At 70.8% G+C, this 44656-nt stretch carries 39 protein-coding genes and 3 pseudogenes (1 of these 42 running past the window's edge); 25 read left to right on the forward strand and 17 right to left on the reverse strand.

Annotation, left to right across the window (positions count from 1 at the left end):
• A protein-coding gene (locus ACZ3TS_RS17970) for a Dyp-type peroxidase (protein WP_467618836.1) crosses the window boundary here: on the reverse strand, positions 1-481 show its beginning. 536 nt of this gene lie to the left of the window's left edge; 481 of the gene's 1017 nt are visible here — the first part of the coding sequence; it begins with the start codon at positions 479-481; its stop codon lies beyond the left edge, outside the window.
• A 493-nt stretch (positions 482-974) separates the two neighbouring features.
• On the opposite strand from ACZ3TS_RS17970, the gene ACZ3TS_RS17975 reads away from it, so the two are divergent.
• The 3 genes from ACZ3TS_RS17975 (at position 975) to ACZ3TS_RS17985 (ending at position 3998) form a co-directional block, all read left to right on the forward strand.
• Positions 975-2405, forward strand: a complete 1431-nt coding sequence (locus ACZ3TS_RS17975) for a DUF2252 domain-containing protein (RefSeq protein WP_467618837.1) — start codon at positions 975-977, stop codon at positions 2403-2405.
• A 151-nt stretch (positions 2406-2556) separates the two neighbouring features.
• Entirely contained in the window at positions 2557-3507 is a 951-nt protein-coding gene (locus tag ACZ3TS_RS17980) for a J domain-containing protein (protein ID WP_467618839.1), read from the forward strand.
• A 161-nt stretch (positions 3508-3668) separates the two neighbouring features.
• Positions 3669-3998, forward strand: a complete 330-nt coding sequence (locus ACZ3TS_RS17985; RefSeq protein ID WP_467618916.1) for a rhodanese-like domain-containing protein — start codon at positions 3669-3671, stop codon at positions 3996-3998.
• Between the two features lie 76 nt (positions 3999-4074).
• Here ACZ3TS_RS17985 and ACZ3TS_RS17990 read toward each other — a convergent pair whose 3' ends face one another.
• The 6 genes from ACZ3TS_RS17990 to paaA form a co-directional block, all read right to left on the reverse strand.
• Positions 4075-5214: an acyl-CoA dehydrogenase family protein gene (locus ACZ3TS_RS17990; protein WP_467618842.1), complete on the reverse strand. Its 1140-nt coding sequence runs from the start codon at positions 5212-5214 to the stop codon at positions 4075-4077.
• A gap of 147 nt (positions 5215-5361) precedes the next feature.
• A complete protein-coding gene (locus tag ACZ3TS_RS17995; RefSeq protein ID WP_467618844.1) occupies positions 5362-6426 on the reverse strand; it encodes a 2Fe-2S iron-sulfur cluster-binding protein in 1065 nt (354 codons plus the stop codon).
• Entirely contained in the window at positions 6426-7004 is a 579-nt protein-coding gene (gene paaD / locus ACZ3TS_RS18000; RefSeq protein WP_467618846.1) for a 1,2-phenylacetyl-CoA epoxidase subunit PaaD, read from the reverse strand. The genes ACZ3TS_RS17995 and paaD overlap by 1 nt, the downstream gene beginning before the upstream one ends.
• The gene (gene paaC, locus ACZ3TS_RS18005; RefSeq protein WP_467618848.1) at positions 6998-7717 is read right to left on the reverse strand and encodes a 1,2-phenylacetyl-CoA epoxidase subunit PaaC; all 720 of its coding nucleotides are present in this window, start codon (positions 7715-7717) and stop codon (positions 6998-7000) included. The genes paaD and paaC overlap by 7 nt, the downstream gene beginning before the upstream one ends.
• Positions 7714-8001, reverse strand: a complete 288-nt coding sequence (paaB, locus tag ACZ3TS_RS18010; RefSeq protein ID WP_073944895.1) for a 1,2-phenylacetyl-CoA epoxidase subunit PaaB — start codon at positions 7999-8001, stop codon at positions 7714-7716. The genes paaC and paaB overlap by 4 nt, the downstream gene beginning before the upstream one ends.
• Positions 7998-8996 (reverse strand): 1,2-phenylacetyl-CoA epoxidase subunit PaaA, encoded by a 999-nt coding sequence (gene paaA, locus ACZ3TS_RS18015; protein WP_467618851.1) that lies wholly within the window; start codon positions 8994-8996, stop codon positions 7998-8000. Before paaA ends, paaB begins: the two co-directional genes overlap by 4 nt.
• A 289-nt stretch (positions 8997-9285) precedes the next feature.
• On the opposite strand from paaA, the gene ACZ3TS_RS18020 reads away from it, so the two are divergent.
• The 3 genes and pseudogenes from ACZ3TS_RS18020 (at position 9286) to ACZ3TS_RS18030 (ending at position 12368) form a co-directional block, all read left to right on the forward strand.
• A complete protein-coding gene (locus tag ACZ3TS_RS18020; RefSeq protein WP_467618853.1) occupies positions 9286-10167 on the forward strand; it encodes a DUF5819 family protein in 882 nt (293 codons plus the stop codon).
• Positions 10168-11155: 988 nt separating this feature from the next.
• A pseudogene (locus ACZ3TS_RS18025) lies at positions 11156-11575 on the forward strand (hypothetical protein); the annotation flags it as partial.
• Positions 11576-11597: 22 nt separating this feature from the next.
• Positions 11598-12368: a TrmH family RNA methyltransferase gene (locus tag ACZ3TS_RS18030; RefSeq protein ID WP_467618855.1), complete on the forward strand. Its 771-nt coding sequence runs from the start codon at positions 11598-11600 to the stop codon at positions 12366-12368.
• A 7-nt stretch (positions 12369-12375) separates the two neighbouring features.
• Here the strand turns inward: ACZ3TS_RS18030 and paaN are convergent, their stop codons facing one another.
• Complete coding sequence (gene paaN / locus ACZ3TS_RS18035) at positions 12376-14067, reverse strand: phenylacetic acid degradation protein PaaN (RefSeq protein WP_467618857.1); 1692 nt, start codon at positions 14065-14067, stop codon at positions 12376-12378.
• A 149-nt stretch (positions 14068-14216) separates the two neighbouring features.
• On the opposite strand from paaN, the gene ACZ3TS_RS18040 reads away from it, so the two are divergent.
• Together ACZ3TS_RS18040 and ACZ3TS_RS18045 are read left to right on the forward strand one after the other, a co-directional pair.
• Positions 14217-15731 carry a 3-hydroxyacyl-CoA dehydrogenase gene (locus tag ACZ3TS_RS18040; protein ID WP_467618859.1) on the forward strand — a complete coding sequence of 505 codons (1515 nt, stop codon included), beginning with the start codon at positions 14217-14219 and terminating at the stop codon, positions 15729-15731.
• Entirely contained in the window at positions 15728-16318 is a 591-nt protein-coding gene (locus ACZ3TS_RS18045) for a TetR/AcrR family transcriptional regulator (protein ID WP_467618861.1), read from the forward strand. Before ACZ3TS_RS18040 ends, ACZ3TS_RS18045 begins: the two co-directional genes overlap by 4 nt.
• 23 nt (positions 16319-16341) lie before the next feature.
• Here the strand turns inward: ACZ3TS_RS18045 and ACZ3TS_RS18050 are convergent, their stop codons facing one another.
• Complete coding sequence (locus ACZ3TS_RS18050) at positions 16342-16827, reverse strand: Lrp/AsnC family transcriptional regulator (RefSeq protein ID WP_467618917.1); 486 nt, start codon at positions 16825-16827, stop codon at positions 16342-16344.
• 189 nt (positions 16828-17016) lie between these two features.
• Here ACZ3TS_RS18050 and pdhA (ACZ3TS_RS18055) point away from each other — a divergent pair, with 189 nt between their 5' ends.
• From pdhA (ACZ3TS_RS18055) to ACZ3TS_RS18080, 6 genes are all read left to right on the forward strand, one after another.
• Positions 17017-18162 carry a pyruvate dehydrogenase (acetyl-transferring) E1 component subunit alpha gene (pdhA, locus tag ACZ3TS_RS18055; protein ID WP_467618863.1) on the forward strand — a complete coding sequence of 382 codons (1146 nt, stop codon included), beginning with the start codon at positions 17017-17019 and terminating at the stop codon, positions 18160-18162.
• Positions 18159-19163 carry an alpha-ketoacid dehydrogenase subunit beta gene (locus ACZ3TS_RS18060; RefSeq protein WP_467618865.1) on the forward strand — a complete coding sequence of 335 codons (1005 nt, stop codon included), beginning with the start codon at positions 18159-18161 and terminating at the stop codon, positions 19161-19163. Before pdhA (ACZ3TS_RS18055) ends, ACZ3TS_RS18060 begins: the two co-directional genes overlap by 4 nt.
• On the forward strand, positions 19163-20623 hold the full coding sequence (locus tag ACZ3TS_RS18065) for a dihydrolipoamide acetyltransferase family protein (RefSeq protein WP_467618866.1): 1461 nt from the start codon (positions 19163-19165) through the stop codon (positions 20621-20623). Before ACZ3TS_RS18060 ends, ACZ3TS_RS18065 begins: the two co-directional genes overlap by 1 nt.
• Positions 20624-20728: 105 nt before the next feature.
• Positions 20729-21613, forward strand: a complete 885-nt coding sequence (locus ACZ3TS_RS18070) for an NTP transferase domain-containing protein (protein WP_467618869.1) — start codon at positions 20729-20731, stop codon at positions 21611-21613.
• Positions 21610-23139 carry a molybdopterin molybdotransferase MoeA gene (locus ACZ3TS_RS18075; protein ID WP_467618870.1) on the forward strand — a complete coding sequence of 510 codons (1530 nt, stop codon included), beginning with the start codon at positions 21610-21612 and terminating at the stop codon, positions 23137-23139. Before ACZ3TS_RS18070 ends, ACZ3TS_RS18075 begins: the two co-directional genes overlap by 4 nt.
• A 164-nt stretch (positions 23140-23303) precedes the next feature.
• Positions 23304-24284: an NAD(P)H-quinone oxidoreductase gene (locus tag ACZ3TS_RS18080; protein WP_467618872.1), complete on the forward strand. Its 981-nt coding sequence runs from the start codon at positions 23304-23306 to the stop codon at positions 24282-24284.
• Positions 24285-24296: 12 nt separating this feature from the next.
• Here ACZ3TS_RS18080 and ACZ3TS_RS18085 read toward each other — a convergent pair whose 3' ends face one another.
• Positions 24297-25193, reverse strand: coding sequence for a hypothetical protein (locus tag ACZ3TS_RS18085; RefSeq protein WP_467618875.1), 897 nt, complete (start codon positions 25191-25193; stop codon positions 24297-24299).
• A gap of 193 nt (positions 25194-25386) precedes the next feature.
• Here ACZ3TS_RS18085 and ACZ3TS_RS18090 point away from each other — a divergent pair, with 193 nt between their 5' ends.
• Entirely contained in the window at positions 25387-25953 is a 567-nt protein-coding gene (locus tag ACZ3TS_RS18090) for a helix-turn-helix transcriptional regulator (RefSeq protein ID WP_467618876.1), read from the forward strand.
• Between the two features lie 75 nt (positions 25954-26028).
• A complete protein-coding gene (locus ACZ3TS_RS18095) occupies positions 26029-26574 on the forward strand; it encodes a bacterial proteasome activator family protein (protein ID WP_467618878.1) in 546 nt (181 codons plus the stop codon).
• Between the two features lie 69 nt (positions 26575-26643).
• On the opposite strand, the gene ACZ3TS_RS18100 is transcribed toward ACZ3TS_RS18095, so the two are convergent.
• Entirely contained in the window at positions 26644-28284 is a 1641-nt protein-coding gene (locus ACZ3TS_RS18100) for a protein kinase domain-containing protein (RefSeq protein ID WP_467618881.1), read from the reverse strand.
• 377 nt (positions 28285-28661) lie between these two features.
• Between ACZ3TS_RS18100 and ACZ3TS_RS18105 the strand changes: the two genes are divergently transcribed.
• The 4 genes from ACZ3TS_RS18105 to ACZ3TS_RS18120 all read left to right on the forward strand — a co-directional run bounded on the left by ACZ3TS_RS18105 (position 28662) and on the right by ACZ3TS_RS18120 (position 34683).
• Positions 28662-30224, forward strand: coding sequence for a protein kinase domain-containing protein (locus tag ACZ3TS_RS18105; RefSeq protein WP_467618883.1), 1563 nt, complete (start codon positions 28662-28664; stop codon positions 30222-30224).
• A gap of 884 nt (positions 30225-31108) precedes the next feature.
• Entirely contained in the window at positions 31109-32299 is a 1191-nt protein-coding gene (gene pdhA / locus ACZ3TS_RS18110; protein WP_467618885.1) for a pyruvate dehydrogenase (acetyl-transferring) E1 component subunit alpha, read from the forward strand.
• A 1-nt stretch (position 32300) separates the two neighbouring features.
• Positions 32301-33278 carry an alpha-ketoacid dehydrogenase subunit beta gene (locus tag ACZ3TS_RS18115; RefSeq protein ID WP_467618886.1) on the forward strand — a complete coding sequence of 326 codons (978 nt, stop codon included), beginning with the start codon at positions 32301-32303 and terminating at the stop codon, positions 33276-33278.
• Positions 33279-33288: 10 nt separating this feature from the next.
• Entirely contained in the window at positions 33289-34683 is a 1395-nt protein-coding gene (locus ACZ3TS_RS18120) for a dihydrolipoamide acetyltransferase family protein (protein WP_467618888.1), read from the forward strand.
• A gap of 9 nt (positions 34684-34692) precedes the next feature.
• Here the strand turns inward: ACZ3TS_RS18120 and ACZ3TS_RS18125 are convergent.
• Positions 34693-35122: pseudogene (locus ACZ3TS_RS18125) on the reverse strand (helix-turn-helix domain-containing protein); the annotation flags it as partial.
• Between the two features lie 82 nt (positions 35123-35204).
• Positions 35205-36098: a D-alanyl-D-alanine carboxypeptidase family protein gene (locus tag ACZ3TS_RS18130; protein ID WP_467618889.1), complete on the reverse strand. Its 894-nt coding sequence runs from the start codon at positions 36096-36098 to the stop codon at positions 35205-35207.
• A gap of 204 nt (positions 36099-36302) precedes the next feature.
• Between ACZ3TS_RS18130 and ACZ3TS_RS18135 the strand changes: the two genes are divergently transcribed.
• Positions 36303-36986, forward strand: coding sequence for a GntR family transcriptional regulator (locus ACZ3TS_RS18135; RefSeq protein ID WP_467618891.1), 684 nt, complete (start codon positions 36303-36305; stop codon positions 36984-36986).
• Positions 36983-38299, forward strand: coding sequence for an MFS transporter (locus tag ACZ3TS_RS18140; RefSeq protein WP_467618893.1), 1317 nt, complete (start codon positions 36983-36985; stop codon positions 38297-38299). The genes ACZ3TS_RS18135 and ACZ3TS_RS18140 overlap by 4 nt, the downstream gene beginning before the upstream one ends.
• A gap of 73 nt (positions 38300-38372) precedes the next feature.
• Here the strand turns inward: ACZ3TS_RS18140 and ACZ3TS_RS18145 are convergent, their stop codons facing one another.
• Positions 38373-39197, reverse strand: coding sequence for a carbon-nitrogen family hydrolase (locus ACZ3TS_RS18145; protein WP_467618895.1), 825 nt, complete (start codon positions 39195-39197; stop codon positions 38373-38375).
• Between the two features lie 193 nt (positions 39198-39390).
• On the opposite strand from ACZ3TS_RS18145, the gene ACZ3TS_RS18150 reads away from it, so the two are divergent.
• On the forward strand, positions 39391-40215 hold the full coding sequence (locus ACZ3TS_RS18150) for a maleylpyruvate isomerase family mycothiol-dependent enzyme (protein ID WP_467618898.1): 825 nt from the start codon (positions 39391-39393) through the stop codon (positions 40213-40215).
• Between the two features lie 130 nt (positions 40216-40345).
• On the opposite strand, the gene ACZ3TS_RS18155 is transcribed toward ACZ3TS_RS18150, so the two are convergent.
• Positions 40346-40840 (reverse strand): LURP-one-related/scramblase family protein, encoded by a 495-nt coding sequence (locus tag ACZ3TS_RS18155; RefSeq protein ID WP_467618900.1) that lies wholly within the window; start codon positions 40838-40840, stop codon positions 40346-40348.
• Positions 40837-41834: pseudogene (locus ACZ3TS_RS18160) on the reverse strand (GlxA family transcriptional regulator). Before ACZ3TS_RS18160 ends, ACZ3TS_RS18155 begins: the two are co-directional and overlap by 4 nt.
• A 51-nt stretch (positions 41835-41885) precedes the next feature.
• Between ACZ3TS_RS18160 and ACZ3TS_RS18165 the strand changes: the two are divergent.
• Positions 41886-42299 carry a cupin domain-containing protein gene (locus ACZ3TS_RS18165; protein WP_467618901.1) on the forward strand — a complete coding sequence of 138 codons (414 nt, stop codon included), beginning with the start codon at positions 41886-41888 and terminating at the stop codon, positions 42297-42299.
• Between the two features lie 104 nt (positions 42300-42403).
• Here ACZ3TS_RS18165 and ACZ3TS_RS18170 read toward each other — a convergent pair whose 3' ends face one another.
• Entirely contained in the window at positions 42404-42625 is a 222-nt protein-coding gene (locus ACZ3TS_RS18170) for a hypothetical protein (protein WP_467618904.1), read from the reverse strand.
• Positions 42626-42958: 333 nt separating this feature from the next.
• Here ACZ3TS_RS18170 and ACZ3TS_RS18175 point away from each other — a divergent pair, with 333 nt between their 5' ends.
• Positions 42959-44470 carry a recombinase family protein gene (locus tag ACZ3TS_RS18175; protein WP_467618905.1) on the forward strand — a complete coding sequence of 504 codons (1512 nt, stop codon included), beginning with the start codon at positions 42959-42961 and terminating at the stop codon, positions 44468-44470.
• Positions 44471-44656: the final 186 nt, after the last annotated feature.

Below are 44656 nucleotides of genomic sequence, written 5' to 3' on the forward strand. Positions count from 1 at the left end.
CCGGCCCCACCGGGTTCTCCGTGCCGTCGACGAAGCCGAGCAGGTCCCGTACGTCGAAGTACTTGAATCCATGCACCTCATCACGCACCGTCACGGCACCACGGAGACGCTCCATGATCTCGGCGGCCAGCGCGAAGCACAGGTCCACTCGCGCGGCCCGGATATGGAAGAGCAGATCACCGGGCGTGGACACCGCGCGGTGCACGGGCCCGCTCAACTCGCGGAAGGGGTGCAGCTCCGCCGGGCGCGGCCCCGAGAACAGGCGATCCCATCCCTCGGATCCGATGCCCGCGACACAGCTCAGCTTGCCTTTGGGCGTGGCACGGAAGCCGACGGCCCGCTGCAGCCCGTTCAGATCGGACAGCAACGCGCGGACGGCTTGCTCGCCTCCTGGATCCACGGTCGTCACCAGAAAGATCGCGGCAGCGGTCAACGGGGACAGCACCGACTGGGGGACCGGCTCCTGAGAGCGTTGGGCCACGGGCCTTTCACCTCTCCCGGGTCACGAGCGGGGGATGCGTGCGGACGCCTGGGGGCCAGGGACCTTGAGCCGCCGCCTGCCGCAGCCTTGAGCCGCCGCCCGCCCCTCCAGAACTGCACACCGGCCCGACTTCTCACGATGCGTCCGGCGTTGTGGGAAGACGGAGTTGTGGGATGACGGAAAACGTTCCCTCACTCTAGGGCGGCCCCAACCCGCCCGCCACCGCGGAACCACACGGCAGTTGCAGCGCCGTTCACCTGATCCGCTGCGCGGGCGTCAGCGGGAGTTCGGCCCGGATGGTCTTGCCGCGGAGGTGGACCGGTGGGGATCCGTAGCGGAGCGCGCTGGTGAGACCGCACGGGGATCCTCCCGAACAGGGATTTCCACACCTGTCGAGTTGTCCACAGGGTCTGACGCCTCCCGCCCGCCGCCTGTACGGTCATCCGCAGTTGATGTTCGTACGGCTGCATGAGCAACGGGGGAGGCGGTCGGTGTGACCGAGGTCGGTACGGAGGTCGGGGCGGCGGTGCCGCGGCAGGCGGGCAGGATCTCCGCGGTGCGTGGCTTCGCACGGTGGCCGGTTCAGGGCTCTCCCAAGGAGGAGAGCAAGGCCCTGCGCGCCCGGGTGCGGCGACGGGCGCACGCCGAGTTGGTGGTGGACGCCGACCGCCCCGACGCGGTCACCGCGGTGGAGGAGTCCAACAGAGGGCGGATCCCCGAGCTCACGCCGATACGCGTCGGCAGAATGGCGGCCTCCCCCTTCGCCTTCCTGCGCGGCTCGGCCGGCCTCATGGCGTACGACCTCGCGCGCACCCCGACGACCGGCATCGGCGCCCAGATCTGCGGCGACGCACACGCGGCGAACTTCGGTCTGTACGGCGACGCACGCGGCGGCCTGGTCATCGACCTGAACGACTTCGACGAGACGGTGCACGGCCCCTGGGAGTGGGACCTCAAGCGCCTCGCCACGTCGCTGGTCCTCGCCGGCCGCGAGGCGGGGGCCGACGAGGACAGATGCCGGGAGGCGGCGCACGACGCCGTGGGCGCCTACCGGCACACCATGCGCCTGCTGGCCAGACTCCCCGTCCTGGACGCGTGGAACGCGATCGCCGACGAGGAACTGGTCTCCCACACGGACGCCCATGACCTGCTCGGCACGCTGGAGCGGGTCTCGGAGAAGGCACGGAACAACACCAGCGGCCGGTTCGCGGCGAAGTCCACGGAACCGGTCGTGGGAGGCGGTCGCCGCTTCGTGGACGCGCCGCCGGTGCTACGCCGCATACCGGACGCGGAGGCGGCGGCGGTCGCGGCATCGCTGGAAAAGTATCTGACGACGCTGTCCGAGGACCGCCTTCCGCTCCTGGCCCGGTACGCGGTGCACGACGTGGCGTTCCGCGTGGTCGGCACGGGCAGCGTGGGCACACGCTCGTACGTGGTGCTGCTCCTCGACCACCGTGGCGAACCGCTGATCCTCCAGGTCAAGGAGGCACGTCCGTCCGCCCTGCTCCCCCATCTGGCCACGGCCGGCCACCCGGTGCCGGAGGTGGAGCACGAGGGCCGCAGGGTCGTCCTCGGCCAGAAGCGCATGCAGGTCGTCAGCGACATCCTGCTGGGCTGGACGTCGGTCGACGGACGGCCCTACCAGGTACGGCAGTTCCGCAACCGCAAGGGCAGCGTCGACCCCACGGCGCTGGCCGCCGACCAGGTCGACGACTACGCCCGCATGACCGGAGCACTGCTGGCCCGCGCCCACACGCACAGCGCCGACCCACGCCTGATCTCGGCCTACTGCGGCAAGAACGAGGAGCTGGACGAGGCGATGGCCGCGTTCGCCGTGTCGTACGCGGACCGCACGGAGGCGGATCACGCGGAGCTGGTGGCGGCGGTGCGTGGTGGGCGGGTTGTGGGGGAGATGGGGGTCTGAGGGGGTGGGGAGGGAGGGGGCGGGGGGAGGGGGGCGGGGGGAGGCCCCCGGAATACGCCGACGTGCCTCGAGGCCTTCCCCTTCCCCGACGCCACCCAGCACCGTGCCCGACCCGGAGAACGCTGCCGCCGACGTGTCTTACGCTGGTCCGGTGACGACGCCCGAAGCCGAGCAGAGCGAGCCCCTGTCCGCTGCCGAGGAACCGGTTGCCGAGGGCGCCGGTTCCGGTGAGGGCCCGGACACGGGTGTGGACGGCGCCGGGTCCGGTCAGGGCGCGGACACCGGAGTGGACGCCACCGGGGCCGGGGACGGCGCCGTGGGTGGGGCGCGGCCCGAGGAGCGGCTGGAGCGGGCCGTGCGGGCTGCCGAACAGGCGTTGATCGAGTACGAGATCGCCGTGGAGACCTTCCGCGTCGAGGTCGAGAACTTCTCGCGGCTGCACCACCAGAAGCTGGGGCCGATGTACACGCGCCTCGACGAACTGGAGGCGGAGATCGCTGAGGCGCGGGCCGCCCGCACCGGTGACCCCGAGGACATACGCCGCGCCCAGGAGGCACGCGCCCGGGTCATGCCGATGCCGGGCGTCGAGGAACTGTTCCACGGCTGGCTGGACTCGGAGGAAGGGCTGTTCCCGGAGGCGCAGGCCATGCTGACGGACCGGCCCGTACGGCCGCCTCAGCGCGTCCGCCCCAGCGAGGAGGCCCGCAAGCTCTACCGCGAGCTCGTCCGCAAAGCCCACCCCGACCTCGCCGAAGACGAGGACGAGCGCAAGCGGCGCGACGCGTTCATCACCCGGGTCAATGCCGCCTACGCCCGCGGTGACGAGGCCCAGCTGAGGGAGCTGTCCGAGGAGTGGGCCGCCGGCCCCGTCCCGGAGGAACGCAGGCCGAGCCCCGGCGAGGAGCTCTACGCCCGCCTCGAATGGCTCGCGCAGCGCAAGGAACTGCTCACGCTCATGGCCCGGGAGCTGGAGGAGAGCGCGATCGGCTCGCTGCTCCGGCTTGCCCCCGACGACCCCGACGGTCTCCTGGACGACATCGCGGAACAGTTGCTGGCCCAGGTGGCGGAGAAGGAAGCCGAACTGCAGGCGCTGCGCGGCTGAGCCGGTCCGGTCGGCGACGGCGGCGGTCTTCGTGAGGGCGTTGCTGATCTCCGGGTGTCCGGTACACCGCGTAAGTTCGACGCTGACAGCCCTGTCGATCGGGGCCGAGGCACGTCGGCGCTCTCGTCGGGTAGCGTCGGAGTATGCATTTCGGAGCTGGTGTGCCCACGGTCGAGGTCGCGGACCTCAAGGACGGCGACTTCCTGCTGGACGTCCGCGAGGACGACGAGTGGCAGGCGGGTCACGCCGAGGGGGCGCTGCACATCCCCCTGAGTGAGTTCGTCGCACGGTACGGCGAGTTCACGGGGGCGGCGCCGCAGGACGGGCGGGTCCATGTGATCTGCCGTTCCGGTGGCCGTTCGGCCCAGGTCGCGATGTACCTGGTCCAGCAGGGCATCGACGCGGTGAACGTGGACGGCGGCATGCAGGTCTGGGCGGCCGCGGGCCGCTCCGTCGTGGACGTCAAGGGCGAGCCCGGCTTCGTGCTGTAGTCCAGGCCCGGGGCCTACCCCCCGAGCGGTCCGTCCGCTCGCCCCAGTGCATGCGCCCCGTCTCAGGTGAGGCGCCTCATCCCAGTGGATGCGCCGCCAGTAGGTCGCCCAGTGCCTCCTCGTGTGCCGCCGCCGGGCCGAGCGAGAGTTCGAGGTGCTTGGCCCAGGCGTGGTAGCGGTGCAGGGGGTAGTCGGTGTCGGCGCCGAAGCCTCCGTGCAGATGCTGCGCCGTCTGCACCACCCGGCGTACGCCCTCTGACGCCCAGATCTTCGCCACCGCCACATCTCCGGCCGCCGGCAGCGCACCCGCCGCCCCGGAGCCGATGCGCCACGCGGCCCGCCAGAGCGTGGCCTCCATGGCACGCAGGTCGATGTACCGGTCGGCTGCTTGCACGGCGACCGCCTGGAACGTGGCGACCGGGTGGCCGAACTGCTCCCGCTTGCCGGTGTACTCGCTTGTCATCCCCAGTACGCCTTCGCCGAGACCGAGCGCGAGCGCGCACGTCCCGGTGGCGAGCAGCAGGCGCAGCCACTCCCAGGCTCCCTCGGCCTCGAGTACGTACCGCCCCGGGATGCGAGCTGACTCGAGCCGCAGTTCTGCGAGCCGTTCCCCGTTGGTGGAGAATTGTTCGGCAAGGACGACGCCCTCGTGCGCTCGGGCTACCAGCGCGAGGACGGCGCGGCCCGAGTCGTCGGTGTGGGCCGGTACGAGGATGTTGTCGGCGTTGTATGCCCAGGGCACCGCCGTCTGCATTCCGTCCAGCACCCAGGTGTCGTCTCCGTCCCGCCGTGCGATCACCGCTAGTTCGGCCGGGTCGTGCCCGGTACGGCCGTGCGCGGCGACCGTGAGTACCTTTTCTCCCCGGCCAGCGCGCGTGAGCAGTTCCTCCTTCAACTCGGGGCTGCCGTAGGCCTGTACGGTTGTGGCCACGGCGGTGTTCTCCAGCAGCGGGGTGCGTGCCAGTACCTTCGCCGACTCCCGAAGCAGCAGGCAGAGGGCGATCGTGTCGAGGCCGGCCCCGCCGTATTCGGGGTCCAGGAGCAGGCTCAGCAGGTCGGCGTCCGCGAGCCGCGCCCACAGTGCACGGTCGAAGTCGTCGGCGATGGCTCCCGTGGTCAGTGCGGGACTGGGCACACCGTCCGGCGCGACCCCGGCGAACACGGCCTTTGCCGCTTCGACTGCCGCCTGCTGCTCCTCGCTGAAGGTGAAGTCCACGGCCTGTCCTCCTGGCGGATCCGCTGATCTGACGGGGCGTCAAGATAGAACAGGTTCCAGAAGAAGGGAACGGCCGGTGGACGCGTGCACGGACAAAGACACCGTCAGCCGGTACCCGTCAGTGGCTACCCGCCGGCCGCCCCGCGCTCACCGGTCGAAGTCCAGCTCCACGGTCTCCGTGACCGGATGCGACTGGCATGCCAGCACATACCCCGCGTCCGTCTCCTCCGGTTCCAGCGCGAAGTTACGGTCCATGCGCACCTCGCCCGAGACGAGGAAGGCCCGGCAGGTTCCGCACACTCCGCCCTTGCACGCATAGGGTGCGTCGGGACGGTTGCGCAGCACCGTCTCCAGCAGCGACTCGCCGTCCTGGACGGGCCAGGTTCCGCCGCGTCCGTCGAGCCGCGCGGTCACCGTGCTGTGTGCGGGAGCCGGTGTGGACGGCCCGGCCAGGGCTCCGTCGTCCACATGGAAGATCTCCTCGTGGATGCGCGTCCGCGCCACTCCGAGACCGCGCAGCGCCCGCTCCGCCGACTGCACCAGCCCGAAGGGTCCGCACAGGAACCAGCCCGCGACCTTCTCCACCGAAAGCAGCGCCGGCAGCAGGCCGGACAGCCGCTCCTGATCGAGCCGCCCGGACGGCAGCCCCGCCTGCTGTTCCTCCCGGGAGAGCACCGTGACCAGCTGGAACCGCTCAGGAAAGCGGTCCTTGAGGTCGGCGACCTCCTCCAGGAACATCGTCGAGGCGGATGTCCGGTCGCTGCGTATGAGGCAGAACCGCGCCTGCTGCTCCCGCGCCAGCAGCGTCGTGACGATCGACAGAACCGGTGTGATCCCGCTGCCACCGGCCACTGCGGCGTACAGACCGGGTGCGGGTTCCAGCGTGAACCGTCCCGCCGGTGTCATCACCTGCAGCTCGTCGCCGACGGCGATCTCCTTGAGCGCGTACGGGGAGAAGGCGCCGCCCTCGACCAGCCGCACCCCGACCCGCAGCGTGCTCGGACCCTCGCCGTCCGGTGCCGGTGCGGAGGAGCAGATCGAGTACGTGCGCCGGATCTCCGTGCCGTCGACGATGCGGCGCAGGGCCAGGTGCTGGCCGGGCGTGTGCCGGTACTCCTCGCGCAGTGCGGGCGGCACGGTGAAGGTCAGGGCAACGGAGTCCTCGGTGAGCCGGTCCACCGCGGCCACCGGGAGCGGGTGGAAGCGGGCCATCACAACTCCTTGAAGTGGTCGAACGGCTCGCGGCAGGCCAGGCAGCGGCGCAGCGCCTTGCACGCGGTGGACGAGAAACGGCTCAGCAGCTCGGTCTCGGCGGAACCGCAGACGGGGCAGCGTACGGGGCCGTCCGGCCGGAGTGAGCCGGCGGCCGTGTGCGCCGCGTGCGGTGCGCGGGAGTCGGTGACCGTTCGCGTGGCGCCCAGTTGTACGGTGACCGGGCCGGTGGCCTCCCCGTGTCGTACGCGTGGGGGCGCTATCCCGAACTCCCGCAGCTTGCGGCGGCCCTCCTCGGTGATGTCGTCCGTCGACCAGGCGGGGGCGAGCACCGTACGCACGACGACGTCCCGGACGCCGTGCTCGTGCAGGACCCGCTGTATGTCGAGGGACATCGCCTCGAGAGCGGGGCACCCCGTGTAGGTGGGGGTCAGCTCGACCTCCACTGTGTCCGCGCCGCGCACATGGACCGCCCGCAGAACGCCCAGTTCCTCCAGGGTGAGCACGGGCAGCTCCGGGTCGGGGACGGAGCCCGCGAGCCGACGCAGTTCCTCTTCGAGGGCCGTGGTCGTCACCATGACGCCCCCGGGTGGCTGCGGTGCAGATGCTGCATTTCGGCGAGCATCCGCCCGAAGGGTTCGGTGTGCAGGCCCTGCCGCCCGGCGCCCGCGGTCCACGCCCCGGACTGCGGTCCCTCGGGAAGGTCCAGGGTGGCCCGGCGCAGGACGTCGCCCACCGACTCCAGCCAGGTCGCCTTCACGCCCGTCCAGTCGATGTCCACGCCCTCGACGGGCTGGAACATCTCCCCTGTGAACCGCCACAGCGCCTCGCAGGCGTGGCGCATCCGCTCATGGCTGATGTCCGTGCCGTCGCCGAGGCGCAGGGTCCACTGTTCGGCGTGGTCCTGGTGGTAGGCGACCTCCTTGACCGCCTTGGCCGCCAGTTCGGAGAACTCGCTGTCCCCGGAGGCCAGCTGGGTGTAGAGGAGCCGCTGGTAGGTGGAGAAGTACAGCTGGCGGGCGATGGTGTGCGCGAAGTCGCCGTTGGGCTGTTCCACGAGTTGCAGATTGCGGAAGGCGCGCTCCTCGCGGAGGTATGCCAGCTCGTCCTCGTCGCCCACCATCGACAGCAGCACGCGGGCCTGCCCGAGCAGGTCGAGAGCGATGTTGGCGAGGGCGACGTCCTCCTCGAGCACCGGTGCGTGGCCGGCCCACTCCCCCAGGCGGTGCGAGAGCACCAGGGTGTCGTCGCCGAGGGCCAGGGCGGCCGCGGTGTGCACGGTGACGGTCACAGGTGCTTCACTCCTTCCGGGATCTCGTAGAACGTCGGGTGCCGGTACGGCTTGTCGGCGGCCGGCTCGAAGAACGGGTCCTTCTCGTCGGGTGAGGACGCCGTGATGGCGGACGACGGGACGACCCAGATGGAGACGCCTTCGCCGCGCCGTGTGTAGAGGTCGCGTGCGTTGCGCAGGGCGAGCTCCGCGTCCGGGGCGTGCAGGCTGCCGGCGTGGGTGTGCGAGAGGCCGCGGCGGGAGCGCACGAAGACCTCCCACAGGGGCCAGTCGGTGTTCGTCATGCTCGCGTCGCTCCCGTCGCGCCGTTGTGTTTCGCCGCGTGGGCCGCGGCCGCCTCCCGTACCCATGCGCCCTCGTCGTGCGCCCGTCGGCGCTGTGTGATCCGCTGCTCGTTGCAGGGGCCGTTGCCCTTGAGGACCTCCCAGAACTCCGTCCAGTCGATCGGGCCGAAGTCGTAGTGCCCCCGCTCCTCGTTCCACTCGAGCTCCGGGTCGGGGAGTGTGAGACCCAGCGACTCCACTTGCGGGACGCAGATGTCCACGAAGCGCTGGCGCAGTTCGTCGTTCGAGTGCCGCTTGATCTTCCAGGCCATCGACTGCGCGGAGTGCGCCGACTCGTCGTCTGGCGGGCCGAACATCATCAGGGACGGCCACCACCAGCGGTCCACCGCGTCCTGCGCCATCGCGTGCTGCTCCGGCGTGCCCCGGCTGAGGGTGAGCAGTAGCTCGTATCCCTGGCGCTGGTGGAAGGACTCCTCCTTGCAGATGCGGACCATCGCGCGCGCGTACGGGCCGTAGGAGCAGCGGCACAGGGGCACCTGGTTGGTGATCGCGGCGCCGTCCACGAGCCAGCCGATGGCGCCGACGTCCGCCCAGGTCAGCGTGGGGTAGTTGAAGATCGACGAGTACTTCTGACGGCCCGTGTGCAGTTTGTCGAGCAGGTCGTCGCGGCTTGTGCCGAGCGTTTCCGCCGCGCTGTACAGGTACAGCCCGTGTCCCGCCTCGTCCTGGACCTTGGCCATCAGGATCGCCTTGCGGCGCAGCGAGGGGGCGCGCGTGATCCAGTTGGCCTCCGGCTGCATGCCGATGATCTCGGAGTGCGCGTGCTGTGCGATCTGCCGGACCAGGGTGGCGCGGTAGGCGTCGGGCATCCAGTCGCGTGGCTCGATGCGCTCGTCAGCGGCGACGGCGGCGTCGAAAACGGCCGCGTACGCCGTGTCGTCGGCCTCGGCTGTGCCGCCCGCGCGGGCCGTCCGGTGGGCTGCTGCTGTCGCCATGCGATCCCCTCGACCACTCCGTCTCCCGACCGATCGTTCGGTCCGTTCGGTTCAATGGTGGGCCGAGGCGCCGTAGGGTGTCAACCGCTGTGGACAACCTCCGGGGCCGCCGTTGGCCCGCTGTGTCCATTGGGCTGTGCGGGGCGGGCGGGCCTGAGTACCGTTCCGGTCCGTATGCCGCGCAGTGCTGCGAACGGGTGACGCGGCCCACGGCGCAGAAGCAGGCGATGGACCGGCCCGACGGCACGACGCGGCACCGGGGCACGCGAAGCTCAGGAGACGGGGCGGGATGGACGCGCACGACGAGGGACCGGACGCCCGGCGGGAGCAGCCGGGCGGTTCCGACGACCCGGTGTCCCACCTGCCCGAGGGCACCGCCACGGACGTGTCCGAGGATCCCTCGCCGACGGAGGCCACGGAGCCACCGAACACGGGCGGCCCGGCTACGGACGCGTCGGCCCTGCCCGGGCCCGTGCCCCCCGGCGCTCCCGCCGACCCCGGCGACGCGGAGCCGGCGGCTGTCCGCACGGGCATGGCCGCTCTCTCCCTCCGCTACCAGATCGCCGCCGCACTGGCGCTCGCGGTCGTCGCCGTCGCCGCCTCCGTGCATCTCGGGATGGTGTTCCTGCACGTCGCGCCCGCCAACACCGTCACCAAGAAGCACGGCAAGGCGATCGACGAATGGGTCTACCCCGAGTTCGAACAGAACTGGAAGCTGTTCGCGCCCAACCCGCTGCAGCAGAACATCGACATCCAGGTCCGCGCCGAGGTGCGCACCGGTGACGGCGGCGAGCGGACGACGGGCTGGTACGACCTGTCCGCCCTCGACGGCGCCGCCATCAAGGGCAATCCGCTGCCGAGCCACACCCAGCAGAACGAACTGCGCCGCGCCTGGGACTTCTACGTCGCCTCGCACGACGCCGAGAACCGTCCCTCGGGCCTGCGCGGCGCCCTGTCCGAGGACTATCTGCGCCGCCTGGTCGCGCTGCGGCTGCGCCAGGAGCATGCGTCCGGTCGCGGGGAGAGTGTCGACCGCGTGCAGGTCCGCTCACGCACGACCAATGTGCCGCCCCCGCAGTGGAGCGACGAGCAGATCCCGACCACGCCCGCCTACCGTGAGCTGCCCTGGTGGTCGCTTCGGGACGCCGAGCGGACGGGGGTGAGCGCCTGATGAACCGGTTCGCCCTGTGCGTCGCGCGTGGCGTCGGCCGCGTCACGGAAGCCGCCCTCGGCCCCTACCAGACCGCCGTTGTCCGTATCGGCTTCGCCGCCACCTGGCTGCTGTTCCTGCTGCGCGAGTTCCCCCACCGTCAGGAGATGTACGGACCCGACGGAGCGTGGAGCTGGGACCTGGCCCAGCAGCTCATCACGAACAACCACGCCTTCACGATTCTGATGTGGTCCGACAGCCAGGCGTGGTTCGAGACCGTGTACGCCCTCGCCGTGCTCTCGAGCGCCCTGCTGCTGGTCGGCTGGCGAACCCGCACGATGTCCGTGCTGTTCATGGTCGGCGTGCTCTCGCTGCAGAACCGCAACGTCTTCATGGGCGACGGCGGCGACAACGTCATCCACCTGATGGCGATCTACCTGGTGTTCACGCGCTGCGGGCAGGTGTGGTCGCTGGACGAGCGGCGCGTCCGGCGCGCCCGTGCCGCACGCGCGCGTGGCGAGCGGCCGGTGCCGGACCGGACGGGACCCGCCCTGTGGGGTGTGCTCGGTTTCGCGCTGGCCCTGGCCACGGGCGCGGGCCGGATCGGCGTCGACTGGCTCATCGTGTTCTGGGTGCTGTGGGCCGTGCAGGGCCTGTGGTGGTACGTCGGCCGGCGCGCCCCGTTCTCGGAGCCGCGCATCCTGCTGGATGTCGTCGCCAACCTCGTCCACAACGCGGCCCTGCTCGTGATCATGGCCGAGGCGTGTCTGATCTACTCGACCGCCGGCTGGTACAAGATCCAGGGCTCCCGCTGGCAGGACGGCACGGCGGTGTACTACCCGCTCCACCTCGACTACTTCTCGCCCTGGCCCGCCCTGTCCGACCTGCTGTCCTCGCACGGCGCGATGGTGCTGCTGGTGACCTACGGAACGGTCGCCGCGCAGGTCGCCTTTCCGTTCACCCTGCTCAACCGGCGTGTGAAGAACGTCCTTCTGGCGTTCATGATGACCGAGCACGCGGTGATCGCCGTGGTCCTCGGACTGCCGTTCTTCTCGCTCGCGATGATCGCCGCCGACTCCGTGTTCCTGCCGACGTCCTTCCTGCGGCGGCTGGGCGCTTGGGCGGCACGTGCGCGTGGACGGCTCGTACCGAGCGGCGCCCGCCCTGCGCTGCCCGGCCCGCGCGGGGAGCGGCCCCCGACCGAAGAGACGGCCGAGCACAGGCATGCGAACTCGACGGTGTGAGGCGCCCAGCGGGCTGTCCGGCCGAGCCGGAGATCGGCCTGACCACCCTGGAGGAGACCGTCGACCGCGCCGCGGTGAAGTACGACCGCGACGGCGACCAGCACTACGACGTGGCGAGCGCCCTGATCAAGTCCATCCGAGGCTCGGACGTCGACGCCGCACTGCACTATCTGGCCCGGATGATCGCGCCGCACGTAGGCTGCACGCATGACGGATCCGCTCCGCAGCACCACCGATCCGCTGAGCACCTGGCGGGGGCTGGCCGGCGCCTCCGTCCTGCTCGACGGGTTCCACGCGCTGAAGCACGCCGTGCGCTTCCACGCGCGCGTGCCGGTGGCCGTCACCACCGACCGGCGGGCGGCGCTCGCCCTGGCCGACGAGCTCGCCCCCGACGTGCGCGACACGCTGGACGCGCTCCTGACGGAGGTTCCCGAGGACACCTACCGGGCCCTCGTACCGCGTCCCCACCCCACGGGTGTCGCCGCTCTCGCCGTGCGCCCCTCGCGCGAGGCCAACCTGGAGACGCTTCGGCGTACGCCCCGCCCCGCACCCGTCGTCGTCCTCGACAATCCTCGCAACCTGGGCAACGCGGGCGCGGTGATCCGGCTGGCGGCCGGCTTCGGCGTGACCGGGGTGGTCACGACCGGCACGCTCGACCCCTGGCACCCCACGGTGGTCCGCGGTGGGGCGGGACTGCACTTCGCGACCGCCGTGGAGCGGCTGTCCGTGGCCGAGCTGCCGCCCGGCCCGCTCTTCGCGCTGGACCCGGAGGGCGACGACATCCGCGCACTGAAGCTCCCCGACGACGCCGTGCTCGCGTTCGGCTCCGAGCGCACCGGTCTGTCCGCCCAGCTACGCGCCCGCACGGACCACTTGGTGTCCCTGCCGATGCGCCCCCAGGTTTCCAGCTACAACCTCGCGACCAGCGTGGCCATGACGCTGTACCACTGGAGCGCCACCGGGGGTGCACCCTCCTGAGACGGTCCTACGCCTCCCGGCGCACCTCCACCACACGGAAGCGGTTCGCCACGAACGCCCCGTCGCACAGCGCCCCGTTGGCCGCCGGGTTGCCGCCCGAGCCGTGGAAGTCGGAGAAGGCGGCCGTCTGGTTGACGTACACACCGCCGGTCAGGTTGAGCGAGAGCTGGGCGCACTCCTCCAGGCAGGCCTCCTCGATGTTCCGCTCGACCTCCTCCGAGGTGGTGTGGGCGCCGACGGTCATCGCGCCCTTGTCCCTGATGGTCCGCCGCAGCAGTTCCACCGCGTCCGCGGCCGAGTCCACCGCCACCGCGAAGGAGACCGGGCCGAAGCACTCGCTCATGTAGGCGGCCTCCGCGTCCGGCTTGGCGCCGTCGAGCTTCACGATCACCGGCGTGCGGACGACCGCCCCCGGGAACTCGGGGTTGGCGATCTCCCGGGAGGCCAGGGCGACCTCGCCGAGCCCGGCCGCCGCCTCCAGTCGGGCCTTGACGTCGGGGTTCACGATCGCGCCGAGCAGCGCGTTCGCCCGGGCGTCATCGCCCAGCAGGCCGTCGATGGACTGCGCGAGATCGGCGACGACCTCGTCGTACGACTTCGGGCCCTCGTCGCTGCTGATGCCGTCCCGAGGGATCAGCAGGTTCTGCGGGGTGGTGCACATCTGACCGCTGTACAGCGACAGGGAGAACGCGAGGTTCGACAGCATCCCCTTGTAGTCGTCCGTCGACTCCACGATCACGGTGTTGACGCCGGCCTTCTCCGTGTAGACCTGCGCCTGGCGGGCGTTGTTCTCCAGCCAGTCGCCGAACGCCGTGGAGCCCGTGTAGTCGATGATCCGGATCTCCGGACGCACGGCCAGCGTCTTGGCGATGCCCTCGCCGGGGCGCTCGGCGGCCAGCGCGACCAGGTTCGGGTCGAAGCCCGCCTCGGCGAGCACCTGACGGGCCACCTGCACCGTGAGCGCGAGCGGCAGCACCGCGCGCGGGTGGGGCTTGACCAGGACCGCGTTTCCGGTGGCCAGGGACGCGAACAGGCCCGGATAGCCGTTCCACGTCGGGAAGGTGTTGCAGCCGATGACCAGTGCGATGCCGCGCGGGACGGGCCGATACGTCTTGGTGAGTGCCAGCGGTTCGCGCTTGCCCTGGGGCTTGGTCCACTCCGCCGTGTCCGGTGTGCGGACCTGCTCCCCGTATGCGTACGCCACCGCTTCCAGGCCGCGGTCCTGCGCGTGGGGGCCGCCCGCCTGGAACGCCATCATGAAGGCCTGGCCGCTGGTGTGCATGACCGCGTGCGCGAACTCGTGCGTCCGGTCGCTGATCCGCTTGAGGATCTCCAGGCACACCAACGCGCGCACCTCCGCGCCCGCGTCGCGCCACGCCCGCTGGCCCGCGCGCATGGCGGGCAGCAGCACGTCGATGTCGGCGTGGGGGTAGGTGATTCCCAAATCGATTCCGTACGGCGAGACTTCGCCGCCCGTCCAGTCGTCCGTGCCGGGCTGGCCGAGGTCGAGGCGGGTGCCCATGAGGGCGTCGAAGGCGGCCTTGCCCGCCCCGGCGTCCAAGCTGCCCCCCTCGCCGTAGGCCTTGGGGTGCTCGGGGTGCGGGGACCAGTACGCGCGTGTGCGGATCGCTTCGAGCGCCTGGTCGAGGGTGGGCCGGTGCTGGGCGATCAGCTGGTGCGCGGTGAGTTCGGCGGCCATGCGGGACCAACCTCCTCGTCTCTCGAGCTCGTCCTTGAGCTCATGACCTGGGCAGGAACAGGCGGACAGAGTTAGAGTAACCGAACGATCGGTCGGGACAAGGGGGACCGCCGCATCTGTGGAAAACCCCGTGCGGGAGGATCGCGCACATGACAGCACTCGACCTCAGCAGCCCCGTGGCCGTCGTGGGTACCGGCACCATGGGCCAGGGCATCGCCCAGGTCGCGCTGGTCGCGGGACACCCCGTGCGGCTGTACGACGCCGTCCCCGGCCGCGCGCGCGAGGCGGCCGCCGCGATCGGAGCCCGCCTCGACCGGCTCGTCGAGAAGGACCGGCTCACCGGAGCCGAGCGGGACGCGGCCCGCGCCCGTCTGCTGCCCGCCGAGGGCCTGGACGAGCTGGCCGGCTGCTCGCTCGTCGTCGAGGCGGTCCTGGAGCGCCTGGAGGTGAAGCAGCAACTGCTGCGGGAGCTGGAGGGCATCGTCGGTGACGACTGCCTGCTCGCCACCAACACCTCGTCCTTGTCCGTGACCGCCATCGGCGGCGCCCTGCGCAACCCGGGCCGTTTCGTCGGCCTGCACTTCTTCAACCCCGCGCCGCTGATGCCGCTGGTGGAGGTCGTCTCCGGGTTCGCCACCGACGTCACGTCGGCCACGCGTGCGTACGAGACGGCCCGCGCCTGGGGCAAGACCCCGGTCGCCTGCGCGGACACCCCCGGCTTCATCGTCAACCGCATCGCGCGGCCCTACTACGCGGAGGCGTTCGCGGTCTACGAGGCGCAGGCCGCCGACCCCGCCACCATCGACGCGGTCCTGCGCGAGTCCGGCGGCTTCCGGATGGGCGCCTTCGAACTGACCGACCTCATCGGGCAGGACGTCAACGAGTCCGTCACCCGCTCCGTGTGGGAGTCCTTCTTCCAGGACGTTCGCTTCACACCGTCGCTCGCCCAGCGGCGGCTGGTCGAGTCGGGGAGGCTCGGCCGTAAGAGCGGACACGGCTGGTACGACTACGCCGACGGCGCCGAGCGGCCCGAGCCGCACACCGCGGAGAAGGCGCAGCCGCCCGCATACGTGGTCGCCGAGGGCGATCTGGGCCCTGCCTCCGAACTGCTGGCGCTGATCCGCGAGGCGGGTATCGGTGTCCGCGAGGACGAGGAGGACCACGGCACACGGCTGGTCCTGCCCGGTGGCGGTCAGCTGGTCCTCGCCGACGGGCAGACGTCCGTCGAGTTCCGTGACGTCGTCTACTTCGATCTGGCGCTCGACTACCGCCGGGCGACCCGCATCGCCCTGTCGGCCTCCCAGGACACCTCGCCGGGGACGCTCTGCGAGGCCACCGGGCTCTTCCAGGCGCTCGGCAAGGACGTCAGCGTCATCGGGGACGTGCCCGGCATGATCGTCGCCCGTACGGTGGCCCGGATAGTCGACCTGGCGCACGACGCGGTGGCCAAGGGGGTGGCCACGGAGGAGGACATGGACACCGCGATGCGCCTCGGCGTCAACTACCCGCTGGGGCCCTTCGAGTGGAGCCGCCGGCTCGGCCGCAGCTGGGCCTATGACCTCCTTGACGACCTGCACATGCGCGACCCCTGCGGTCGGTACGCGCCATCCCTCGCGCTGTACCGCCACGCGTACGCCTCCGAGAAGCGGGAGGGCACCTCATGACCACCGCCAGGCGCGACACGTACACCCCGGAGAGCCTGCTCTCGGTCGCCGTGCAGGTCTTCAACGAGCGCGGCTACGACGGCACCTCCATGGAGCACCTCTCCAAGGCGGCGGGCATCTCCAAGTCGTCGATCTACCACCACGTGGCGGGCAAGGAGGAACTGCTGCGCCGCGCCGTCAGCCGGGCGCTGGACGGCCTGTTCGGGATCCTCGGCGAGGAGCACGCGCGCGTGGGGCGTGCCGTGGAGCGGCTGGAGTACGTCGTACGGCGCATGGTCGAGGTGCTCACCGCGGAACTGCCGTACGTGACGCTGCTGTTGCGCGTACGCGGCAACACCGGCACCGAGCGGTGGGCGCTGGAGCGACGCCGCGAGTTCGACCACCGGGTCGCCGAGCTGCTCAAGGCCGCGGCCACCGACGGGGACGTGCGCGACGACGTGGAGGTGCGGCTCGCTACACGGCTCGTCTTCGGAATGATCAACTCGGTCGTGGAGTGGTACCGGCCCGACGGGCGCGGCGTGGGCGAGCGTGAAGTCGCCGACGCGGTCGTGCAGTTGGTCTTCTCGGGGCTGCGCAAGGATCACTGACGCCGGCCGCACGCCCGTCGAGGTCAGCGCTCCGGCTCCAGGTCCTCCTCCTCGAACACCAGCAGTGTGCGCGTGCTGAGCACTTCGGGGATCGCCTGGAGCCGGGTGAGAACCAGTTCGCGCAGCGCCCTGTTGTCGGGCGTGTGCACCAGCAGCAGCACGTCGAAGTCGCCGCCGACGAGGGCGATGTGCGAGGCGCCGGGGAGGATGCGCAGCTGCTCGCGGACCGTGCGCCAGGAGTTCTGCACGATTTTCAGGGTGATGTACGCCGACGTGCCGTGGCCGGCGCGTTCGTGATTGACGCGTGCTCCGAAGCCGCGGATCACGCCGTCCTCGATGAGCCGGTTGATCCGTGCGTAGGCGTTGGCGCGCGAGACGTGGACGCGCTCGGCGACGGCTCGTATGGAGGCGCGGCCGTCCGACTGGAGGATCTGCAGGATGTCCCGGTCGATGGCGTCGAGGGGGCGCGGCAGCGACAGCGCCGGGCCGTGCTCCGGCGGCTCGGCCATTTGTTCAGGTGCCATGTGCCCCCGCCTCTCTACCATGGACGTACTGCGTACATCTCAGGTTGTGGAGAACCGTTTGTCCACAGCCGTGAGGCGCCTGTAGCCAAAATGTGCCGACGACCGAACAATCGGTAGGTGAGGCGCATCACTCCCGTGGCGCGCCTGAAGCCGCTCCCACGAGGAGGTGCCGTCATGACGGTCATGGAGCAGCGGGGCGCCTACCGGCCCACACCGCCGCCCGCCTGGCAGCCCCGTACCGACCCCGCTCCGCTGCTGCCCGACGCACTGCCGTACCGCGTCCTCGGCACCGAGGCCGCCGCCAAGGCCGACCCGGAGCTGCTGCGCCGGCTGTACACACAGGTGGTGCGCGGCCGCCGGTACAACGCACAGGCGACGGCGCTCACCAAGCAGGGCCGCCTGGCCGTCTACCCCTCCAGCACCGGGCAGGAGGCCTGCCAGGTCGCCGCCGCGCTCGTGCTCGAGGAGCGCGACTGGCTCTTCCCCAGCTACCGCGACACGCTCGCGGTCGTCGCCCGCGGCGTCGACCCCGTCGAGACCCTGACCCTGCTGCGCGGCGACTGGCACACCGGCTACGACCCCTACGCGCACCGCGTGGCCCCCCTGTGCACCCCGCTCGCCACCCAGCTGCCGCACGCCGTGGGCCTCGCACACGCCGCGCGCCTGAAGGGCGACGACGTGGTGGCGCTCGCCATGGTCGGCGACGGCGGCACGAGCGAGGGCGACTTCCACGAGGCGATGAACTTCGCCGCCGTCTGGCAGGCACCGGTCGTCTTCCTGGTCCAGAACAACGGCTTCGCGATCTCCGTCCCGCTCGCCAAGCAGACCGCGGCACCCTCCCTGGCCCACAAGGCCGTCGGGTACGGCATGCCCGGCCGCCTGGTCGACGGGAACGACGCGGCCGCCGTGCACGAGGTCCTCAGCGACGCCGTCCGGCACGCGCGCGCGGGCGGCGGTCCCACGCTTGTCGAGGCCGTGACCTACCGCATCGACGCCCACACCAACGCCGACGACGCGACTCGCTACCGCGGCGACGCCGAGGTCGAGGCCTGGCGCGACCACGACCCGGTACTGCTGCTGGAGCGCGAACTGACCGAGCGCGGGCTGCTCGACGAGGACGGGATACGGGCCGCGCGTGAGGACGCCGAGGCGCTGGCGGCGGACCTGCGGGCCCGGATGAACCAGGACCCGGCGCTCGACCCGATGGACCTCTTCGCCCACGTGTACGACCAGCCCACCACCCAGCTCCTCGAGCAGGACACCCAGATGCAGGCGGAGCTGGACGCGGAGGCCGCCGGACCGGAAGGAGCCGGGCGATGACGACCGTTGCCCTCAAACCGGCCACCATGGCGCAGGCCCTCACGCGCGCGTTGCGCGACGCCATGGCGGCCGACCCGTCCGTGCACGTCATGGGCGAGGACGTGGGCACGCTCGGCGGTGTCTTCCGCGTCACCGACGGGCTCGCCAAGGAGTTCGGCGACGACCGCTGCACGGACACACCGCTCGCCGAGGCGGGCATCCTCGGCACGGCCGTCGGCATGGCGATGTACGGTCTCAGGCCCGTCGTGGAGATGCAGTTCGACGCGTTCGCCTACCCGGCGTTCGAGCAGCTGATCAGCCATGTCTCGCGCATGCGCAACCGCACCCGCGGTGCGATGCCGTTGCCCCTCACGATCCGCGTCCCCTACGGAGGAGGCATCGGTGGCGTCGAGCACCACAGCGACTCCTCCGAGGCGTACTACATGGCGACGCCGGGACTTCATGTCGTCACACCCGCCACGGTCGCCGACGCGTACGGACTGCTGCGCGCCGCCATCGCCTCCGACGACCCGGTCGTCTTCCTCGAGCCCAAGCGGCTGTACTGGTCGAAGGACTCCTGGAACCCCGAGCAGCCGGAGGCCGTCGAACCCATAGGCCGTGCGATGGTGCGGCGCCCGGGCCGCAGCGCCACGCTGATCACCTACGGCCCGTCGGTTCCCGTGTGTCTGGAGGCCGCCGAGGCGGCGCGCGCCGACGGCTGGGACCTCGAAGTCGTGGACCTTCGTTCCCTGGTGCCGTTCGACGACGCGACGGTCACCGCCTCCGTGCGCCGAACGGGCCGGGCCGTGGTGGTGCACGAGTCGACCGGCTTCGGCGGGCCGGGCGGGGAGATCGCCGCGCGGGTGACCGAACGCTGCTTCCACTATCTGGAGGCCCCCGTGCTGCGGGTGACCGGGTTCGACATCCCCTATCCGCCGCCGATGCTGGAGCGGCACCATCTGCCGGGCGTCGACCGGATCCTGGACGCCGTCGGGCGTCTGCAGTGGGAGGCGGAGAGCTGATGGCCCAGGTGCTGGAGTTCAGGCTGCCCGACCTCGGGGAGGGGCTGACCGAGGCGGAGATCGTCCGCTGGCTGGTCCAGGTCGGCGACGTCGTCACGGTCGACCAGCCGGTCGTCGAGGTGGAGACGGCCAAGGCGATGGTCGAGGTGCCCTGTCCCTACGGAGGCGTCGTCACCGCCCGCTTCGGCGAGGAGGGTGCGGAACTGCCCGTGGGCGCTCCGTTGTTGACGGTCGCCGTCGGCGCCGTCGCGGAACCGGCCGAGGAGTCCTCCGGGAACGTTCTGGTCGGGTACGGCACGTCGGCGGCGCCCGCGCGCCGCCGCAGGGTGCGGCCGTCTCAGCCCGGCACGTGGCCCACGGACGGAGTAGCCCGGACGGCCCAACCCGGCTCCGGGCAGGCACCGGCCCGGGCGGACCTCGGCCCCACGCCCACCGCCGGGTCCCCGGCGCCCGCGGCCCCGGGCCGGACGCACCGCGCCACCGTCACGGAGCGTCCTGACGGCCCCGTCCCCGTGATCTCCCCGCTCGTCCGCAGGCTCGCCCGCGAGAACGGCGTGGACCTCCGCCAGGTGGCGGGTTCGGGGCCGGACGGGCTGATCCTGCGGGCGGACGTGGAGGACGTCCTCAGGGTCGCGGGGGCCCGTGCGGGAACCACGGCGGCCATGGCTGCCGCGGGAGCGCCCGGGACGCTCGCCACGGCCGGGGCACCGACTCCCGACGTGGTCCCTTACACCCCCGGACCAGGCACGTCCGCCGGCCCGGCGGCCACCGTCGGCACCCGCGTCCCCCTCAAGGGCGTCCGAGGCGCCGTCGCCGACAAGCTCTCCCGCAGCCGGCGCGAGATTCCCGACGCGACCTGCTGGGTCGACGCCGACGCCACGGAGCTCATGCGGGCGCGGGCAGCCATGAACGCGGCCGGCGGCCCGAAGATCTCCCTGCTCGCACTGCTGGCCCGTGTCTGCACCGCCGCGCTCGCCCGGTTCCCCGAGCTCAACTCCACCGTCGACATCGAGGCCCGCGAGATCGTCCGGCTCGACCAGGTGCACCTCGGGTTCGCCGCGCAGACCGACCGGGGGCTCGTCGTTCCCGTCGTGCGGGACGCGCATGCCCGGGACGCCGAGTCGCTGACCGCGGAGTTCGCGCGGCTGACCGAGGCCGCACGCGCCGGAACCCTGACCCCCGGGGAACTCACCGGCGGGACGTTCACCTTGAACAACTACGGAGTGTTCGGCGTCGACGGCTCCACGCCGATCATCAACCACCCCGAGGCAGCCATGCTCGGCGTCGGCCGCATCGTCCCCAAGCCCTGGGTGCACGAGGGCGAACTGGCGGTGCGGCAGGTCGTGCAGCTCTCGCTCACCTTCGACCACCGGGTGTGCGACGGCGGCACGGCGGGCGGCTTCCTGCGGTACGTGGCGGACTGCGTGGAACAGCCGGCGGTGCTGCTGCGCGCCCTCTGAGCAGGGTCCGTGACCGCGGGCCCGTCGAAACTGTGAGCAAGCTCCCGCGCACAGCCGATGTGCGCGGGGGTGGCAATGATCCGTGCGGCGCCCATACTCGGGGGCATGACCGCGTACGAGACCCCTGGTGACCCCGGCGACGGGTACGACGCCGTCGTGCTCGCCGGCGGTGCCGCCCGGCGGCTCGGCGGGATCGACAAACCCGGCGTGCGTGTGGGCGGGCGGGCGCTGCTCGAGCGCGTGCTGGCGGCCTGTTCCGGCGCGGCCACCACGGTGGTCGTCGCCGACCCCAGGCCGGTCCCGCGCCCCGTGGTCTGGACCCGGGAGGAGCCGCCCGGCGCGGGGCCGGTCGCCGCGCTCGCCGCGGGCCTGAGCCGGAGCACGGCCGCATACGTCGTCGTGCTCTCCGCCGACCTGCCATTCCTCCAGCAGGGGACGGTACGACGGCTGTTGGGCGGCCTTGCGGCGAGCGGCGCCGAAGGGGCGGTGCTGACCGATCCCGAGGGCCGTGACCAACCTCTCGTGGCGGCCTACCGGAGCGCGGCGCTGCGTCGCGAGCTGGCGCGGCTGGCCACCGAGCACGCCGGTCTCACCGGCCTTCCGCTGCGACGTCTGGTCGCCCGGATGGCCCTCACCCGTATCTCCGACCCTGTCGCGTCCTTCGACTGCGACACCTGGGACGACATCGCCGCGGCCCGGACACGCATCAGGGAGCATGAGCACGTGCTGGATGAATGGATTTCCGCAGTCAAGGACGAGCTGGGCATCGACCTCGACGTCGACACCGGCGTCCTCCTCGACCTCGCCCGCGACGCCGCGCACGGCGTCGCCCGCCCCGCTGCCCCGCTGACAACGTTCCTCGTCGGGTATGCGGCCGCGCAGGCCGGCGGCGGGCCCGAGGCGGTCGCCGAGGCCGCCCGCAAGGCCGCCGAGCTGGCTCTGCGCTGGGTCGGCGAGGATGCGGCCGAGGCCAAGCCGGACGCCGGATGACCGGGCGGGGCGGCCAGGAACGCCTGGACACCGAGGAACGCGACATGGAGGAGGCCTTGACCGTGGCCAACGACAGCGGGGGCCGCAGCCGTCCGCAGGAGGCCCGCCCCGCCGGTTCGCCCGAGGACCGGCACGACCTGGACCTCGAGGAGGCCCTCGCCCTCGTCCGCAACCCGGACCAGCGCACCCCCGAGCCCGCCCCGCCACTCCCGGGAGCCGGTGCCGGTACGCCCGAATCCGCGCTGCCTCCCGTGCTGCACGCCGGCACCCGGGACTCGGTCCGGGACCGTCCCGAGGGCCCCGGATCCCATTCCACCGTGGCGTCGAAGCACCATGCCCGGCACAAGGCCACGCCATGGCCCGAGGCCCGTGCCGTCGCCGAACGCGCCGCACGTTCCGTGCCGCGCCGGGAACCCGTCCGTGTCGCTCTCGACGCCGCCCTCGGCCTGGTGCTCGCCGCACCCCTCACCGCCCTCACCGACCTGCCCTCCTTCGACACCTCGGCCATGGACGGCTGGGCGGTCGCGGGCCCCGGCCCCTGGGACGTGCGGGAGGAAGGAGTCCTCGCCGGACACGCCGAGCCCGCGTCGCTCGGCGACGGCGAGGCCGCACGGATCGCCACCGGCGCGCGCATCCCGGCGGACACCACCGCCGTCCTGCGCAGCGAACACGGGCGCACCGACGACAAGGGGCGGCTGCACGCCACCTGCGAGGTCGCGCACGGGCAGGACATCCGGCCGCGCGGCCAGGAGTGCCACAGCGGAGACCAGTTGCTTCCCCCCGGCGCCCAGGTGACCCCGGCTGTCCTCGGGCTCGCCGCGGCGGCCGGGTACGACACCCTGTCCGCGCTGCCCCGGCCGCGCGCCGAAGTCCTGGTCCTGGGCGACGAACTGCTCACCGAGGGGCTGCCCCAGGACGGCCTGATCCGGGATGCGCTCGGACCGATGCTGCCGCCATGGCTGAGGGCCCTCGGCGCGGACGTGGTGGCCGTTCGCAGGCTGGGGGACGACGCCGAGGCCCTGCACCGGGCGGTCACATCCTCGACGGCCGACCTGATCGTCACGACCGGCGGCACGGCCGCGGGCCCCGTCGACCATGTCCACCCCATCCTGCGTCGCATCGAAGCGGAGCTCCTCGTCGACGGTGTGCAGGTGCGCCCCGGCCACCCCATGCTCCTCGCCCGCATCCGGGAGAAACAGCACCTCGTCGGTCTGCCCGGCAACCCTCTCGCGGCCGTCTCGGGTCTGCTCACGCTCGCCGAGCCACTGCTGCGCACCCTGGGGGGCCGAATGGCTCCCGAGCCGTACACGCTGCCCCTGAAGGACCCCGTCCACGGTCATCCGTACGACACGCGGCTCATCCCCGTCGCCGTACGGGCCGACCACGCCCTGCCGCTGCACTACAACGGCCCGGCCATGCTGCGTGGAATCGCCGCGGCGGATGCCCTCGCCGTCGTACCGCCGGGTGGCGCACGGCCCGGTGAGGAACTGGAACTCCTGGATCTGCCCTGGGCATTGGCGGGATGAATTCCCGGCGGGGCCTGCGCAGCGGGAACCGGGCAGGCTGAGCGTTTCACCCGATGGGTGACGAAGCTTTCATGTGCCGGAACGGGGGGTTGTTTCACGTGAAACGTCCGGACCGGGACGCGATCATCCGCGCGTGGCCCACCGTGAGGAGTAGCGTCCCCCTCATGTACGCGATCACGATTCCTGAACCCGGTGGGCCTGAGGCGCTGGTGTGGACCGAGGTCCCCGATCCCGTACCCGGCGAGGGCGAAGTGCTGGTCGACGTGGTGGCCGGCGCCGTCAACCGCGCCGATGTCCTCCAGCGGCAGGGCTTCTACAACCCGCCGCCCGGTGCTCCTCCGTACCCCGGACTCGAGTGCTCCGGGCGGATCTCCGCGCTGGGCCCCGGCGTCTCGGGGTGGGCCGTCGGCGACGAGGTGTGCGCGCTGCTCGCAGGCGGCGGATATGCCGAGAAGGTCGCTGTCCCGGCAGGGCAGCTGCTGCCCGTGCCCGAGGGGCTCGAACTGCGGCATGCGGCCGCGTTGCCCGAGGTGACGTGCACGGTCTGGTCGAACGTCTTCATGGTCGCCCATCTGCGCCCGGGTGAGACGCTGCTCGTGCACGGCGGCTCCAGTGGCATCGGCACGATGGCCATCCAGCTGGCCAAGGCGGTGGGCGCCAAGGTCGCGGTCACCGCGGGCACCAAGGAGAAGCTGGAGCGCTGCGCGGAACTGGGTGCGGATGTACTGATCAACTACCGCGAGCAGGACTTCGTGGAGGAGATCCGGGAGTCCACGGCCGGGGAGGGGGCGGACGTCATCCTCGACAACATGGGTGCGAAGTACCTGGACCGCAACGTCCAGGCGCTCGCGGTGAACGGGCGGCTCGCGATCATCGGCCTGCAGGGTGGGGTGAAAGGCGAGCTGAACATCAACACACTGCTGCGGAAGCAGGCGGCGATCACGGCGACCTCGTTGCGGGCGCGCCCGCTCGGCGAGAAGGCGGCGATCGTCGCGGCGGTGCGTGAGCACGTCTGGCCGCTGGTCGCCTCCGGACACGTCCGCCCGGTCATCGACCGCGAGATTCCGATGAACGAGGCGGCCGCGGCCCACCGCTTGCTGGAGGAGAGCGGGCACGTGGGGAAGGTGCTGCTGGTGGTGCCGTAGGCGGCGTGACGGTCACTCCCGGCGCAGCCGCAGGGCGAGGAGTGCCAGCGCCAGTCCGGCACCGACGAGGACCAGGCCGCTGCCGAGGGGAAGGATCTCCACCACGGGTTCCGAGCCGCCGGCCTCACGGGCGAGGACGGCGGCGTCCTGCGACGGGGCGGGGGAGGACCCTGCGGGGTCGGCCGCACCGATGGACGCCTCGTCCTCCCTGTTCGAGTCCTCGCTGTCACCTTTCGTCGGCACCGGTATGCCGTCCTCCGGTGTCGGCGGGTCCTCATCCGTGTACGTCGGCTCGTCCGTCTCGTCCTGCAGCTCGGGGTCCGGCCGTCCGGGCCTGAGCTTCCCCTCGCCGGCCCCACTGCCGGCACGCGAGGGGTCAGCCGGGGGAGAGACGGAGGACGGGAGAGCGGCGGGACGCACGGGGGCGGGTGGGCCTGCCGGCCTGGCGGTCGCCTTGTGCCCGGGCACGGATATGCGGGTGGACGTGGCGGAGGCCTTGTCCGCGAGCGGGGACTTACCGGTGGGCGTGGCGGGCACCTTGTACTCGGCGGCAGATGCCGGGGCAGGTGCGGGGGACGCCTTGTGCCCGGCCCGGGATGCGGAGGGGGCCGAGGCGGACGGCTTGGGCTCGAGGGAGCGTGGGGAGGCCGCGGCGGAGGCCGTGTGCTCTGGAGCGGGCGAGCGGGTCGTGGGTGGCGCTGCGGAGGGACGTCCGGGGTACGCGAAGCGGGTGACGTACGCCGGCGAGGCGGCCGCGTCGGAATTCCGTGTGTCGTACGTGAGCTGAACGGTGTACGAGGCGGATCGAAGGCCGTACGGAGGCCCGATTCCGTATCCGGGCGGAATGCCGTACGCGGAGGATATGCCCAGGAGGGCCGTCGTCGTGAGGACCGGCGGCAGAACGGACACGCGGAGCGTGCGGAACGTGGACGGCGTACACAGCCTTGGAGTCACGTGTGTGACCCCCTCCCGTGCTCGGGGCGGCAAGATCAACGGCTTCAGCGTCACACGGACTCCGGTGTCCGGCATCTCGACCGCCGGCCCGACGAGCGGTCGGTTCCTCGGCTGGCACTCCCCCGCCCCACCCGCTACACATACCGCCATGTCGATCCGCCACGGCCTGCTGGCGCTGCTGGAGCGCGGCCCCCGGGACGGCGCCCGGCTGCGCGCCGAACTCGAGGCGCGGACCGGGGCCGTGTGGGCGCTGAACGTCGGGGAGGTGGACACCGCCCTGGAGCCGCTGGAGAGGGAAGGACTGGTCTCTCGGGAGAGCCGGGACACGACGGGGCGCTCGCCGTACGCCCTCACCGACGCGGGTCGGGCCGAACTGCACGACTGGTACACCCGTCCGGTGGAACGCACGAGTCCGCCATGCGACGAGCTGGCGATCAAGCTGGCCATGGCCGTCGGCACGCCCGATGTCGACGTACGGACCGTCGTCGAGACGCAGCGCCGACATCTGAGGGAGGCACTGCGGGCGTACACGCGGCAGCGTTGCGCCGCCCTCGCCGAGCTGCCCGACCACCGGGACGAGGTGGCCCGCCTGCTGGTTCTGGAACAGCTGCTGCTGCACACCGAGGCCGAGCTCCTCTGGCTCGATCACTGCGAGGCCCGGCTGCAGCGCCTCGCCGGAGCGGTGGCCACGGAACCGCCCGCTCAGCCGGACTGACGGATGTCACAGGGTGGATCACCACTCACCGGGGCACAGGGCTGATGAGGTCTACGGGTGCGAGAGAATGGCGGCATGGAGATGCCGAGGAACGACAGGTCGTCGGAGAACGCCCAGAAGATCCTGGTCGTGGGCCAGGACGGAATGGCTCTCGGCGGCACCGGAGATGATGACGCCCGCGAAATCCCGGTGACGGAACAAGTGGAGCAGCCCGCGAAGGTCATGCGCATCGGCAGCATGATCAAGCAGCTGCTGGAGGAGGTGCGCGCCGCTCCTCTGGACGAGGCGAGCCGACAGCGTCTGAAGGAGATCCACGCCAGCTCGGTGAAGGAGCTGGAGGACGGTCTCGCCCCTGAGCTCGTCGAGGAGCTCGAGCGGCTCTCCCTGCCCTTCACGGACGAGGCGATCCCGAGCGACGCGGAACTGCGCATCGCGCAGGCCCAGTTGGTGGGCTGGCTGGAGGGCCTCTTCCACGGGATCCAGACCACCCTGTTCGCCCAGCAGATGGCGGCGCGGGCACAGCTGGAGCAGATGCGCCGCGCCCTCCCGCCGGGCGTAGGCTCCCCCGACGGCGAGGAGGACGGCCGCACGGGCGGCCGCTCAGGCGGCCCATACCTGTAAAGACCCAGGTCATGCAGGGGCCCGGCACCATCGAGGTGCTGGGCCCCTTGCGCATGGGTCAGCAGCGGTTCACGACGGGTTGCCCGTGGACACGCTGAGTTCGATCTCCGGCATCTTCTTCGGATCGACGTCCGTGCCGGCGGACGGGAACTGGTCCGTCACCGTGCCCTCGCCGTACGTGTTCTCGTCGACGTACTTGATCTTCATCTGCCAACCCGCGGCCTGGAAGCACGACTTGACGGACTTGATGTACTTGTAGGAGAAGTCCGGGACCCGGACCATCTTCGGGTCGTTGTACGACTCCTCCGGCTCCGTGCACTTCGTCGTCTCGATCGTCTTCGTCGTGTCGGGGCCCTTGTGGCCCGCGACCACGCTCGAGGACGCGCCGGTGCTGGTGCCGCCGCCGTCGGCGCTGTCGTCGCTGCCGCCGTTCAGCGTCAGAGCCGTGATCAGGCCGCCTATCGCGGCCAGGGCGACCACGACGGAGCCGATGATCACGGCCCGGTTGCTCTGCTGCCCGCCGGAGCCGCCGGTGGCGGCTGTTGAGGGCTGTGGGGTGATGTTGTACGGCGGCGGGGTCGCCGCGGCCTGCTGCGGCGCGTACGCGGCGGTCTGCGGCGGCGCCTGGTAGCCGCCCTGCTGCGGGTAGCCGTACGCGGGCGACGGGTTCGGCACGGGGGTCGGGCTGCCGTACGGGCCGGGCTGGTACGGCGTCTGCACGGGGCCCGGCGGGGCGGGCGTCGACTGGCCGATCGGCGGGAAGACGGCCGAGCCCACACCGGCGCCGTTCGACGTCTGCGCGCCCGGCACGATGCTCGGCGCGGCGGCCGTGAAGGACGCGGCCACGCGCAGGCACTCGTCGCGCATCGCCTCGGCGCTGGGGAAACGCTCGTTGGGGTTCTTCTTCAGCGCGCGGGCGACCAGCGCGTCCACCGCGGGCGGCAGCGAGCGGTTGATCGACGAAGGAGCCACCGGCTCCTCCTGCACGTGTGCGTACGCGATCGCCAGCGGCGAGTCCGCCTCGAAGGGCAGCCGCCCGGTGACCAGTTGGAACAGCATGATGCCGACCGAGTACAGGTCGCTTCGCGCGTCCACGCCCCTGCCGAGGGCCTGCTCGGGCGAGAGGTACTGCGGTGTGCCGACCACCATGCCCGTCTGCGTCATCGACGTGACGCCGGACTGCATGGCGCGGGCGATGCCGAAGTCCATCACCTTGACGACGTTGCGCTTCGTCATCATCACGTTGCCCGGCTTGATGTCCCGGTGGACCAGACCCATCTCGTGGCTGATCTCCAGGGCCGCCAGCACGTCGGCCGTGACCTTCAGCGCCTTGTCGGCCGGCATCGCGCCGTAATGCTGGATGTCCGCGTCGAGGACCGAGCCGAGCGGCTTGCCCTCGATGTACTCCATGACGATGTACGGGGTCGTCATTCCGCCGAGCTCGTCCTCGCCGGTGTCGAAGACCGAGACGATGTTCGTGTGCGTGAGTTTCGCCACGGACTGCGCCTCGCGGCGGAACCGCTCGCGGAAGGCCTGTTCGCGAGCGAGCTCGGTGTGCAGTGTCTTGATCGCGACCTGCCGGTCGAGCACGGTGTCGTACGCGAGATACACCGAGGCCATGCCGCCCTCACCGAGCAAGTCGCGCAGCTGGTAGCGGCCCCCGGCGACCGATCGCCCCGCATACCGGCCCTGTGCGCCGTCCTGGCTCATGTTCTGCGTCCCCCATCGGCGCGGCGGCAGCGGCTGGTCGTGCTCCCGCGGTCCGTGATCGATATGCGCGTCTTCGACGATCGACGCGATCGTTCCGTGATCGACTGGCTCATTCCCGGCCAGTCTGCCCCAGGGCACTGACACGTCAAGCTCGGTGCCCGTTCCGTGACCGTACGCGAAAGAAGCGTCGCGGAAGCGTTACAGGGGCCGTACGGGCGGTACACAGGATTTGCACGTGGGACCACGCGCACGGTTTGATGACCGGTCCATCTCGATTCCATCTCGGACCGGCGTCTTGCGCGGAGCCTGTAGCGTGGCCCGTCGGAGACCGTGACAACCACCGCGCAGATCGCGGGCAGAAACGACGGCGAGGACTGATGGCACAGACGCAGCGCGCCCAGGGCCCGTCCGACCCCGAGGCGACTGGCGGCGGGATGTCAGACGCGCCGGAGATGTGGGGCAACGGCGGACTTGTCGGGGACGGCCGGTACCGGCTGACCCGCCGACTCGGCCGGGGCGGCATGGCCGAGGTGTTCGCGGCCGAGGACGTGCGCCTCGGGAGGACCGTCGCGGTCAAACTCCTCCGCTCGGACCTCGCCGAGGACCCCGTCTCCAAGGCCCGCTTCACGCGCGAGGCCCAGTCGGTGGCCGGGCTCAACCACCACGCGATCGTCGCCGTGTACGACTCGGGCGAGGACTTCGTGGGCGGCCAGTCGGTGCCCTACATCGTGATGGAGATCGTCGAGGGCCGAACGATCCGCGACCTCCTGCTCAACGCCGAGGCTCCGGGCCCCGAACAGGCCCTGATCATCGTCTCGGGCGTCCTGGAGGCGCTGGCCTACTCGCACCAGCACGGCATCGTGCACCGCGACATCAAGCCCGCGAACGTCATCATCACCCACAACGGCGCCGTGAAGGTCATGGACTTCGGCATCGCGCGCGCCCTGCACGGAGCGTCCACGACGATGACGCAGACCGGCATGGTCATGGGCACGCCGCAGTACCTCTCGCCGGAGCAGGCGCTCGGCAAGGCCGTCGACCACCGCTCCGACCTGTACGCGACGGGCTGCCTGCTGTACGAATTGCTCGCGCTGCGGCCCCCGTTCGTCGGCGAGACGCCGCTGTCCGTGGTCTACCAGCATGTCCAGGACATCCCGGTGCCCCCGTCCCGGATCTCGGACGGGGCGACGCCGCCCGAGCTGGACGGACTCGTGATGCGTTCCCTCGCGAAGGAGCCGGACGACCGGTTCCAGACCGCCGAGGAGATGCGCGGCCTCGTCCAGTACGCCCTGCAGATGCTCTACGACCAGGGCGGACACACTGGTACCTGGAACACCGGCCCGGTGGAGATGCACGAAGGCCGGCACACGCCGGCGGCTGGTTTCGCCGGCACGACGGTGATGCCGCATCCCGGCGAGCCCGGCACCACGCAGATCCCGCAACCGATCCTGCCCACGGGATACGGCGGGAGCGACGACGGGGGCTTCGAGGGGCACGGGAACAAGGGCAGCGGCCGCGGCAAGCTGTGGATCCTCGCTGTCCTCGCGGTCATCGCCATCGCGGCGGGCGTCGCGCTGGCGATGAACAACACGGGCAGCAGCGGCGGCGGGACCAGCACGACGCAGTCGCCCACCGCCACCAAGTCCCAGGAGAACAAGCAGTCCAGCCAGACGCCGACGGACGAGGCGACCGACACGTCCACGAGCGGCAGTTCGGACACGGGCACCGGCTCGGACTACACGCCCTCGTACACACCGTCGCAGGACTACAGCCAGCAGCCGCCGGCCGAGCCGTCGACGACGCCGGACCAGCCGAGCGACCAGCCCTCGCAGACCGCGCCCACGGACCAGCCGTCGGACTCACCCACGGATGGCGCCAGCACGGATCCCTCGGCGACGGACGGGGGCGGGGACAGCGCGGGCGTGACGCCGAGGACCTGACCGCACGGAGGGGCGACCGGCCCCGCGCAGCGAGGGCGGGACGACCACCGAGTCCGCCGCACTCCAGGACCGGGATGCCCGCCGCGCGCCCGGGGCGAGTCCCCCGGCGGGCGGCGGGGTCGGCGGCGCCCGCAGAAGAACGGTCTCCACGACGCGTGGACCCGGGAACGGGCACCACGCGCGCGTGGCGTTGTTCGGGGACGTTCCCGGGTGTGGGGACGTCCCTGGGCGCTGGGCGACCCGGCCCCGTCTCTCAGCGCGCGAACGCGTCGCACGCCGTGCCGTGCTCGCGCGACCACCGCACGGCCAGGGTCGAGGCCGCCGGGAACTGTGAATCCGCGCGTGTGGCGCCACGGTCGCGGCCTCTGCGCGGCTGGACGCCGAGTCGGTCCCCGTCGACGATCGCGCCGGGTCCTTCCCGCTGGTGGGGCAGGTCGGGGAAATCGCCGTTCCCGACCCACCGAGCCACCGCTCGCCAGCCGCCGGTCCGCATCAGCGGCGCGTGAGCGCCTCGCCCGCCGCGCGGCGGCGCCCGCGCCACCCCGAAAAGACGTCTTCCCGTGCTCTGGGTGAGCGGGATAACGTGCCGTTGTTCCGGCCCCCTGCAAGGCTGTGACCAGCACCTGTTCCCGACTTACTCGATTTACTTGGATATCCAAGCAAAAATCCCAGGTCAGGAGGGGTTTCACAGAAATGTGGAGCACTGGGTAACGTGCCCCTTGCAGGGCGCTCGCCGGGGCACCTGTCACGTCTGTTTCGAACGAGACGCACCCACCCCGTGCGTCCGTGCGCTGCAGGCGAGCCGCTCCCACCGGCCCGGAACGGGCCGAGGGGACCCCCAGGCACCCGGCGAACCCGGGGGCCGGACCGACGGAGGAGCACACGTGACCGTGGAGAGCACTGCCGCGCGCAAGCCGCGACGCAGCGCCGGAAGCAAGGCCGGCACCACCGGCACCAAGCGCACCACCAGCACCGCGCCCAAGCAGGGCGCCGACCCCGACCTCGTCCAGTTGCTGACGCCCGAGGGCAAGCGGGTCGAGAACCCCGAGTACGACGCGTATGTCGAGGGCATCACCCCCGAGCAGCTGCGCGGTCTGTACCGGGACATGGTGCTGACCCGTCGCTTCGACGCCGAAGCCACCTCCCTGCAGCGCCAGGGCGAGCTGGGCCTGTGGGCCTCGCTGCTCGGTCAGGAGGCCGCCCAGATCGGGTCGGGCCGGGCCCTGAACGACGACGACTACGTCTTTCCGACCTACCGCGAGCACGGCGTCGCCTGGTGTCGCGGGGTCGATCCCACCAACCTGCTCGGGATGTTCCGCGGTGTGAACAACGGCGGCTGGGACCCGAACAGCAACAACTTCCATCTCTACACGATCGTCATCGGCTCGCAGACGCTGCACGCCACCGGCTACGCCATGGGCGTCGCCAAGGACGGCGCCGACTCGGCGGTGATCGCGTACTTCGGCGACGGCGCCTCAAGCCAGGGCGACGTGGCCGAGTCCTTCACCTTCTCCGCGGTCTACAACACCCCGGTCGTGTTCTTCTGCCAGAACAACCAGTGGGCGATCTCCGAGCCTACCGAGAAGCAGACCCGCGTGCCGCTCTACCAGCGCGCGCAGGGCTACGGCTTCCCGGGCGTGCGGGTCGACGGCAACGACGTCCTGGCCTGCCTCGCGGTCACCAAGTGGGCGCTGGAGCGGGCGCGCAACGGCGAGGGCCCGACCCTGGTCGAGGCGTTCACGTACCGCATGGGCGCGCACACGACCTCCGACGATCCGACCCGCTACCGCCACGACGACGAGCGGGCAGCCTGGGAGGCGAAGGACCCGATCGCGCGTCTGCGCGCCTATCTCGAGGCCTCAAACCACGCGGACGAGGGATTCTTCGCGGAACTCGAGGCGGAGAGCGAAGCGTTGGGAAGGCGAGTACGCGAAGCGGTCCGTGCCATGCCGGACCCGGACCACTTCGCCATCTTCGAGAACGTGTACGCGGACGGGCACGCGCTCGTCGACGAGGAGCGGGCCCAGTTCGCCGCCTACCAGGCGTCGTTCGCGGACTCAGAAGGGGGACGGTGACATGGCCGAGAAGATGGCGCTCGCCAAGGCGATCAACGAGTCGCTGCGCAAGGCCCTGGAGTCGGACCCCAAGGTCCTGTTGATGGGCGAGGACGTCGGCAAGCTGGGCGGCGTCTTCCGCGTCACCGACGGTCTGCAGAAGGATTTCGGCGAGGATCGGGTCATCGACACCCCGCTCGCCGAGTCGGGCATCGTCGGCACGGCGATCGGCCTGGCCCTGCGTGGGTACCGGCCGGTGGTGGAGATCCAGTTCGACGGCTTCGTCTTCCCGGCCTACGACCAGATCGTCACGCAGCTGGCGAAGATGCACGCCCGCTCGCTGGGCAAGGTCAAGCTGCCGGTCGTCGTCCGTATCCCGTACGGCGGCGGCATCGGGGCGGTCGAGCACCACAGCGAGTCCCCCGAGGCTCTGTTCGCGCACGTGGCCGGTCTGAAGATCGTCTCTCCGTCGAACGCGTCGGATGCGTACTGGATGATGCAACAGGCGATCCAGAGCGACGACCCGGTGATCTTCTTCGAGCCGAAGCGGCGGTACTGGGACAAGGGCGAGGTCAACGCCGAGGCGATCCCCGGCCCCCTGCACAAGGCACGCCTGGTGCGTGAGGGCACGGATCTGACGCTCGCCGCCTACGGCCCGATGGTGAAGGTGTGCCAGGAGGTCGCGGCCGCCGCGGAGGAAGAGGGCAAGTCCCTCGAAGTGCTCGACCTGCGCTCGGTCTCCCCGCTCGACTTCGACTCCGTCCAGGCGTCCGTGGAGAAGACCCGCCGCCTGGTCGTGGTGCACGAGGCACCCGTGTTCTTCGGTTCGGGCGCGGAGATCGCCGCCCGCATCACGGAGCGGTGCTTCTACCACCTCGAGGCGCCCGTGCTGCGCGTCGGCGGCTATCACGCCCCGTACCCGCCGGCGCGGCTGGAGGAGGAGTACCTGCCGGGCCTGGACCGCGTGCTCGACGCTGTCGACCGCGCCCTGGCGTACTGAGGAGAGGGTCGTGACGACGATGACTGACGCGTCCGTGCGCGAGTTCAAGATGCCCGACGTGGGCGAGGGGCTCACCGAGGCCGAGATCCTCAAGTGGTACGTGCAGCCCGGTGACACGGTCACCGACGGACAGGTCGTCTGCGAGGTGGAGACGGCGAAGGCGGCCGTCGAACTGCCCATTCCGTACGACGGAGTGGTCCGCGAGCTCCGCTTCCCGGAGGGCACCACGGTGGACGTCGGCACCGCGATCATCGCGGTCGACGTGACCGGGGGTGCCCCCGCCGAGGAGGCACCGGCGTCCGTCGAGAAGACCCCGGCCGAGCAGCCGACGGCTGAGGAACCCAAGCAGGAGGGCCGCAAGCCCGTCCTCGTCGGATACGGCGTCGCCGAGTCCTCCACCAGGCGTCGCCCCCGCAAGACCGCGGCGGCAGCCGAGGAGACCCTCTACGCGGCCACGGCGCTCCAAGGGGAGCTGAACGGGCACGGCAAGCGGGCCCGTCCGCTCGCGAAGCCGCCGGTGCGCAAGCTCGCCAAGGACCTGGGGGTCGATCTGGCGACGGTGCGACCGTCGGGTCCGGACGGGGTCATCACCCGTGAGGACGTGCACGCCGCAGTGGCGGCCGCACCGGCCCCCGTGGCCCCTGCCGCCGTCGAGGCGCCCGTTTCCGTCGGGGCGCCGGCGCCGGTGGTCACGTACGACAGCGCGCGGGAGACCCGTATCCCCGTCAAGGGCGTTCGCAAGGCCACCGCACAGGCGATGGTCGGTTCGGCGTTCACCGCTCCGCATGTCACGGAGTTCGTGACGGTCGACGTGACGCGCACCATGAAGCTGGTCGAGGAGCTCAAGCAGGACAAGGACTTGCAGGGCCTGCGCGTCAACCCGCTGCTCCTCATCGCCAAGGCCCTGCTGGTGGCGATCAAGCGGAACCCGGACGTCAACGCGTCCTGGGACGAGGCGAACCAGGAGATCGTGCGCAAGCACTATGTGAACCTGGGCATCGCGGCGGCCACCCCGCGCGGTCTGATCGTGCCGAACATCAAGGACGCGCACGAGAAGACGCTTCCGCAACTGGCCGAGGCGCTCGGCGAGCTGGTGGCCACGGCCCGCGAGGGCAAGACGTCCCCCGCGGCGATGCAGGGCGGCACGATCACCATCACGAACGTGGGTGTGTTCGGCGTCGACACGGGCACGCCGATCCTCAACCCGGGCGAGTCGGCGATCCTCGCGGTCGGCGCGATCAAGCTCCAGCCGTGGGTCCACAAGGGCAAGGTCAAGCCCCGCCAGGTCACCACCCTGGCGCTCAGCTTCGATCACCGCCTGGTCGACGGCGAACTGGGCTCGAAGGTCCTCGCGGACGTGGCGGCCATCCTGGAGCAGCCGAAGCGGCTGATCACCTGGGCCTAGCGGCCAAGGGCCGGGCTTGGGGCGGGGCCGGCGGGCCTGGGCTCGGGCGTGGGCGGCGTGCGGCCGGTACTGGCCGTTGCCCGGGTGCCGGTTGCGGCGGATCTCGCGGCTGATGGTGGACGGGCTGCGGCCCGGCTCGGCGGCGATAGCGCGCACCGTGGCCTTCTCCCGCAGCCGGTCGGCTATGTGGATGCGTTCGGCCTCGCCCAGGTAGCGGGACAGACCCGACGAAGGCGGCGCCTCCTGATAGATCGGAGGCGCCGCCTTCTCGCGGCCTTTGTGGGCGTGGCGACCGCTACGCCACTTCTTGCCGGTCCGGACGTCGATACCGACGATCCGACAGGCCTCCCTGCTGCATGAGCTGGAAGTATGCCGCCCGCTCCCGAGTCAGCTTCTTCCGTCCCTGAGGCTTCCGGTCCTTACGGATCTCGAAGTCCATCGCACCCCTTCAGCTGGGGTGTTGCGACGAACACTAGAACCCAAGGGTAGCGGCCGGGCCCCTTCGTCGTACGCGCTGATGATCAGACAGCGAAGCCGTAGTTCAGGAGCTTCTTCGCGTCCGACGTGCGGTTGGTGACCGAGGTCGACGCCAGGATGGTGCCGATGACGGTCTTGCCGTTGCGGGTCGCGGCGAAGACCAGGCAGTACTTGGCCTCCGGACCCGAACCCGTCTTCACACCGATCGCACCGCTGTAGGTACCGAGCAGCGGGTTGGTGTTGGTCCAGGTGTAGTAGCGGTAGCCGCCGCTCTTGGTGGTCACCTTCTGCTTCGTGGACTTGGTCTTCACGACGGCGCGGAAGGTGGAGCTCTTCATGGCGCTGCTCGCGATCTTGGTGAGGTCGCGGGCCGTCGAGTAGTTGCTGCCCTTGCCGATGCCGTCGAACGAGTCGAAGTGGGTGTTCGTCAGGCCGAGGCTCTTGGCGGTGCTGTTCATCTTGCCGATGAACGACTTCACGCGAGCGGCGCGCGTCGAGCCGGAACCGAACTTGTCCGCGAGCGCGTAGGCGGCGTCGCAGCCGGAGGGCAGCATCATCGCGTACAGGAGCTGGCGGACGGTGACCTTGTCGCCGACGATCAGGTGGGCCTGGGAGGCGTTGTTCGCGACCACGTAGTCGCTGTAGGCCTTCTGGATCACGAACTTCGTGTCCAGGTTCAGGTTCGACTGCGACAGCACGACCTTGGCAGTCATGATCTTGGTGGTGGAGCCGGTGGACAGCCTCGTGTCGGCGGCCTTGGTGAACAGGCTCTTGCCGGTGGCGTTGTTCATCACGTAACCGCCCTTGGCGGTGATCGTGGGCTTCGTCACGGCCTGCGCGGGCGCCGCGGTGAGGGCTCCGGTGGTGAGCACGGCTCCGGTGGTGACCACTGCGGCGACTGCCCTGCGAACTCGCGCGCCCTTAATGCCGGTAATCAAGTTAAACGCTCCGATTGCGTCGCTGATGCGTCTGAAAGCATCCAAATGCCCCTGAAGGGCGGCCAGATGGCAAGGCCGCCTTCTCGTGAGACCCGCAAGTAGCACAAATGGATGTGCGGTTGTGGGGCGATTTTTGAGACGGATGTGCGGTCCACATGATGGACGTCGATCGGCATGCGTACGTGTTGTATCTATGATGTGCGCATGCCTTCAGCGCCGTCCGCCGCTCCCGCTCCCGAGAAGTCGACCGTCAAGCAGCCGCCCGCCGCCGACCGCGTGTACGCCCATGTCAAGCAAGGCGTTCTGGAACGCCGTTATGAAGGCGGAACGCTGCTCACCGAGGGCGAGCTGGCCGATGAGGTCGGAGTCTCGCGGACGCCGGTGCGCGAGGCGCTGCTGCGGCTGGAGGTCGAAGGGCTGATCAGGCTCTACCCGAAGAAGGGAGCCCTCGTCCTGCCCGTCTCCGCCCAGGAGATCGCGGACGTGGTCGAGACGCGCCAGCTCGTCGAGGAGTACGCGGCCCGCAAGGCGGTCCCCTCCCCGCCCGGGCTGATCGCCCGGCTCGAGGAACTGCTCGCACGGCAGAAGGAGCAGGCCGCCGCCGGTGATCTGGCCGGGGCGGCGATCACCGACCGCACCTTCCACGCAGAGATCGTGCGCAGCGGCGGCAACGAGATCCTCTCCCGTCTGTACGACCAACTGCGCGACCGCCAGCTGCGGATGGGTGTCGCGGTCATGCACTCGCATCCCGACCGGATCGCCAAGACGCTCACCGAGCACGAGGAGATCCTGCAGGCCCTGCGGTCCGGCGACGCCGAGGCGGCCGTCGGCATCGTCCACCGGCACGTCAGCTGGTTCTCCCACCTGGCGCGGGGTGAGGTGCGATGAGTTCCGGCTCCGTGAGATCCCGTTCCCTGTCCCTGCCCGGCGATCCGCCCGGCGGCCGTCGTGCCGTCGCCGTGTGGGCCATCGGCGTCTCGGTCTATTTCGTGGCCGTCATCTTCCGTACGTCCCTGGGTGTGGCCGGACTTGACGCCGCGGACCGCTTCCATGTCGGCGCGTCCGCCCTGTCCGCCTTCTCCATCCTCCAGCTCCTCGTGTACGCGGGCATGCAGATACCCGTCGGCCTGTTGGTGGACCGGCTCGGCACCAAGAAGGTGCTGGCCATCGGGGTCGTCCTCTTCACAGCCGGCCAGGTGGGGTTCGCCATCTCGCCGACGTTCGGCATGGCGCTCGCCTCGCGGGCGCTGCTCGGCTGCGGTGACGCGATGACGTTCATCAGCGTCCTGCGGCTCGGCACCCGGTGGTTCCCGGCCCGGCGAGGGCCGCTGGTCGCGCAGCTCGCCGGTCTGGTCGGCATGGCGGGCAACCTGGTCTCGACGCTCGTGCTGGCCCGGCTGCTGCACGGGGTGGGCTGGACGGCGGCCTTCGGCGGCAGCGCGCTCGCGGGAGTCGTGGTGTTCGTCCTGCTGCTCGTCTTCCTCAAGGACCACCCCGAGGGGTACGAGCCGGAGCCGTTCCCGCACCACGGATCGGCGTATGTGCGGCGGCAGATCGTGGCGTCCTGGAAGGAGCCCGGGACGCGCCTCGGCATGTGGGTGCACTTCACGACGCAGTTCCCGGCGATGGTGTTCCTGCTGCTGTGGGGCCTGCCGTTCCTGGTTCAGGCGCAGGGCCTGTCGCGGGCGACGGCCGGTGAGCTCCTCACGCTCGTGGTGCTGTCGAACATGGTGGTCGGTCTGGTCTACGGGCAGATCGTCGCCCGGCACCACACGGCGCGGCTGCCGCTGGCGCTCGGGACGGTCGGGGCGACCGCGCTGCTGTGGGCGGCCACGCTCGCCTACCCGGGCACACACGCGCCGATGTGGCTGCTGATCACGCTGTGCACGGTGCTCGGCGCCTGCGGCCCCGCCTCGATGATCGGCTTCGACTTCGCGCGTCCGGCGAACCCGCCGGAGCGTCAGGGTACGGCCTCCGGCATCACGAACATGGGCGGTTTCATCGCCTCCATGACGACGCTGCTGGCGATCGGCGTGCTCCTGGACGCGACGGGCGACAACTACACCGTGGCGTTCTGCGCGGTGTTCGTCCTCCAGGCGCTGGGGCTGAGCCAGATCCTGCGGTTGCGCAAGCAGGCGGCGCGCAGGGAGCGGGAGCGGTTGGTGGCGAGCCGCGTGGAGACCGTGCACGTGCCGGCGTAAGGGCGCGTGTGCCCGCGTAACCGCGCAGGTGACGACGCCGGGCTCGCCGGGGGTGTGCCGCGCCGGCTCACGGCTACCGGTGGTGACGTGGGCGCTGCAGGCCCAGTACCCGGTCCTTGAGCGCCGGGAACTGCTCCCGTGTCGTCGCGACCTTCGCCGGGTCGAACTCCACGGTGAGGATCTCCTCGTCAAAGCCCGCCTCCGCGAGGACCTCGCCCCACGGATCCACCACGATCGAGTGACCCGCCTGCGGAACCCCGGCGTGCGTCCCGGCCGTTCCACAGGCAAGGACGTACGCCTGGTTCTCGACCGCCCGCGCCTGGGCCAGCAGCGTCCAGTGGGACCGGCGGCGCTCCGGCCAGCCCGCCGGGATCACGAGGGTTTCGGCTCCCGCGTCCACGAGTGAGCGGAACAGCTCGGGGAAGCGGAGGTCGTAGCAGGTGGCCATGCCGACGGTCGTCTCCGGCAGACGCACCGTCACCAGCTCCGTCCCCGCACCCATCAGCACGGCCTCGCCCTTGTCGAAGCCGAAGCGGTGGACCTTGCGGTAGGCGGCGGCCAGCTCACCGGAGGGGGAGAAGATGAGAGACGTGTTGTAGAGAGTGCCTTCGCCCGTGGCGGAGCCGCTGTCGGATGCGGCCCATTCGGCGATCGACCCGGCGTGCAGCCACACGCCCGCGTCGCTCGCCGCCTTGGCCATCGCCTCGTACGTCGGCCCTTCGAGTGGCTCGGCCTCGGTCCCGAACCGCTCGTAGGCGAACGCCCCGGTCGTCCACAGCTCGGGCAGCACCACGAGATCGACTCCGGCTTGATCCCGTACCAGCGAGGCGGCTCGTCGGCGGCGAGAATCAACCGATTCGTCCTCGTCTACCCGGATCTGGATGAGGGAGGCGCGCACAGTACCACCGTCCTGGCATTCGAGCCGTTTCCTACGGGCCTACGATCGTCACACGAAAGCACTGCCGGGGTGCCTCGCAGCAGCGTAACTTAACGTCCCAAGACACCCGCTGACAGCCACCTCCCGCAGTACAAGCCACCGACAACGCCGTCGATCAACGCCCGTGCACCGACCGCCCGAGGGGTCCCGTTCCGTGAGTCTGCATCCCACTCTTCAGCCCTACGCCGACGCCTGGACCCACTCCATCGAAGCGATATCCGAGCTGGTGCAGCCGCTCGTGGAGGGCGAGTGGAACCGTCGGACCCCCTGCCCCGGCTGGTCGGTACGCGACGTGGTCTCCCATGTCATCGGCATGGACTGCGAGATGCTCGGCGACCCGCGGCCGATCCACACGCTCCCGCGCGACCTGTTCCACGTCACGAACGAGCACCAGCGCTACATGGAGATGCAGGTCGACGTCCGCCGCCACCACACGGCGCCGGAGATGACGTCCGAGCTGGAGTACACGATCATCCGTCGCAACCGTCAGCTGCGGAACGAGACGCGGGACCCCGGCACCAAGGTGCGCGGTCCGCTCGGCAGCGAACAGACCCTCGAGGAGGCCATGCGGTACCGTGCGTTCGACGTGTGGGTGCACGAGCAGGACCTGCGCACGGCACTGGGCCGGCCGGGAAACCTGGACTCGCCCGGCGCGTACATCGTGCGGGACGCACTGCTGGCCGCACTGCCGAAGGTCGTCGCCAAGGACGCGGGGGCGCCCCCCGGTTCGGCGATCGTCTTCGACGTCCACGGTCCCGTCGACTTCCTGCGCACGGTGCGGATCGACACGGAGGGCCGCGGCTCGATCGACGGCGCACCCTCGCTGGGCCCGACGGTGTCGCTCACGCTCGACTGGGAGACGTACGTCCGCCTCGCCTGCGGCCGCGTCACCGCGGACGTCGTGGCGGATCGCATCAAGGCGGAGGGTGACCCGGAACTGACGGCGGCGATCCTGCTGGCGTTCGCCGTGACGAAGTAGCGGAGCCGGCGGGAGCGGGGCACGTGGCAGGCCGGCGGGCGACCAGGTCCGCGCGGGTGGCACGGACGCCTGTGGACCCCGGGCCGTGGTCCGTGGGTCCAGGGGTCCGTGGCTCCCATGACCGCGCCGCTCAGTCCTCCTCCCGCTCCTTGTCCGCCAGGTGGATCACGCACACCGCCACCGCGATCAGCAGTGCCGGGTCCGCGTCGTCGCGCACGATGTCGACGCCGTACGTCTCGCGCACGTGCAGCCAGCGGCGGGAGATCTGCGCGAGCAGCTCCCCGTCATAGTCGATGGCGAACTCGCGGTCGAGGATCTTGCCGCTGACGTCGAGTTCCGTGCCGTCCACCAGCGAGACGCGGTAGTGGTTGCGCAGCAGGGACAGGCGCTTGCGTTTGATCGTGGCCAGCGGGTCGCCGTCGCGTTCGATGATCATCGTGTCGCGCAGGGCGAACATCTTCTGGTGGATGTCGATCAGGACCCGCCCCTGCGCGTCCTTCAGCTCGAAGGTGTCGCGCAGCCGCATCGCCTTGCCGTCGACCAGGAAGACCTTGTTGCCGTGCTGGTCCTCGATCCAGTAGTCGTCACCGAAGCCGAGGAGCCGGTCGCGTACCAGGAATCTCATACGAGGAGAGCTTCCCCCGTGGCCGGTCCGAAACGCCGTCGGTAGGCCGACGGACTGAGTCCGGTCTCGCGCCGCAGCCGCGCCCGCAGGTTCGCGGCCGTACCGAGGCCGCTGCGCGCGGCCACCACGTCCACCCGTTCCTCCCCGCGCTCGATCAGCCGGCATGCGAGGGCCACCCGCTCCCCGGTCAGCCAGGCCAGCGGGGTGGTGCCCAGCTGGGCGCGGAAGCGGCGGTGCAGCGTGGCGGGCTCACCGCGGCGCGCGCCGCCAGGTCGGCGACGGTGAGCGGTTCGCCGAGGCGCTCCTGGGCCCAGGCCAGCAGCGGGGCCAGTGACTCGTCCGGCACCTCGGGCACCGGCCGCTCCACGAACTGCCGCTGCCCGCCGTCGCGGTGCGCCGCGAAGACCAGCCGCCGGGAAACAGCGTTGGCGATCTCGGCACCGTGGTCCCGGCGTGCGACGTGCAGGCCGAGGTCGAGCGCCGAGGCGCTGCCGGAGGCGGTGAGGATGTCGCCGTCGTCCACGAACAGCACGTCCGGCTCCAGCCTGACCCGTGGAAACCGCTCCCGGAACGAATCGGCCCACATCCAGTGGCATGCCGCCCGCCGCCCGTCGAGCAGCCCGGCCTCCGCGATGGTGAACGCACCGGAGCAGAAACCGATCAGCCGCGTGCCCCGGGCGTGCGCCCGGCGCACCGCGTCCAGGACCTCCGGGCAGCGCGGGGTGCCGGTGTCGGGCCGGTTCGGCACGATCAGGGTGTCCGCGTCGTCGACCGCGTCGAGCCCCGCGACGTCGGTGAGGGTGAAGAAGCCGTCCCGCATCCGGGTCGTCGGCGCGGCCGCGCACAGCCGGAAGTCGTACAGCTCCCGGCCGAGTTCGGGCCGCCTCAGCCCGAACACCTCGATGGCGCAGCTCATCTCGAAGGGATTGGAGTTCTCGTCCACGACCAGGACGACACGGTGCACGGGCGGCACCTGAGAGGATCCTTGCGACATATGCGATTTCTAGCACTCGTGCGTCAGGCGGGGTACCCGGACGATGGCGGCATGGAACCCAAGGAACCCACCGACGCCAAGGAACCCGTCTCTCTCGCCGGGGCGCTCGCCTCCTTCTCCGAACTGTGGAGCCCGCGCATCGTCACGGCCGTCAACGACTACGACGTCCGCGTCGCGAAGGTCGAGGGCGAGCACCTCTGGCACACGCACGACCACACCGACGAGTTCTTCCTCGTCCTGGACGGCGAACTGCACATCGCGCTGCGCGGGGCGGCCGGCGAGCGAACGGTCACGCTCCCCAAGGGGTCGGTCTTCACGGTCCCGCGCGGCACGGAGCACAAGCCGTCCGCCCCGGCCGGAGCGTCGATCCTGCTGTTCGAGCCCACCGGCACCATGACGGTCGGCGACCGCCACGAGGAGATCCCGGACCATGTGGACGCGACGACGGGGCACGCCCTCACCTGAGCCTGCAAGGGGAACGGGCCGCCGAGCGCGGACGAGTCCCCCGCCGGGCGGCGGGGGACTCGCACGTACCGCGCAGATACCGCTGATGGACCGCGCAGGCCGGGTTACCGGTAGCCCTCCTGCATGTCGTCCTCGTCGTCGTCCCACGACGAACGCCGGTCGCCGCGCTCACGGCCCATGCCGGAGCTCCCCGTGTCGGAGTCCGACGCGTCGGACCCGCTCACGTCGGGGTCGCGCCTGTCCCGGTGGCGCATCTCGTCGCCGGTGATCTCACCGTGCTCGCGTTCGCGGTCCCGGCGTATCTGGTCGTCGATGTCTCGTGGCATGGAACTGCTCCCTTGCACTGGCCCCCCTGTATGCGATGAGCATCCCTCGGTGACGGCATGAACGCATCCGGTAGTCATGTGTGCACGCACAGTCATCGAGTTGTCCACAGGCTCCGCGGCACCACCGACGCGGATGGCACTCTTGACCCATGAAGACTCCACACCGCGTCGCGTCCGTGTCCGCGCCCCCGAACTGGTCGGCAAGGGTGGCTGGCTGAACACGGGCGGTGAGCAGTACGCCCTCGCTGACCTGCGAGGCGTATCGTCATCCTCGATTTCTGGACGTCCATAACGGAGTAACGACCTTAGGATGTCCGAATGCACCATCACACGTTGGCCGACCTCTACCTCCGGCTCTCGCTCGACCGGGACGGTAAGACGGCCATCGAGCGCCAGGAAGCCGACTGCCGAGCTTGGGCCGAACGGAACGGCCTCGAAGTCCGCAAGGTCCACATCGACCGGGGCGTGTCAGGCTACAAGAAGGTCGAGCGCAGGGGGTTCGAAGCCGCCCTAGCCGCCGTGACCTCCGGCGTCGTCGGAACGCTGATCGTTTGGAAGCTCGACCGACTCTCGCGTAAAGGCATGGCTGGGGTCGGCAACGCCCTCGAAGCCATCACCGCCGCCAAGGGCCGCCTCGTGTCCGTCATGGATGGGATGGACACCTCTAACGACAGCGCCCGGCTCGTCATCGCGATGCTGTCCGAGCTCGCATACACGGAGTCGAAGAATCTCGGCACTCGCGTCGGTCACGCCAAGCAGTACCTCCGTGCACGCGGGCAGTGGGTCGGCGGACAGCCGCCGTTCGGCCTTGTGATCGAACCCGCCACCAAGAAGCTTGTCCACGACCCCGAGGACGCCGTCTACGCCCGGCTCATCGCCGACGAAGCCCTCGACGGCAAGCCCATGGCGAAGATCGCCCGACTGCTCAATGAGCACGAAATCTTGTCCCCGCGCGGTGGCCAGTGGAACGCGGCTACGGTCATGCATCTGCTGCGATCGCCCGCGTTCGCCGGGCTCATGCCGGAGACCATCAAGAACAAAGAGACCGGCCGCTACACGTCCAAGGTCGTCCCGTACCGGCACCCCGACACCGGCGACGTCGTCGAGGTCGGCGAAGGCATCATCACGGTCGCCGAACGGGAGAAGATCATCGCTCAGCTGGAGTCGCGTACGTTCCAGCACGCCGGTCGTCGACACCCGAAGCCGATCGGTACAGCTCTGCTAACGTCCATCGCTCGCTGCGCGCACGACGGTTGTGGCAAGGCCATGGCTATCTCGGGGAACTCGTACCGGTGCCTCGACGCGCTGCAAGGCAACACATGCCCCGGTGCGTCAGCGATGGCTATCCGTGTCGACGAGTACGTGACCTTCCAGTTCCTCGCTCGGCTGCCAATGTTGGAGCCGGGAGACCCGCTGCTGGACGCCGTCGCGGATCGATGGATACACAAGGCCGACCCGGAACTGTTCGCGCAGCGAGACGCGATAACCGCCGAACTCGCCGACGCCGAAGCACGCATGGCCGACCTGGAAGACGCGCGCTACGTTCGCGGTGAGTTCACTGGCGCCGAAGCGATCGAACGGTACGGCCGGCTCGCTGACCGGCTGCGTGGTCGCATCGGCGGGCTGCGGTACGACCTTTCCAAGCTGCCGACGCCGGAGGCCGACATTTCCCCTCTCCTCGACGGCGAGTTGCTGGCGGAGGCGTGGGAAGCCGCCGAGGTGCTGGAGCGGCGCGAGCTGCTGAAGCTGGCCATCGACCGCGTCGAGGTCACCAAGGGCCGACACGGCGCGCGGTTCGTCGCTGAAGACCGCGTCCGGATCGTGTGGGCGGGCAGCGGCGAATAGCGCCACCGCTGACGGCCGACGGGCGGTGTCTCGGGCGGATGCCCCGGGGCGCCGCCCGCGTCGTTTACACGCCCAGCAGTGAACGCGGGGATGTCAATCCCCTGGTTTCGTAGAGACCTCTCCTATGCGGCCTGGCACCTCTGGTCGCTCTTCTTGCGTGCTTCGGTGATGGTCCGTTCGAACTCC

The organism is Streptomyces sp. NPDC022910, assembly GCF_055561075.1.

Coding starts and splice junctions, on each gene's coding strand:
- paaD (WP_467618846.1), bottom strand. CDS start 7,004: ATGGTGACGACCACGGCCCTCGAAGAGGAACTGCGTCGGCTCGCGGGC.
- ACZ3TS_RS17995 (WP_467618844.1), bottom strand. CDS start 6,426: ATGGCCCGCTTCCACCCGCTCCCGGTGGCCGCGGTGGACCGGCTCACC.
- ACZ3TS_RS18080 (WP_467618872.1), top strand. CDS start 23,304: ATGTACGCGATCACGATTCCTGAACCCGGTGGGCCTGAGGCGCTGGTG.
- ACZ3TS_RS18165 (WP_467618901.1), top strand. CDS start 41,886: ATGGAACCCAAGGAACCCACCGACGCCAAGGAACCCGTCTCTCTCGCC.
- ACZ3TS_RS18100 (WP_467618881.1), bottom strand. CDS start 28,284: ATGAGCCAGGACGGCGCACAGGGCCGGTATGCGGGGCGATCGGTCGCC.
- ACZ3TS_RS18030 (WP_467618855.1), top strand. CDS start 11,598: ATGACGGATCCGCTCCGCAGCACCACCGATCCGCTGAGCACCTGGCGG.
- ACZ3TS_RS18140 (WP_467618893.1), top strand. CDS start 36,983: ATGAGTTCCGGCTCCGTGAGATCCCGTTCCCTGTCCCTGCCCGGCGAT.
- ACZ3TS_RS18170 (WP_467618904.1), bottom strand. CDS start 42,625: ATGCCACGAGACATCGACGACCAGATACGCCGGGACCGCGAACGCGAG.
- ACZ3TS_RS18090 (WP_467618876.1), top strand. CDS start 25,387: ATGTCGATCCGCCACGGCCTGCTGGCGCTGCTGGAGCGCGGCCCCCGG.
- ACZ3TS_RS18095 (WP_467618878.1), top strand. CDS start 26,029: ATGGAGATGCCGAGGAACGACAGGTCGTCGGAGAACGCCCAGAAGATC.
- ACZ3TS_RS18050 (WP_467618917.1), bottom strand. CDS start 16,827: ATGGCCGAGCCGCCGGAGCACGGCCCGGCGCTGTCGCTGCCGCGCCCC.
- paaB (WP_073944895.1), bottom strand. CDS start 8,001: ATGACGAACACCGACTGGCCCCTGTGGGAGGTCTTCGTGCGCTCCCGC.
- ACZ3TS_RS18115 (WP_467618886.1), top strand. CDS start 32,301: ATGGCCGAGAAGATGGCGCTCGCCAAGGCGATCAACGAGTCGCTGCGC.
- paaN (WP_467618857.1), bottom strand. CDS start 14,067: ATGGCCGCCGAACTCACCGCGCACCAGCTGATCGCCCAGCACCGGCCC.
- ACZ3TS_RS18040 (WP_467618859.1), top strand. CDS start 14,217: ATGACAGCACTCGACCTCAGCAGCCCCGTGGCCGTCGTGGGTACCGGC.
- ACZ3TS_RS18020 (WP_467618853.1), top strand. CDS start 9,286: ATGGACGCGCACGACGAGGGACCGGACGCCCGGCGGGAGCAGCCGGGC.
- ACZ3TS_RS18135 (WP_467618891.1), top strand. CDS start 36,303: ATGCCTTCAGCGCCGTCCGCCGCTCCCGCTCCCGAGAAGTCGACCGTC.
- ACZ3TS_RS18070 (WP_467618869.1), top strand. CDS start 20,729: ATGACCGCGTACGAGACCCCTGGTGACCCCGGCGACGGGTACGACGCC.
- paaA (WP_467618851.1), bottom strand. CDS start 8,996: ATGGCGACAGCAGCAGCCCACCGGACGGCCCGCGCGGGCGGCACAGCC.
- ACZ3TS_RS18155 (WP_467618900.1), bottom strand. CDS start 40,840: ATGAGATTCCTGGTACGCGACCGGCTCCTCGGCTTCGGTGACGACTAC.
- ACZ3TS_RS18060 (WP_467618865.1), top strand. CDS start 18,159: ATGACGACCGTTGCCCTCAAACCGGCCACCATGGCGCAGGCCCTCACG.
- pdhA (WP_467618863.1), top strand. CDS start 17,017: ATGACGGTCATGGAGCAGCGGGGCGCCTACCGGCCCACACCGCCGCCC.
- ACZ3TS_RS18105 (WP_467618883.1), top strand. CDS start 28,662: ATGGCACAGACGCAGCGCGCCCAGGGCCCGTCCGACCCCGAGGCGACT.
- ACZ3TS_RS18075 (WP_467618870.1), top strand. CDS start 21,610: ATGACCGGGCGGGGCGGCCAGGAACGCCTGGACACCGAGGAACGCGAC.
- ACZ3TS_RS18065 (WP_467618866.1), top strand. CDS start 19,163: ATGGCCCAGGTGCTGGAGTTCAGGCTGCCCGACCTCGGGGAGGGGCTG.
- ACZ3TS_RS18045 (WP_467618861.1), top strand. CDS start 15,728: ATGACCACCGCCAGGCGCGACACGTACACCCCGGAGAGCCTGCTCTCG.